We start from the raw sequence: 57,671 nt of genomic DNA, 5'->3' as shown, positions 1-57,671 counted from the left end.
CAAATTATGAAGGCAGTCGTATCGCAGCAAAAGCCTCAGATCCTGTTATGTATCCAGCACTTTCAAGTGCAGGTAAAAAACTTGATGCAGCTCTTAAACACCGCAAAGGTCAGCTAAAAGCTGATTTACACGCCAAGCCTGAAGTGACAGCGCCTGAAATTGCTTATGAAAGAGTGCAAGAGATGGATCTGAAATAGTCCAAGACTTTCTAACGAAATAAAAAAACGCAGTCAAATGACTGCGTTTTTTGTGGCCGTTAACTAATGATGTTTAATCATTAATTTCAGCATTGTGATAAACATTTTGCACGTCGTCGCAATCTTCTAATGCGTTAATAAACTTGTCAAACGTTTCAACATCTTCACCAGTAACTTCGGTCATTGCTTGTGGCACAAAAGTAATGTGCTCAACTTCAAAGTTGATATCGGCAATTTCTTCAGTCAGTGCAACACGTACCTTGTTAAACTCAGTAATTGGCGCAAATACACTGATCATGCCATCTTCAAGTTCAACGTCAGTGACATCAACATCAGCCATCATTAGCAGTTCTAAAATAGCTTCGTCGTCATCACCTGCAAATACGAATACGGCTTGATGATCAAAGCTGTGGGCAACAGTACCAGGGCCACCTAACTTAGCATCGTTTTTAACAAATGCTTGGCGTACTTCTGTAAAGGTACGTTTTACGTTATCGGTTAGGCAGTCAACGATAACTGAACACCCGCCAGGGCCAAAACCTTCATAACGTGCAGTATCGTAATCTTCACCGCCACCGCCTTTCGCTTTTTCGATTGCGCGTTCAATGACATGTGCTGGTACTTGGTCTTTCTTTGCGCGAGTAATTAAGCTGCGTAACGCTAGGTTACCGTCAGGGTCAACACCACCATTTTTGGCACAAACATAAATTTCTTTACCATAACGCGAGTATAAACGCGTTTTTTGGCCGGCAGTCTTTGCCATAGATTCTTTGCGGTTTTGGTATGCTCTTCCCATCTTGATCTCGTTTTAAATTTCGAAAAATTGCCGCTGATTCTAACAAAAATAATCGCAGCTGTTTAGTCTATATGAGCAGAGCTATTGATACAGATCAGCCGATATAGGGTTAATGCATTCAATTTAACATAGTTACTGTTAAATTTGTGTAAGATATTGATGACTAAAATGCGGAAATAGACTTAATAATCATCTAAACTCAAAGCTGTGTGAGTAACCCTCTATAGTAAAAATGCGCTAAACTTGGAGGGAAGTAACGATATGATTGCATTGATAAGTCAGCATTAATAAGAGAGTTCTATATGACAGATGTTAGCCAGGAAGTTGCCACCACGGATGATAATAACAAAGCCACGGTAACCGTGCTATTTTACGAGGCCCCAGTTGGCTTACTGATGAAGAATACCGTGTTGACTGATCTTGACGTAAGCGAAACAGGTAGGGTGATGCTGCCTAATGAGTTTCGTGCTGGTAAATCAATCATTGCTGTACTTGATGGCGAGTGTAAAATTCTTAACTCATTGGGCGAGCGTGTTTATGCGCAAAAAAACCTTGTTTAAAAGGCACTTTAGCCGTAACTAATTATTGTTATTTGATTAATGACAATCAATCTGAACTTTCTACCTCCTTTCTTCGTAATCTTGAGGCAAACTAATCGACTGTAAAAAGTGAGTCTCAATATTCATTTCATACTTATGACGAGCATCTATGTTGAATCATTGACCTAGATGTTTGAGATAATCGTTTAGTTGCTTAAACATAAAATATGACAAACTTAATCTGTTGTTAAACTGGCAGACAAAGTATGTATATACTGCCATCAAACGCGGTGACTTATTTACCACACCAATTAACGATCTCATTTTCAAGGAAGCATTATGCCAGCCTCGTTATTTACTCCCTATAAACTCAATGACACCTTGACTCTTAACAACAGAATATTAATGGCCCCGTTAACTCGCTGCATGGCTGATGATGATTTAGTTCCAACGCAAACCATGGCTGATTATTATGCTCGCCGTGCCGATGCTGGACTTATCATTAGTGAGGCGACCATTATTCGTCCCGATGGCCAGGGCTATATTAATACACCTGGACTTTATACCCAGGCACAAGTTGATGGCTGGAAAGTTGTCACCAAGGCCGTGCATGATAAAGGCGGTAAAATTTTTGCTCAGCTTTGGCACACAGGGCGTGTTGCTCATCCATTCTTTTTTGGTGAAGGTAATGGTGAAGTGCTATCAGCATCAAACATTGGCATAGACGGCACAATACCCCGCAATCGAGAGTTAATGTATCAACAGCCTAAAGCTGCGACCAGCGAGGATATTGTTCAGCTGGTGGCAGATTATGCAACCGCAGCAGACAATGCGCTCAAGGCCGGTTTTGATGGCGTTGAAATTCATGGTGCTAATGGCTACCTCATTGATCAATTTCTACATTACTCCTGTAATAACCGCACAGATGATTATGGTGAATCACCAGAAAATATGGCACGTTTTGCCATTGAAGTAGTAGATGGGATTGTGGCTAAAATTGGCCACGAGAGAACGGCTATTCGTTTATCACCTGGGGCGTATTTCAATATGGAACCCGATAGCCGCGATCGGGCAGTATTTGATTACCTACTTAAACAATTAGAGTCTCGTCAACTTGCCTTTATTCATTTAGGAATATTTGATGATGCAATGGAGTTTGACTACCTAGATGGTAAAGCGTCAGCGTATTTAAGAAAGCATTACAATCAAACCTTAGTGGGGGTTGGTAGCTATACCGCTGAAACTGGCAATAAAGCCATTGAGGCGAATGAATTTGATTTGTTGGCGATTGGACGGGCGTTTATTGCGAATCCTGATTATGTGAGCAAGGTACGTCGTGGAGAGGAGCTGACTGCTTACGATGATGCCATGTTAGCTGAGCTAGTTTGATGCCTACTATCCGATGGTAAGTTGCTAAACAGCTAGGTTAGACGTATTAAAAAGGCAGCAAGGCTGCCTTTTTAATGAGTATATCGTTAATAAGTTAGCGCGATTCAAGTTTACTTATGGATAAGGCTTCTGCAATGCTCGCCTCTGGTTTTCCGAGTAAAAAACCTTGGGCATAATCGATATGGTAGTGTTTCACGCGCTCAAGTACTTGGGGAGAATCAACAAATTCTGCAACCGTTTCAATGCCCATTTTTTTCGCAAAACTTGATACGGTTTCTACTAGGTGCTGTGCTTTAGTATCTTGATCTAAATGCTGGATCAATGAACCATCAATTTTGATGATATCAATATCCAAACGCATTAAATGAACGAAGTTTGAATATCCTGCCCCAAAGTCATCAATTGCGATTTTACAGCCATAGGGCTTAACTTTTTCAATAAAGTCATGCACCAAATCATAATTTGTAATCTCTTCGCTTTCTAATAACTCTAAGGTTAAGCGAGTTGATGTTTCTGGATTGGCTTTTAATAATTTTAGCAATTGCTCAACCCTTTCTGTATCAGCAATATCTTCGAGTGAAATGTTAACTGAAAAGGCATAGGGTAAACCTTTAAACAAGGCAAAAGACTTGGTTAACATCGCGGCCATTAAACGTGGATATAATCGGGAGCGCACTGCAGTTTGCATAAACTGAGCAGGCGTTAACACTGTGCCACCGTCTAAGCATATTCGCATCAAGCACTCAAACTTAGGCTGCAAGTTTTCAGTTATTGGCTTAATTAATTGCACATAGGGCGTGACCCAATCATGGGTGACTGCTGCAACAAGCATGCGGCTTTGATGCATGTTTGCTTCAAAAGCTTCAGGGTTAGACATTTCAGCTGTAAATAGTTGGTATCGTTGAAAATGCCGCCTAGCAATACGCCTAGCTAAATCAGCTTGTTGATGTAACTGAGTATATTGGTCATTGACGCAGTGGGCACCGCCTGCGCTTAGTGTGACATAAATTTCATTACCGTCGATGGCAATGGCTTTATGGCTAACATAATCAATGATCTGAACAGCAAGTTGTTGTAACTGGGCATCATTGAATTGGGAGTGGGTGAGCACGACAAATTCATCAGCACCAGTTTTATAAAGGTGATGAGGGGCTGAAACGAGTTCTAAACTATTGGCCACTTCAATGATAATCAAATCGCCAGCGTTAACACCATAAAAATCATTAATTTGCCCAAAGTCATTAATATTGAAGACGATTAATGAGGAGGCTTGATGTTGGTGTAAATCAGCGTACAGTTTTTTTCTATTAGGTAATCCGGTTAAGTTGTTAAAGTACGCCTCTTTAAAAAGGTTACTGTTTTGCTGTTCAATTTTATGAAAATTATCCGCTAAGGATTGGCGCATGACTTCAAAGTTATCACCTAACTGCTGAATTTCATCTTGGCTATTTAAGGTTAGCTTTTGGGTTAAATCACCCCTGACAATTTTTTGTGTCCAATTGGTTAGTGTCAATATATCCGAGGTAACAATTTTACCCACACTCATTAATAACCAGCTGGCTAAAGACAAGACCCCAGATAGCAGCAGTAGCTGAAAAAATAAGGTATTGAGTAATTCCTCTCCATAGAGTTTGACCTGAATTGAACCGCCATAAAACCCTTGTAACTGCCCACGTGAAATGATGGGCTGCATAACTTGGCTAAAGCCTAAAACCCATTCACTTTGGCGGGTTTTATTGGTTTCAACATGACGAATTGCAGCAGGGCGTTTTGCTGTAATAAGTTGGCCATTCGTCGCTTGACTCAATGCGTTGGGGATCAAGCTTGCCCACATTCCTTTAATAAAATAATCGTGCGTATTATCAAACCCGAGCTTTTGGGCTCGATTAAGCTGGATAGATTGATTTTGAAGGCGATGATGCAACGAAATAAGTTCACCGTTTTTATCTAAAACGGCAAAGTCAGATAAAGTGATTTGAAATAGGCTGGTTTGTTTTTTGTCTATACGCGTGGTTGCCTGAGCGAAGAACTGATCGATAGCTGTGTCGATTTCATCTTTTTGATTGTTAAGCTGGCTAAAATCAATCTGGTTACTGGCTAAAACCAAGTGCATGTTATGCAAAGTATCGCTTATGCTGAGTTTAATGAGTTGTCTGTTTTGGTGGAGTTGATAGCTGAAAAAAATGACTTGAATACAGATTAAAATCAGAATGTTAGATAGCATAAGTTTGCGATAAAGCGGCATTTTTAAGTGCAATAACCAATACAATAATGGTTCTAACACACAATATAATAAAAACGCGCCAATCACCGCTAAGGTTAATAGTTGGCTAATGACCGCAATTTTTGGCCAATCGGCAACTTCTATTAAGGAGTTTGCATCGCCCCATGGGTTAATTGCTGTGTTGGGGTTAGTTGGGTCTACAATCCATGTTGGATTCGCTTGCCCTTCAATTTCTAATACCAGTTTATATTCTATATCTCCAGGATGGAGCGGTAACTGATACTGCCATTGATCTTTACCTGTGTGCTGCATTTGATAAAAGGGATCATCACTATGCCAGTCTGAAAAATTTCCGCTGACAAATACCTTATTGATTTTACTTGTAGGTGACAAACCAAATTGCTGATTTAATTTTTCGGAAAGCGGGAGGGATAGCGTTATGTCGTAAGGGGTGAGTGCATTAGTTGCAAGGAGCGAGACGACCCAAGTTTGTAGCGGCCACAAGCAAAGTAAGGCTAAGAGTATCCCAAGCCTTTTCTTCCATTTATGTAAATAATGAGTAAGTAAACTCAATCGCTGAAGCCCATGAAGTTCATGTAATTATTAACAATTATCTATCAATATGGGCTGATTTTTAAGCTAGGTCAACAGCATGAACAGTATTTTATTAGCGGTTTTTTAGTTAATTCGATTACAACGTTAAGGTACTAATGAATAACATTCAGTATTTGGATTTGCTTTTGCCGCGAGTGAATTATCTGCTTGAAGTGCCAGCGCATAAGATAATTAGGGGAAAACTGTTGCAACTAAAATCACATCAAATTCATGCATTAACTTAGCTGTAAAATGAAAAAGTTGCCTTTGAATGCTCAAGGCTGTTAACAAGAGCACAGTTGCTGCCTAGCTGATATTAGATATATTGATTATAATGTCCTGATATCGATTGAGTAGTAAACCTATACTGAATCACACTTATTTTGATTAAAGAGAATTGACCATGAGCGCTATCCCACCTTGTCCTAAATGTGAATCTGTCTATGTATACGAAGATGGTTCGCAACTTATTTGTCCTGAGTGCGCTCATGAATGGAACCCAAACGAAGAAATCATCGATCCTGATGCGATCATATTAAAAGATGCAGTGGGTAACTTACTTGCTGAAGACGATAAAGTGACACTGATTAAAGATCTTAAAGTAAAAGGATCTTCATTAGTGCTTAAAGTAGGCACCAAAGCCGTTATTAAACGTTTTGTTGATGCTGATCATGATATTGATTGTAAAGTAGATGGCCATGGCCAAATGATGCTGAAGTCTAAATTTGTAAGAAAGCAAAACTAAATTTAGCGTTCAAATAATAATAAAAAGAACCTGCCAAGTGCAGGTTTTTTTTATGTGCCAAGTCAACAAGCACTATGTATATGTAACAGCATGATGTATATACGGCAGGTACATAATGTGGAATGGGATTTTAAGTATCGTGTTGATTGGTATTATCAGGAAAAATAAATCTGTAGGTAAACAAAAGGGCTTAGCATTGCTGCTAAGCCCTTTTAGGTATTTGGTGGAGGCGGCGGGACTTGAACCCGCGTCCAGAAAGCCTACATCCAAGGCGCTACATGTTTAGTCTCTCTTTTGGTTAACCTTGCAAGCTCCGAAAGACAGGATATTACAAGGCGAGTCCGGTACTGTTTCGCGGTTCACCCCCAGACAAGGTTCCCTCGCTAGCACGATGTAAGATGACCATCAAAATCCACTGCCCATGTGCAAGACGTGTGGTTGATGGCTAGCTAGCCTAAGCTGCTAGAGAGTAGTTAGAGTCGTTTGCAACTATAACAGTGCGGCTTTTTACGAGGCCAACCGCCCCTCGACATGCTCCCAGGGTTTCGTGAATCCTGTCGAATCCAGAATCGCCCCCAAAGTTTGTTGATTGTATCGCTTAAATGCCAAAATACCTAGTGCATTTCACCAATTAACAATCGTTTGTACATTATCCGTCCAGTCTAGACTTCTTCATTACGCGAGATTGTTCTACTTTCCATTCGCGTTCTTTAGTGTCTTGGCGTTTATCGTGGTCTTTTTTACCTTTACCTAAACCAATTTCAACTTTTACCCAAGCACCTTTGCGCCAGTATAGTGAAAGGGGGATTAAGGTATAACCTTGACGCTCAATTAGGCCTTCAAGCTTATCAATTTCACTGCGCTTTAATAACAGTTTTTTGGTACGAATTGGATCGCAAACCACATGAGTTGATGCGGTGTTTAAAGGCTGCACTGTGCAGCCATGCATAAAGGCTTCACCATGCTTGATATAAACGTAACAGTCCGCAAGCGTGACTTTGCCCATACGCAAGGATTTTACTTCCCAGCCTTGAAGCTCTAATCCAGCTTCGATTTTATCTTCTATTTTAAACTCAAAGGTCGCGCGCTTATTACGTGTAATCGTAGCGGGTGGATTCTTTGACTTTTTTGAATTCTTTTTTACCATAATCGCGTTTACTGCCCGCTGTTATCCCATTTAAAAACTCTAGTCACTTATGCTTACTGTGGTAGATATGGGGGAGAGAAAAAACTAATCAAGGGATTATACCCAAACCACTTAAAGATGCGAGTTTAATCATCAGGGTAATGGATGCGTTTTACTGTAAGCGTGTTAAAATTGCCTCATTGTTATCGATAGTGTTGTTATTCATGCCAAAAATTTCAAAAAATGTGTTGGTTCGTTTTAGTGCGATGCAAATGTATGACTTGGTTAATGACGTTGAGTCATACCATGAATTCTTGCCAGGTTGTGTTGGCGGTAAAGTCATTGAGTTTGATGGTAAAACCATGGTTGCATCTGTTGATGTCTCAAAGGCTGGGATCCGAAAAACATTCACCACTCGTAATCAAGTGGTGCCAGGTAAAAGTGTGTCGTTAACATTAGAAAATGGCCCATTTAAAAACCTAGATGGCATGTGGCGTTTTACAGAGTTAACTGATGATGCTTGTAAAGTGGAGTTCGATTTAAATTTTGAGTTTTCCAACCCACTAGCGGATATTGCATTTGGTCGTGTTTTTAAAGAGTTGATGAATTCAATGGTAACTGCTTTTACTGACCGAGCTAAGGTGATTTACCATGACAAATGAGACAGATTTATTTCCAGTTGATGTTATTTACGCATTACCTGAGCAGCAAAAGGTGATTACGGTTAATGTTGCGCCTGGTACTCGCTTTATTGATGCGGTAAAGCAAAGCAACATGGCAAGTTTCTTTCCAGATATCGATTTAGCTAAAGTAAAATTAGGCGTTTTTAGTCGACAAGCAAAGCACGATGAGGTGCTTGTACCAGGACAACGAATTGAAATTTACCGCCCTTTGATTGCTGATCCTAAAGATGTGCGCCGTAAGCGTGCAGAAAAAGCGAAAGAAGAGGGACGCAGCAACAAGATTACTGGTGCGAAAATTTAGCGAAATTTTCAACGTTACACAGAGGTCACTGAGCATGAACAAACACAATGATGAAGCTGTGTCATAATTTGTTGTGTACTTAGAGTATTTTTCACAATAAAAAAGCGGAAAGACGTGTCTTTCCGCTTTTTTGTATAAGTCAGTTTTTTTACTTAATGCTTATTCGCCTTTAGGCATATTTTCATTACCGCCTTTCGGCACGTCATTTTCTGTTTCTAGACGGTTCTCTTCAACCAGAGGTTTAGCATCACGACGAATTGATGCAGGGTCTTGTTCTGGAAGTAAAGGTTCAACAGTAGGAGATGAAATCGAAGGCAAGGCACCTGATTCTAGAGGAGTGTCAAAGTCCTCACTAAGTTTGTAGTCGCCTTCAACTTTGACAAGTAAATCATCTTCAAAGAACAATATGAGCTCTTTGTGAGTGATACTTGCGTCACGGCCACTTTTGAAGTGATAAACATAATACCAAACATTATCGGCAAAACTATCACGAAGAACTGGGCGGCCAAGAATGTACTCAGCTTGTTCTTTAGTCATTTCTACACGCAGCTTTTCAACTTGCTGTAATTCCATGTAGTTGCCTTGTGCGATATCTGGCTTATAGATCAGCCAATCAAAAACACTACACGCACTTAAAGAAACTGAAAGCGCAACTGCGCCTAAAAGGGTAAGACTTTGTTTTTTGTTTATCATTGTCTGTGCTACTTCCTAAAAATCTGACGACATCATACCCAAGGGGTCCCTATGCTGACAAGGGGCTATTCGCTGAGAATGCTATAACGATGTGAATAATAGAGTCGATATTATAGATATAGTTCAATGATGCCATCGGTAAATGACTCAGTTATAAATTCTTTTACGCTTGATGATGTTACGAAAATGTAGAAAATCATGGAAAATCTGAATGTAATTCTATAAGTTTGATACAAGCGCTTATGCAAAATTTGAATCATATAGAAATTAATAGGATTTAATTGGCGGTTAGGTTTGTTAAGTAATTAACTTTTGACGAAAGAATAATGATAAAAAATGTCACCAATTTACTCTGAACATAACGTAAAACAGCATACTGAAACCAAAGGTGGTCGGTTAGTATTTGTCGGCACGGGTCTGCAACTTGCTGGACACATTAGTGTGCTGAGCCAAAGCTATATTGAACATGCCGATGTGGTGTTTTCTCTAGTGCCAGACGGCTTTACTGAACGTTGGATTCAAAGCCTGAATAATAATCATCGATCATTACAGCCTTTTTATGCCCAAAAAGGTGAAGTTAAAAATCGCCGAGATACCTATGCACAAATGGTAGACGCTATTCTTAACGAACTCCGGTTAGATAAAAATGTGGTGGTGGCGTTATATGGTCACCCTGGCGTGTTTGCTTGCATTTCACATCTTGCAATTGCACAAGCTCGTGATGAAGGTTATCAAGCTGACATGCTACCGGGGATATCTGCTGAGGCTTGTCTATGGGCTGATTTAGGTATTGACCCAGGCCATTCAGGTCACCAAAGCTACGAAGCGACTCAGTTTATGCTGTATCAGCACACTCCAAACCCCAAAACCCATTTATTGCTGTGGCAAATCGCATTAGCTGGCGAGCATACGTTAACGGAATTCTCTACCACACGCGAACGCTTAGACATTTTAGTCGCCCATTTATCTCAGTGGTATCCGCTAGATCATGAAGTCGTAATTTATGAAGCTGCTAATTTGCCGACACAAACACCAAGAGTCGAGCGATTACCCTTGAAAAACTTACCCAATGCTCGTTTAGAAATGATCTCGACTTTGATGATCCCACCTTCTGAAACACTTAGCCTTAATCTGAGTATTCTCGAAAAGCTTGGGATCAGTGCGTGTGATATCGGATAACGTAAACCAAACCTGAAATAGCAAATAAGGAAATAGAATGGCAAATTTAACGGAGTTTTTTACCGAACTTAATACGGATGCGAAATTATTAGAAACCTATAAAAAAGACCCTGAGGGGACAATGAAAAACTATGGTTTATCTGATAATGAAATCAAAGCAGTATTATCTGGTGATGCCAAAGCAGTCAGTGCATTAGCGGGTGATATTGAAATGAAAGCATTCTTACTGATATCAAATCATACAAAATAGCCGTGCTTAATCATTTTTTACGTTTCACAGTCGTTTTAATGGCGTTACTTATTAGTGATGCTATTAATGCTGCTGTGGATTTTGATCAGCAACTGGACACATTAGAGGTAGCGCTTCAAGTTGATTTAACCGAATCAGAAAGGCAAATTGAAACATTAGAAAAGCAACAAAACCAATTGTCTCAACTGCAGTTAGCGCGTTTTCATACGCTTAGTAGTATTAAACATTTATATCTAGGTGAATTTGAACAAGCCTTGTTTACGCTCGATAAGGCGTTGTTGTTCAAGCCTGATAATGAGTTAATGACACAAATCTCGATGTATAAAATCACTGCCAATATTGGGCAGAATAATTATCAGCAAGCATTTCAATTATTGGAAGAAAGTCTAGCCCGAATTGATAGTTATGATGACAGTAAGATAAAAGTAAACGCGTATATTCGCTTAATGAACGTGTATATGGAGCTTGATGCATTTGAAGAGATGCTCACCACTGCAACTGAGATTTTAAGTTTAAACAAGGGCGAAAATACGAAAAACGAATGTTACGCAAAATTATATTTACCTGTTGCAAACCTAAAGTTAGAAAATTTTGAATTGTCCGCTTCTCAGTTCAAAGAAGCCGAACTGTATTGTAATAAGCATAATTTTCCTCTTATTGTTGCGATGGCGATTAAAGGCCAGTCACACGTATTATTTGAAACGGGCCAATACCAAGCTTCACTTAGCGGGTATTTGGATTCGTTAGAGCGCTATCAAGCGTTTAAATTTCATATAGAAATACATGATAGCCATGCTTATTTAAGCGAAGTGTATTTTCATCTAGGAGATTATGACCAAGCATTAACGTATGCCAAGCTTGTTGAGCAACTCCCTAATGAACCGATGAATTTAAAAGGCAAGAAACGAACTTTTCACGTTCAATCGATGATCGCAAGTAAGCAAGGAAAGTTTAAAGAAGCCTATCAATATCAAGTGCAAGCTCATGCTATTGGCGTGCAACTACTAGACGAGAAAAAGGTTAAAGAAAATGCCTACCAAATGGTTAAGTTTGATAGTGCAGAAAAAACCAGAGAGTTAAACAAGTTAGTACAAGATCACGAGATGATTGCCAAACAGCGTAGCATTTTAAACAATGAGAAAAGCGCTTCGTTTATGTTTTCTACGGTACTGGCAGGTACGGTAGCGTTATTGGCTTTACTCCTTTATACCGCTTGGAATCAACGAAATCAGTTCCGAAAGCAAGCTCAAGTTGATTCATTAACGGGGTTGTTTAATCGTGGAGCAGGGATTGATAAGGCTGAGAATGAATTTATTAAAACGTTAGCCAGTGGTGGAACTTTCAGCGTTGTAGTGATCGATTTAGATTGGTTTAAAAAAATCAATGACAGCTTTGGCCATGCTACTGGTGATTGGGCGTTAAAGAAAGTGGCAGATACCATTAATGAATATAAACGTAATACCGATATTGCTTGTCGTTTAGGTGGTGAGGAATTCGCTATTTTTATGCCTAACACGGATAAAATGTTAGCTAATGAAGTGGCAGAGAATGTATGTCAGGCTTTTGCTAACATTAACACTCGATACTCAGGTCACCAATTTACCATTACAGCCAGTATAGGAGTCAGTGATAAAGCAGAGGAGGATTTAAGCTTAGATCCTATTATCAACAGGGCTGATACAGCGCTTTATCAGGCCAAATCTCATGGTCGAAATAGGGTCGTTTGTTTATAACACTTTCAACTTATAAAACTGCCAAACTAAAAACTATCTCACTTTACCGCTTTCAACCGCTCAGCAGTCCCATTTATCTTGTAAAAGAAAACTCGTTCTCTATTGATATATTTAACATCTCAATACTGGTGTTGTTTTGAGCTTTGGCTCAACCACAGCGCTTAAGTTATCGCGTGTTTTATCGATATAGCATTTAACAGTAGATAATTTTACGGTAGATAATTTAACGAAAGCCCGCTGTTTAACGCTACGTATAGGCTGCTTGCAAGCACGGTAAGGTCACTCGCGCTTTATCTTTAATACGGCTATCTTTCGTCGTTAAAGCACTAAGAGCTTACTCGCTTGAGTGCAATCTTATTGTCATCTTATCGCAATCTTAAGTTTTAACGGTATCGCTTAATCGTGTGAATAGAAAGCCAAATGAAAGAGGGGGAAGGGGTAACATTCTCGTCTCCAGAACTCATATTGATACTCAAAACATGAGTATGCCGTATTTTCTTCGTTGCTTACTGCTTACTGCTTACTGCTTACTTTTTATTGTTCTTGATGTTTGCAGCGGCGAGTAGAATCTTAAATAGGGGTATGTATTTTAGCTAACAGCTAAACCTGGGGACACTGCCACTATCTTGAGTTGCATCTTTGAGCTTATACCAATGACCCCTTCATTCTATCGCTAACGCATAGTGTTCTTTTTTTGCTGCTCACAATGGCGCTTTTTCAGTGTAAAACTCGAAATTACAGTTTTTTTTAACTTTTTTGTAAAAAAAACGTCTTTTTTTTCAGCTGAACCAATATTTTTTGTGATGTTGATCGGACTACATCGGTTACTGTCTAGAGTAAATGTTCTACATTGCTCATTACGTTTACGTTAACGTAAAATTGAAACGGTTGTTTGAATTGGGTTGGGGTGGCGCTTTAGCTAATAGATTGTATTTGTTGATTTTAATTGCTTTACCTTAAGGGCAGTTCAAAACAAACATCTAATTCTACTTTGGTATAAAACCCTAAAAATGCTGTAATTAAAAATTTACATCACGTATTTTAATTACGGATTAATTTTCTTTGATTTGTCTTTGGTTAACTTGTAAGACAATTGACCAATAAAAAAATAAAAACAAAATGGATTTATTTTAAATTGTTTTTAATCAGGTGTTTATCTTTTGGTTTGTTATGGTCATACCAATTTATATTGCTATTTTTATTCGCTCGATAGCAATTTCAAGCTGTTGCAAATGCAAAGGTTTGTCGTTAGGTTTTAGTACGAAACAAACATTTGACGGTTAAATATTGGCTAGTTTGTTTTGAAGATAGAGATGGAAAGGAGCAAGGCCTAAAGAGTTCGTGTAAGGCTGTCATTGAGACGACTTATTGAGTTTTACGTAACTTCTTTTACTAACTTAGGACTGGATAACAATGAGTACATCAAGTTTCCAAGGTTAGGTAAGGCAACCTTAGACAAGTTAACGACTACCTTCTCTCTTTTGAAACTGACTTATGCTCAAGGGGCTTAATATGACAGCAGAACAATTAGTGGCTAGATATGCGAAATCCCAGCCAAGTGCTGATACTGAATTACCAACAAGTGCAGAACTTGCATTAATCGGTCCAGAGGTCCCAGGACAAGATACGATATTTAATGATGGTGCTTTATCTTTATTAGCTGCGCTTTGTGAAGAGTTCACTCAAGAAGTGCCTGAGCTACTAAGTAAGCGTCAGCAAAAACAGCAACGAATTGATAATGGTGAATTACCAGACTTTTTACCTGAAACTCGTGCTATTAGAGACGGTGAGTGGTCAATTCGAGGCATGCCAGACGACTTGAAAGATCGTCGTGTTGAGATAACCGGTCCAGTAGACCGTAAAATGATTATTAATGCTCTGAATGCGAACGTAAAAGTGTTTATGGCAGATTTTGAAGACTCATTAGCGCCGAGTTGGGAGAAAGTGGTTCAAGGCCAAATTAACCTTCGAGATGCCGTCAGAGGTGACATCAGTTTTACAGCCGAAAATACCGGTAAGCATTACAGCTTAGATGAAGATCCTGCCGTACTAATTTGTCGAGTACGTGGTTTGCATCTAAAAGAAAAGCATGTCGAATTTAAAGGTGAGGCTATCCCGGGTGGCTTATTTGATTTCGCCATGTACTTCTACCACAACTATCATCAGCTTTTAGCTAAAGGCAGCGGTCCATACTTTTACATTCCAAAACTGGAAAGCCATGTTGAAGCACGTTGGTGGGCAAAAGTGTTTGCTTTCGTTGAAGAACGTTTTTGTCTAAAACCTGGCACGATTAAATGTACTTGTTTGATTGAAACCTTACCTGCCGTATTTGAAATGGATGAGATTCTTTATGAGTTACGTTCAAACATTGTGGCATTAAATTGTGGTCGTTGGGATTACATCTTTAGCTATATCAAAACACTGAAGAAGCATGCAGACCGTGTATTGCCAGACAGACAAGCCGTTACGATGGACACACCATTTTTGAGTGCATATTCACGCTTGTTAGTTAAAACCTGTCATAAGCGTGGTGCGTTAGCGATGGGCGGTATGGCGGCATTTATTCCAGCTAAAACACCTGAAGCAAATGAGCAAGTACTGCAAAAGGTTAAAGGCGACAAAGAACTTGAAGCACGTAATGGTCACGACGGTACATGGGTCGCACATCCTGGACTTGCTGATACAGCAATGACCATATTCAACGATTATATCGGTGCAGGCACTAATCAGTTGCACATTACTCGTGATGTTGATGCACCTATCTTAGCGGACGAGTTACTCACCCCCTGCGATGGGGAACGTACCGAAGATGGCATGCGTTTAAATATCCGCATTGCGCTGCAATACATTGAAGCGTGGATCCAAGGTAACGGTTGTGTCCCAATCTACGGACTCATGGAAGATGCGGCAACTGCAGAGATATCTCGTACTTCAATCTGGCAATGGATCCAGCATGAAAAATCACTGTCTAACGGCAAACTTGTCACTAAAGCGTTATTCAAAGAGATGCTCAGTGAAGAGCTCGCTAATGTTGAGCAGGAACTAGGTTCAGCACGCTTTAACCAAGGTAAATTTAATCAAGCTGCTTGTTTGTTTGATGAAATTACCACCTCAGATGAACTTGTCGATTTCTTAACGTTACCAGGCTATGAGCTGTTAACCGCTTAAAAAAATGGTGCTTCACATTGGGGTGTGAGCACCGATATTAATCAGTAAAACATAACGAATTACACAGGAAGGAGTAACACTATGTCTAACACTAATAAGCAACTAACTCGTCAAGAACAGATTGATGCGATTAAGAAGGATTGGGCTGAAAACCCTCGTTGGAAAGGTGTTAAGCGTCCGTTTACAGCGGAAGAAGTAGTGAAATTACGTGGTTCTGTGGTACCTGAAAATACCATTGCTAAACGTGGCGCAGAAAAACTATGGGATCTTGTAAATGGCGGCGCTAAAAAAGGCTATGTTAATTCTTTAGGTGCATTAACGGGGGGTCAAGCGGTTCAACAAGCAAAAGCCGGTATTGAAGCTATTTATCTTTCTGGTTGGCAGGTCGCTGCAGATGCTAACTTAGCGGGCACTATGTACCCTGATCAATCATTATACCCAGCTAACTCAGTACCTGCAGTCGTTGGACGTATTAATAATTCATTCCGTCGTGCTGATCAAATTCAATGGGGCAAAGAAGTTAACCCAGGTGATGAGAATTACACTGATTACTTCCTACCAATCGTAGCAGATGCTGAAGCAGGTTTCGGCGGTGTGTTAAATGCGTTCGAATTAATGAAATCTATGATTGATGCAGGTGCTGCTGGGGTTCACTTTGAAGACCAATTAGCATCAGTTAAAAAATGTGGTCACATGGGCGGTAAAGTATTAGTGCCGACTCAAGAGGCTGTACAAAAGTTAGTTGCTGCACGTTTAGCTGCAGATGTTAGCGGTGTTGATACATTAGTCATTGCACGTACTGATGCAAACGCTGCAGATTTAATGACTTCAGATTGCGATCCGTATGACCGTGACTTTGTCACCGGCGATCGCACCGAAGAGGGTTTCTATCGTGTGAATGCTGGTATCGACCAAGCGATTTCACGTGGTTTAGCTTATGCGCCATATGCTGATTTGATTTGGTGTGAAACGGCAAAACCTTGTCTTGAAGAAGCGAAGAAGTTTGCTGACGCTATTCACGCACAATACCCAGATCAGTTACTTGCTTATAACTGTTCACCTTCATTTAACTGGAAGAAAAACTTGGATGACGCAACAATTGCTAAATTCCAACAAGCGCTTTCAGATATGGGCTACAAGTACCAATTCATCACGTTAGCGGGTATCCATAACATGTGGTACAACATGTTTGATTTAGCTTATGACTACGCTCGTGGTGAAGGTATGAAGCACTACGTTGAAAAAGTACAAGAAGTTGAATTTGCCGCTGCTGAAAAAGGTTACACATTCGTATCGCATCAGCAAGAAGTGGGTACAGGTTACTTTGACCAAGTAACGACTTGTATCCAAGGTGGTAAATCATCAGTGACGGCATTGACTGGTTCTACCGAAGAAGAGCAGTTTTAACCTTTATTAACCTTGTAACAGTTTAGCTGCTTTGCAGCTGATTTCCCCCGGTGTTACTCACCTACAGGTTTCACCGGGTTTTTATCCAGTATTTGGAATATTAGCGCAAGCTAGTTGTCGTTCTTAATGCGAGGATTTTTAACTTCCTACCCAGTAAGTTTTCAACCAATCGCTTGTGTTGCGGCTCTTCGGAGCCGTTTTTTTTTGATAAATTTTTCGAATGATTTTTGCTAAGAATGCTTCATCCGCCCACATAAAGAGTTATAGTAAAACTATTGTAACAATGGGTGACTTAAGCATTGAAAAACTCTTTACCTATCACTAAAGGCGTCGACTACTGGACCAAGCGTATCAGTGAACAAGAAATGCCTGCTTTGTGTTCAACCGTCAGAGATTTAGAAAAGCTGGCAAAAGATGATGTGTCATCATTGGCGACATTAGGTCGTAGTGTGCTGCATGATAATGCGCTTACCACTCGGATATTACGTGTGGCCAACAGTGCTATTTATAATAAAGGCACTAATCACGTTACAACGGTCAGTAGAGCTGCCGTGGTGCTGGGTTTTGATACCATTCGCAATATTTGTATTACCGCCAAACTACTCACCAGTTTGCTCGAAAATAACAATTTATCTGAGTCTGTGTATCAACGACTAATCAAACTCATGGCGCACTCTTTTCAAGCTGCCATGATTTCGCGGGTGATGCTTAAAGATTATGATGAAGCACTTCGTGAAGAAGTGTTTATCGCCTCGTTATTATATCGCATTGGTGAAAGTGCATTTTGGAGCATTGGTGGCGAATTTGTTGATAACTTAGATCAAGCGATATTAGTCTCCCCATCAGTAAAAGATGAAAAGGCTATTGTGCGTGAGCATCTTGGGACATCATTTTCGCAATTAACTCAAAGCATCGCTCGAGCTTGGGGCTTAGGTGACGTATTAACCACATCACTGTCTCACCCTGATGAGAGAATGCCTGAAATAAGGACTATTTTTCTAGCTAATGAAATATCTGAAGCGTTGAATCAGCCTCATGTTAACCCAGAACAGCTCAATGATTTACTCTTAGCTGCTGCAGAAATTCAAGGAATTAGTCTTGAGCAATGTAAGTCGAGGATCAGTCGCTGCGCAGAAGCCACAATGAGGTTAGCTGAAGATTATGGGGCTACTGAGTTAATTCAATACCTTCCCGATACTGCAGAAATCATTTTGTGCTTAGATAAGCCTGAACAAAAACCGCAATTTCGTGATGCCGATTTAGTGCTGCAATTGAAAAAACTGCGTGAATTGACTGAGCATGCCATTCAAAAAGCTGACTTTAATCAAGTGGTGCAGACTGCATTAGAAGGTATTTTAGATGGGGTTGGTGTTGATAGATGCGCGGTGATGTTGCTATCGCTTAACCGAAAGCAGCTATCTGCTCGGGTTGTGTTTGGCGAGAGTGCAGAGTTTTTTAAGCAAGAGTTACTAATTGATATGCAAGGGGAGTTGAACCCATTTTCACAGGTCGTTGACGCTAAAAAACCAAGCTTGATTCACTCAGCTGAAAATAGCCAATTAATGTTGGTTCAACAAGGAAAAAATGAAGACCTTAATAGCAAAGTGAATTTTGCTTTAGGCTTTATGGTTGCGCCAATTGTCGTAAACGACAAAGTAATAGGGGTGTTTTATGCCGATAAGCATGCATCCGAAAGACCTTTGTCTCAGCAGGATTTTGATGGTTTTTGCCATTTGAGTCAGCTGGCTAATTTATGTTTTGGTTTAACAATGAAGTAAGCTTGGGATTGTGCAAGGTTTAGGCTAAAAACTTAAGTTAATGACATTAGCCAGTATTGTCATCAGTTAATATTTTAATCATTTTATTAAAGACGAATTAAATGGAATTAGCATTAGTATCACAGGGTAAAAGCTCCTACATTTTCAAATATTGTACGTTAATCTTATTGGCTGTTATTTTGAGTGTTATTGCAGGTAATTCAGTTGCGAATTCACTTGTGAATTCAATGGCTCAAATCGATAAAGCACAAGTTCAACCGCAATCTCTTCTCGTTGTCGATACTCTCAGACAAAGAGAGGTTCCAATAGAGTTATATCTCCCCGAAAAAAGCTTTGCCTGCCATGTCGATCAGCAGTGTCCTGTGATGATAATTGGTTCCGGATATGGGTTATTACACACAGATTATCAATTTATAAGTCAGCTATTTCAGCAAAATGGATACTTAGTGGTGGCGATTCAGCATGAGTTAGCCACAGATCCTGCATTATCAAGAACGCCGCCATTTATCCAAACACGCGCTGAAAATTGGCAACGAGGTGCTATTACTGTTGATTTTATTTTGCAGCAAAGTCGTCAATACTTGCCTGAGTTCGACTTTGAGCATGTGACATTGGTCGGCCATTCAAATGGTGGTGATATTTCAGTTTGGCTAGCAACCCAAGGTATTTCACTATTTAGTGAGAGTGAGAGTGAGAGTGAGAGCAATTTAAAACCAGTATCATCAACAGGCTATGCTGATTACATCGCGCGAATCATTACTTTGGATCATCGACGAGTTCCGTTACCGCGTAATGCCAATATCACGCAGCTTTCGATTAGAGCGAGCGATTACCCTGCTGATGAAGGTGTTTTGCCACTATCGAGTGAACAAGTAACAACTATTTCAGTGGTGACCATAAAAGATGCTAAACATAACGATATGAATGACTACGGGCCGCAATGGCTTAAAGATGAAATCGTCAATATCATCAGTGAGCATATGCAGTTTTAAGGTTTACTACCGTTTCTTTACCTTGTAAAACCCCACTCAAGCTCTATACAAAGAAAATAGCCAGCGTTTAAACATGCTGGCCATTGAGCTTTGTGTCATCGATTATTTAGCCGCACCAATTAACTTAGCAACGGCTTTGGCGTTTTCATTTGGGACTGCAATACTCAAATGATATTGGACGATTTTCCAACCTTGATCTGTTAATTGCAGAGCACCAGTACCTCGACACAAACCATAGCTGGCACTGTTCAATAGCTCATCAAATACAATGGTATTGTCGAACTGTAATAGTTGCCTAGATTGCACCTCATAGTGCCAACCATCAGTTGGTCTGGCATAACCTTCAAACTCTTTCATATCCCATCGCTCTGTCGCATCGGTACCTAAAAAGACTGCATCAGTATCGTATAAAGAAAAATAACTATCCCAATTAGCCGCACTAGCATCTTGATGCAGTTGGTTAAGTACATTGTCAGCTAGTTGTTTCGATTCGGTTGATATCGCGACTGTAGCTGATGATGGAAGGGATGACATAACCCATAAACTGCTGGTGAGTAATAAGGTAAGAATGGCTTTTTGCATGGGAGTTCCTGTTACTTAGGTTAGCGGATATTGGTATCACGACTAATGCCAATGAATTGGATCTAGTTGATAAAAACGGCTTAGTTCTTTATACAGCAAAGGATGCTGTTGGTAAAAATCATGGGGCATTTCAAAAAAAGTTTCAGTGATAACGGCAAAAAACTCGGCTGGGTTGGTAGCGCCATAATAGTTAAACAGTGATGGGAGTTGTTGACTCGCGCAGCGCTGCAATGTATCAAACTCTTGCCCGAGAATCGTTGACCACGCTGAATAGGACGTGATATCTCGCAGCGGCGGTGCGCCATTTGCTTGGCCGTTTTCTTGATCGAGTTGATGTGCAAACTCATGTATGACGACATTTTGTCCATCTGTCGGATCAGCAGCGCCATCTATGGTGCTTTTCCAAGAAAGAATGATTTTACCATTTCCCCATGATTCACCTAAGAGAACATTACGTTGGTTTGACTGGACTCCAGCAAAATCAGTCCCCTGCTTTTCCACTATAAAAGCATAAGGATAGACTAAAATTTGTCTGAGTTTAGGGTAGTAGTCTGTCTTTCGATTTAATAATAGTAGGCAAGCTTGTGCCGCAATGGTGACTCTCACTTCATCAGTGATGATAAAGCCATCACAGCCTATAAATTCTTTTTCTTCGATAAATACTTGTATGTGCTTTTTGAGTTGTAACTGTAGATCCGTTGGCATAGCTTTAAAGTAAGGGAAACGATGTTTGAGAATTTGGCGCCACTGTTTAGGGAATGCTTGCTTAGTGATCTTGGCACGTCTTATTTGATTGCGTTTCGGCTTAGTAATAATCAGGCCAATAGCAATCGTTGAGACGATAATCAAAGCGATAAGAGCAAACATTTGCCTTCCTTGTGTTAAGTCATCATAGATAAAATATCCTGAACCTAAAATAGTTATTGGGCGCAAGTTGTCATAATTCAAGGGTTAATCTGTAGATGCTAAGCTTATTTTAGATATAGCTAATGAAAAGGATATCAAGGATGCGATTTGCGAGTAAAAAAAACTGGCAAACAACTTACGTTGCTGCCAGAAAGGAGGGGGAGGGAGATTTATTATTTTTTGCGTCACAATGCTAGTGTTGTCAATCCTGGTTAGAGTTCATTACCTTATTTGTATTTGTTGTTCAATTTCTCGTTGCTCCGCCACTGGCAGTGAGAAATGCTGTTGTATCAGCTGGCGGATCAATTTCGATTTTGCAGTATGACTACTTTGGCTGAGTAGCGTTAGCTGATTAATTGCATCCTCACTTAGCGTAAAGGTCGCCCGTTTAAATGGTGCTGGCTTTTTAGCTAATGGCTCGTTAGCTTCTGTTAACGCAAGTAACTTTTCCATTGCTTGTTTATTTGCGTTTTCAATGCTGTTTGAACTTGAATGCTGTTTTCCCATTGCATACAAGTTGGCAGCCTCAATAAAATCATCCACTGACATTTGTGGCTCAAACATCGTATTACATGGCGTAACGTTTTTCTTGAGATCTGCTAGCCCCATAGGTCCCCCTCAGTTGAGTAACATTAGCGGCATCATTACGTTGCTGAATAATCTGTTCGGCGTTTTGTACCTCTAGAAGCTCGCAGGCAATTGCCCTGATTTCGCTTGCAGCTTTGCCTGTAGGGTCAATTTCGATAACTGATAAGCCAGACTCTTCACTGTCATCGTAAATATTGCGGCTATAGGTAATTGCATCTAGTACATTGATATCGAACGTGTTGCAGACTTCTTTAGCTTCGACGATACGCCCTGCTTGGTTCGGTAAGCTTGGGCATTGAGTGATGACAAATGAGGCTCTCATTTTGGGGTTAATCATTTTACAGGTGGCAATGATGTCGTCCATGTGACTGACCGTTTTTAAGTCCCGGCGCTTAGGTCTTAATGGCATCAATACATGAGATGCGACAGATAACGTCGCTCGCAGTGCCAGGTTATCTTGTCCGCCACAATCAACAATAACGTAATCATAATGCTGTTCAAGGCTTAAAAGATCGTTGCGAATTTTTCCGTATAGTTGAACACAATTAATCCCGGGTAATTCTGGGTTGTTATTTCTTGCTTGGATCCAATCTGAAGTTGTTCTTTGTGGATCGCAATCAACCATGATAATGCTTGATTTAGCATCTTTTGCGAGAAAAACGGCAATATTTTGTGCAAGGCAACTTTTGCCACTACCACCTTTCTCTCCGCCAACTAATATGATCATTTCAACATCTCCTGATAGGTGCAACGAGAACGGCTATATAAACACTCGCTGCAGTGAACCTGGTGAGAAGGGTATGATGCAATAACTGCGATTTGAAAGCCGAATTATTGAGATGATAAACAGCTCAAACTTCGATTAAATCAGTCATTAAATAGCAACATTTAACTTCAATGCTATTAACTTTATGTGCAGTTTTGTAACGGGTCAATTGGCAGTATATTGACTAAAAAGTCATTTTGACTTGATGGTGTTTATTTGACAAAAACTGACTAGAGGCAACTTATTGACAGGTTTGTTTCTTGTCATAAAACGGTAACTGAACTTATTATTTTTTAGTAGGTTAGCGTGTAAAAATATTGACGAAGGGATGCTTGTATTCTGTTCTTGTGTCTTTGCAAAAAAGTCTGGGTAACTTTAATAGCTAAAAGCTGTCTTTTAGAGTTTTGTTATTCCTAATCGGTATATATCTTGTGGTACAAAATATGCAAAAACTAACCTAGAAGCGTACAGATAGTACATTGTTAAACGCTATAAGTGGTAATGAGTAATGTTACTATGCCATCACTCACGGTATGATTCGTCCTGTGATCTTGATGAGCAAAGCTCACTGCATTAGCAGAGTAAGCGAGATACGAATCTATTATCTAATTAGTTAGGAAGAGTCAAAATGAATGAAGCGTTATTATTAGAAGCAATTAACCAGAAAATGCCTTTTGGAAAATATGCTGGACGTAAATTGTTAGAACTTCCTGAGCCTTATTTAGTCTGGTTTCACAGTAAAGGCTTTCCTGAAGGAAAATTAGGTGAGCAGTTAGCGCTAATGTATGAAGTTAAACTTAATGGTTTAGAAGAAATGCTGCAGCCATTACTTAAAAAGTAGTGTGAGTTATGTGAGGTCTTTTTTCATGTAAAAACCGTTTATGACCTGTCCTTTTGTGATTTGATAGCTTGGTTGCACTTGCTGGAACCCTTGCTTTAAAAAGAAGCCTTTAGATAAGTAGGATGCATCTACGCTGAGCGCATGATAACCCTGAGTAATAGCCCATTGCTCAAGTGTTTGATAAAGCTTGCCAGCTAAGCCTTGTCGCTGCTTACCAGGGCTGATATATAAACTATCAATATACCCACGATGGTTAAAATCCGTTTCAACATTAATGACACCAATCACTTCCGGCTGCGATGGGCCGTTATTTAATAATAGCCAGCTTTGACTGCGTAAAAGGCGTTGGCGCCAATGTCTGGCTGAGCGAGGGGCAGTTGACCACGCATCTAGATGTGCTTGTGTATAGCGAGGATGGTCAATGTGCTGAATACATTCGTGGACAAGTAGGCTAACGTTACTAGCATATTGTGGGCTAAAAGGTGTTATTGATTGGTTAGCTGTGTTTTCCATAAATTTTGTTAATGCTGCTTTATGTTGATGCGTATTACGGCAGTTTAACCAAAAAAAATCGGCTAATGAAATCATTAACCGATTATGTCTTGTTTGAGGTTAAATCGAATTATTTCTTCTCGATTTTTCCAACAAATAATAATTCGTCAAATGTTTTGTTTAGCGTGCTGCTGGTGAAGTCATTCATCCACATTTGCTCATTCATGCTGACAGTATCGCCTTTAGCGATTTCAACCTGTGGACCCGCAGCCCAGAATGTTTTGTCTTCGCCTTTAACTTGAACGTAAGTGTATCCACCGCTGTTCATTGTTTCTAATACTTCACCCTGGTGCATGATACCTGCAGCCCAAGCTGAAGATACGCCTAGTGCTAATGTTGCTGCTGCAGCTAATTTGATCAGTTTTGCTTTCATGAAGTTGTTTCCTATTTGATTAGGCTAAAATTTGCAATGATTCAAGTCATGAATCCACATAAAGATACATCATTAAATCATGAAGCGATCATTGGGTCTGTGATCCGCTGCAGATTTGTGAAGTCTACATTATCATAAATTATATTAACTTAGGCTAATGCACGACTGATTTATGTTAATTGGCATCTTAGTTTGCTTACCAACAATTAACGAAATAACTGGCAAGTCATAGTAAAAGGGTGATTGCTGTTAACTTCAGTAATGGTTACCTCAGCAATTACCAAGTCAGCTACATTAACGGTGACTGATGTAATGAACATTCGGTTGTAACGGATTTTCAATCAAATTACCGTGCTGCGACACAAAATCGACAAACGCTTCAGGTAATGTCATGGACTCCATATCTTGCTGCCAATGCGCCTTTAACAATGCATCGTAACCTTCTTTACCCGCAGCGGTATAAGCACTTGAAACGCCAATGTATAGCTTCTGTGAATCAATCGCTCGCCATTCGCCTTGAGTGAACTCTTCAATTAAGGTGATACGATGACTCATAGGCAAAGTGCCATCATAAAAGTATCGAATACCATAAGTGTAGGGAAAGCTTCCTGCACCAGTACCTGTTACCCCATTATTTGTTGCCGAGTTAATGGCAGATTCCAAAGCTTGATATAAGAACTTTCCCTGAATTTGATATTTCACCAAAGGTAACTCGAACGGCAAAATGCGCCCTAATACGTCAGCTAATGACAGGTTCCCCTTGATTAAAGACTGACGAACACCGCCAGCATTATGCAGCGCAAAATCTAGTTGTGGTTCTGATAGTTTGGTGGCTTTATACATACTTCGACACACCCAAGGCGCAATTTCACTGCCATGTGGAAAGTGTTTACTCGGAAGGCGTGTATGAATTAAATCTCGAGGAATATGTGCCAATACCTGTTCTTCAAGTGCATTTAAAGCAGGGCGGTAATCTCGCATAATGGTTTGGTGAACCTCATCATTTGCGGCATTATTCAATATTCCTGGGTGAGCTAATAGCTGGGAGGTGACTGCATCAATTTCAGCTTGACTGATGTCTTGTAAATCAGCTTTTTTCGCCTGTTTGGCATCGAGTGACACTTTAATTTGTTCATCAATCATAAAGTAATTATTGCCATTTAATGAAAGGCATTGACCACTTTCATCGAACTCAATTTGAGCGAGCCCGAGCACTTCTGCATATTTACTGGCATGAATGATAGGGGTGTTGTTAATACGTTCACCGTATTCTGTGTGACTTAGGCCTAAATCTGAAAATTCACCTTGAAGCGTGTGAGAGTGGCCGCCAACAATAACACTAATCCCATCAACTTTTTCAGCCAGTTCACGGTCTTGATCTAACCCTAAATGACTGAGTACAACAATGTGGTATATCCCTTGTTGATGAAGTTTTGCAATGGTGTTTTTAGTGGTGTCGATAGCATTGATAAAGTGGGTGTCAGGATCAGGTCTAGCAATGAGTGGCATTTGATCTAGAGTGATCCCAATAATTGCAATTTGTTTATCGTAAAAGGGTTTGATTAGCACTTTGGCACATTGCTGCTCAGTGTCGTAGTCAAATAACATTGGGTGGTGCTTTAAGCGACCTTCTTTATCTTCAAGCTCTTGGCTTAAATCCATATTGCCGGCTAACAAAGGGAATTCGATTCGATTTAAAAATGCCAACACAGGACTATTGCCTGCATCAATCTCATGATTACCTAATACCATGGCATCTGGCTTAAGCATATTCAGTAAATGTGCGTTTGCTGCGCCCTGAAATTCACGAAAGTACAATGTGCCTTGAAAACTGTCGCCGCCATGAAGAAACATAAATTCGTGTTGGTTTTTCACCGCCGCGATTCTTGCCGTTTCAATTTGGTGGCCCAAACGGGCATAGCCGCCGGTTTGCGTTTCAGCAAGGTAAGTTTGCTCATTAAATGACAAGGAGAATTGAACCTGACTCGGCTCGAAATTTGAATGCGTGTCATTGATATGGGCAAGTGATAAAGAATAGGTGTTCGGCATTTCGTCCTCAAAAAATGGTAAGAGCGAATTGGATATTAGCCCTTATTAGTAAATGCTTAAGTAATTAACTTGGCGACATGATAATGCGTTAACCCCTTTTTGGGAAACGACTCAAAAAATAAATACGCTGTGAGGGTATTATTATTGGCAAAGTCGCAATAATCATAGTCAAAAAAGGGAGCTAGGCTCCCTTTTTATTGAAATATCAAACTGTTTTATATCGTACTATTTTTGGCCGCAACCTCGGGCTCTGGTGTATGCTGGGTTGTTTGTTTTGTAAACTCGCCATCATCAGATAATACGATGCCTTTATGTTTCATTCGCGTGCCCCACAGTTTACGCGCCAATTGCTGCATATCAGTGACAGGGTCGTTTGAATCGACAATTTCTAAGCCTAGTAAAGATTCGACAATATCTTCTAATGTCACAATACCTTCACCTGAGCCGTATTCGTCCACAATCATGGCAATTTTTGTATTGCGCTTAATCATGAGCTCGAAAATCGGTAATATCTTCGCGGTTTCAGGGATCACAAGCAGATTCTTTTTCAACACACCAATAGATTCTTTTGGAGTGTATCGTTCTGCTTGAATAATATTATTACGGTTAACGTAACCGATAATATTATCCGGATCATCTTCGTAGACAGGAATACGCGTAAAAGGTTTCGCTAGAAACTGCTGTACAAATTCACCTTGTGACAAGTGAATTGGTAATTTAAACATGACCGTTCTTGGCGTCATGATTGCAGAAACTGGCATTTCTTTTACTGACAACATTTGGGTCAAAATTGATGACTCTTGTTTGTCTAGTTCGCCTGAACGCAAGCCTATTTCAGCCATCGCACTCATTTCTTGTCTGATATATTGGCCTTCATCGCCTTTCCCCATTAATTTGGTCACTTGAGAAGACATCCAAATTAGCGGTTTAGTTAATCTTTCCATCCAAACCAAAATCAAAGACACAGGCGCAGCGAGTGAACGCCAATAGTTAGCACCTAATGTTTTCGGAATGATTTCAGAAAAGAATAAAATCAAGAAGGTAAGCACACCAGAGAATACTCCAAGCATTTCATCACCAAAGACTTTTGCAGCTTGTGCGCCTGCAACAGCGGCACCCACGGTATGGGCGATGGTGTTTAATGTCAGAATAGAAACTAGTGGTGATTCCACATTTTGTTTCTGTTTATCAAGCCGTTTCGCGGCTTTAGGGTTAGTTTTTGCCAAGTTGGCAATATAACTAGGGGTAACAGACAGTAATACCGCTTCAAATACACTGCAAAGAAACGAGATTGCAATGGCGATAAATACTATAATGATAAGAGTTATCATAAAGGTGGAATTACACCTCCATATGGCAGACCAATATTAGTCCAACGAAATTTTAGCACAGTCGTGAAAGTATCAAAGCTTTAATGCAGTGACACTGGCGAAATTTTGTAAGGATCTGTATAATTCGCCGCCCGCTAGCAGGTTTTAGGTTTTTTTGAGGTTACACAAGATGAGTGAGAAAAAGATCAATTTATTGGATCTTGATCGAAAGGCAATGAGAGCGTTATTCACCGAAATGGGCGAAAAACCGTTCCGTGCTGATCAATTGATGAAATGGCTTTATCACTTTGGTGTTAGCGACTTCGAAGAAATGAACAACATTAACAAAGCACTACGCGCTAAATTAGCCCGTAAGTGTGAAGTGGTTGCGCCAGAAATTTCTAGCTTCCAAAAATCTGAAGATGGCACGATTAAGTTTGCTATCAATGTTGGCCAAGGCCAAGAAGTGGAAACTGTCTATATTCCTGAAGAAGACAGAGCCACTTTATGTGTGTCATCTCAAGTAGGTTGTGCGCTAGAGTGTACCTTCTGTTCTACAGCTCAACAGGGCTTTAACCGTAACTTAACGGTTGGCGAAATTGTTGGGCAAATTTGGCGTGTATCGCAATTTTTAGGTTTCCAAAAAGAAACAGGCGAACGACCAATTACAAACGTAGTGATGATGGGCATGGGTGAGCCATTACTTAACTTAGCTAATGTGATCCCTGCAATGGACATCATGTTAGATGATTTTGGATTTAGCTTGTCAAAACGCCGTGTCACCTTATCAACCTCAGGTGTTGTTCCAGCGCTTGATAAACTGGGTGATGCGCTAGATGTCGCTCTGGCTGTGAGTATTCATGCGCCAAACGATGAACTGCGTGACGTGTTAGTTCCAGTTAATAAAAAATACCCATTAGAAGAGTTCCTTGCTGGTATTCGTCGTTATTTAGCAAAATCAAACGCTAACCGTGGCCGTGTAACGGTTGAGTATGTGATGTTGGATCATATCAATGACAGTACTGATCAAGCACACGAGTTAGCCAAGTTAATGAAAGACACACCGTGTAAAATTAACTTAATTCCATTTAACCCTTATCCTGGTTCGCCTTATGGTCGCTCTTCTAATTCCAGAATTGACCGATTCTCGAAAGTGCTAATGGAATATGGGCTGACTGTTATCGTTCGTAAAACACGTGGCGATGATATTGATGCTGCTTGTGGTCAATTAGCGGGTGATATTCGTGACCGCACTAAACGTCTTGCGAAAAAACGCATGCAAGAGAGTGCTATTTCGGTCACAATGGATTAACTCATTGTTTGTATAGATTAATAGGCGTAAAAATCATGCACGGATTGCCGAAGCTTTTAATGATTGCTACTTTATCACTGCCTTTAGTGGGTTGTGTAACGGAAAGAACGTATACTGGTACGGATATCCCTGTTTCTGAAAGAACCTTGGATAAACAGTCTGCTGCAAAAGAAAGAATGCAATTAGGCCTAACTTACCTTAACCGTGGCAATATGGAGCAGGCAAAGTTCAACTTAAACCGTGCTGTTGAGTATGCGCCGCAATTAAGCGCAGTGCACACAGCGATGGCCTATTATTACCAGACTGTAGGTGATATTGAGCGCACGGAAGAATCATACAGAAAAGCAATTAATACCAGTGATGCGACGGGTGATGCGATGAACAACTTTGGTGTATTTTTATGCCAACAAGAAAAATATTCGCAAGCTGAAGCTATGTTCAAAAATGCGATTAATGCAAAAGAATACACACGTACCGCGTCAAGTTATGAAAACCTTGGCGTGTGCAGTTTATCTGCAGGTGAGCCTGAAAAGGCGAAGCAGTACTTTGAAAATGCATTACGTTATGATCCAAGAAGAAAGTCCACTTTAATGGAGTTAATTGATTTAGCTATTTTAGAGAATGACTACGATAGCGCTAAATTCAACTTAAGCCGTCTTCATCGAGTGGCAGAGCAAACGCCTGAAAGTTTAGCTTTAGGAATAAAAATATCGCGCGAGTTAGCAGATGAGGATGCGGTTAAACGCTATGGTATTACCTTAATTGCCAAATACCCGACATCAGAACAAGCGAAAGAATACAGGGCTACTTTGCATTAATGACAAATAACAATCAAACATCCCAAAAAAATGGGAGTGACGCTGAACAGGCAGATATACTTGAAGCAGTATCTACTGCTGGTATGTTGCTGCGTACAGCTCGAGAGAAAAAAGGGTTATCGATAGATGCGGTTGCGACCCAATTACATTTACGTCCTGGCATCATCGAAGATATTGAGAATGATAAATTTGATAATATTGCTTCAGCAACCTATGCACGTGGATATGCGAAAAACTATGCCAAATACATCGAAGCAGATGTAGATGCAGTACATCAATGTTTAGCGCAACAATTGCCTGATGAAACTGCTGCAATGCAGAGTTTTTCTCGCAAAACCACACGTGAAGCTCGTGATAGCCGCTTAACAATAGTGACATATTTAATTGTCCTTGCTTTGTTAGCGCTGCTAGTTGTGTGGTGGGTGCAAAAAGACTCTATGTTAAGTGGGATAGATTTATCCAAACCTACCGTAGAAGAAGTTGCAGCTGCAAATGTTGTTAGTCAAACAGAAGATTTATTAGAGCCAGAAATCGACCCTAATATGGCGTATGTTGAGCCAGCGGATCAGTTAAATGAACAGGCTGCCCTGCAAAATGAACAAAGCAACAACTCAGATTTGCCGGCATCATCAGTTCAACCTGTAGAGCCAGCGAGTACCGATGTTGTAATGCTTGATAATGCGCAACAAAATGTGGTCGAGCCTGCGTTACAATCAGCATCCGCTTTGGTTGCTGATAATGTTGCTGCACAAGATGCTATTTCTATGAGCTTTAGTGCTGATTGTTGGGTGAATATCGTTGACGCAACAGGCAAAACCATTGTTGATGGTGTCAAAGGTGTTGATAGAGTGGTTGAAGCACAAGGCGTTGCTCCGTTCAAATTGATCTTAGGGGCTCCACAAGTTGTGACCCTTCAATTTAATGGTGAAAATGTCAGTTTAGCTGACTTTTCAGAAGGCAGTGTAGCACGGCTAACCTTGCCGAAAGTGTAACCTTGATTGTAATTAGATAAGCAGTAGAGCAACAGATTATGTATAACGAATCTCCAATCATCCGTCGTCCTTCGAGCCGCATTTATGTCGGCGATGTCCCTATCGGTGATGGCGCACCTATTGCAGTTCAGTCGATGACGAATACTAAAACGACTGATGTCGAAGCTACAGTTGCACAAATTCGCGCTCTTGAAAAAGTCGGTGCAGATATTGTGCGTGTTTCTGTGCCAACTATGGATGCGGCTGAAGCATTCAAAGTGATCAAGCAAAGTGTTAACGTGCCTTTGGTGGCAGATATTCACTTTGACTATCGTATTGCACTTAAAGTCGCAGAATACGGTGTTGATTGTTTACGTATTAACCCAGGAAATATTGGCAACGAAGAACGTATTCGCAACGTTGTTGAATGCGCGCGTGATAAAAATATTCCAATTCGAATTGGTGTTAATGGCGGTTCATTAGAAAAAGATTTAATGGATAAATACCATGAGCCAACACCAGAAGCGCTGCTGGAATCAGCAATGCGACACGTGGATATTTTAGACCGCCTTAACTTTGACCAGTTTAAAGTGAGTGTTAAAGCATCGGATGTCTTTTTAGCGGTTGAGTCATACCGCTTATTGGCTAAGCAAATCAAACAGCCTTTGCACTTAGGTATTACTGAAGCTGGCGGCGCTCGTGCTGGCTCAGTTAAATCAGCTGTTGGTTTAGGAATGCTATTAGCTGAAGGTATTGGTGATACCTTGCGTATTTCATTGGCAGCCGATCCCGTTGAAGAAATCAAAGTTGGTTTTGATATCTTAAAGTCGCTACGTATTCGCAGCCGTGGTATTAACTTTATTGCTTGTCCTTCTTGCTCTCGTCAGGAGTTTGATGTGATCAATACTGTTAATGCACTTGAAATGCGTTTAGAAGACATTACCACTGCCATGGATGTTTCTATTATTGGTTGTGTGGTTAATGGCCCAGGCGAAGCATTAGTATCAGATATTGGGCTAACAGGCAGCCATGGTAAAAGTGGTTACTATGACGATGGTAAACGTCAAAAAGAGCGTTTTGATAACAATAATTTGGTGGATTCATTAGAAGCCAAAATCCGTGCAAAAGCGGCGATGATGCAAAATCGAATCGATATCAAAGACGCAACAGAATAAGTTTGCTTTACATGAAAAATACACCTTACCAGCGATGGTAGGTGTTTTTTTGTGTAAGGCGTGAAAATAAATTAAGGCTCTCGGTCATCGATTATTAATCGATCTAATAGAGCAAGTAAGTAGGCGAATCAACGTGGCAAAACAGATCCAAGCAATCCGCGGAATGAATGACATTCTGCCAACGCAAAGCCCATTATGGCAACAAGTCGAGTCGGTTATCCGCTCAACGGTTAGTGCTTATGGTTACAGCGAAATTCGAACTCCAATTGTTGAGTCTACTGACCTTTTTAAACGTTCAATTGGTGAAGTCACCGATATTGTTGAAAAAGAGATGTACACTTTTGCTGATCGCAATGAAGACAGCTTAACGCTGCGTCCAGAAGGTACAGCGTCTACTGTTCGTGCTGGTAATGAGCATGGTTTACTGTATAACCAAGAGCAACGTTTATGGTACATGGGTCCCATGTTCCGCCATGAGCGCCCTCAAAAAGGCCGCTACCGTCAATTCCACCAATTTGGTGTTGAAGTGTATGGTATTCCAAGTGCTGATGTTGATGCTGAAGTCTTAATGTTATCTGCACGCCTTTGGGATTCGTTTGGTATTAAAGAACACGTAAAACTGGAGCTGAATACACTTGGTGATACAGCGGAACGTGCTGCTTATCGTGATGCGCTAATTGCATTTTTAGAGCAACACAAAGAACAATTAGATGAAGATTCTAAGCGTCGCATGTACTCAAACCCATTACGAGTATTAGATTCTAAATCACCGCAGGTTCAGGCTATTTTAACTGATGCACCAGCACTGATGGATTACTTAGGTGAAGAATCAAAAACACATTTTTCAACCTTATGTGAACTCTTAGACGCGGTTGGCATCGAATACACAGTTAACCCTCGTCTTGTTCGTGGATTAGATTACTATAATCGTACGGTTTTTGAGTGGGTAACAGACAGCTTAGGCTCGCAAGGTACTGTTCTTGCTGGTGGCCGTTATGATGGCTTAGTGGGTCAGTTAGGTGGTAAAGATACGCCTGCTGTTGGTTTTGCAATGGGCCTTGAGCGCATTGTATTACTACTGCAAACGCTAGAGCTTGATAAAGATGTGGCACCTGTTGTTGATGTTTATGTCACAGCAATGGGTGAAAAGTGTGTTGTTGAAGCAATTAAAATTGCTCAAGAGTTGCGTCAAAACCTGCCAACGCTTAAAGTCATGACTCATTGCGGTGGCGGTAACTTCAAAAAGCAGATGAAACGTGCAGATAGAAGTGGCGCTGAATACGCACTTATCATTGGTGAAGATGAAATTGCTAACCAGCAAGTCGCCGTTAAACCATTGAGAAATAAAAACGAACAACTTTTGGTTGCCCGAGCTGATTTGGCGACCACGATTAAATCATTATTTTAATGTCAGCGTGACGCTGATATAAAACAGAACTGAATAGAAAGGGGAAGTGCGCGTGGAAATTTATAGCACAGAAGAACAACAAGTCGATGCTATTAAGCAGTTCTGGAAAGATTACGGCAGCTCAATCATTGTTGGCGCTGTAGTAGGTCTAGGTGGATTATACGGTTGGAACTATTATTCTGACGTCAAATTAGAAAATGCAGAAGCCGCTTCTGAAGCATTCCAAAGTATCAGTGCTAATTCAGCTGATAGCGCAGCGGTAATGGCTGCAGTGAGCGAGTTTGGTCAACAACACGATCAACAAGGTTACCAAGCGTTGCTAGAGTTAATGGCGGCAAAAGCAGCTGTTGAAGCGGGTGATTTAGATAAAGCAGAAACTGCTTTTACAAAAATTATTGCTTCAAATCCAGGTGCTTCTTTAGCGTCACTAGCAACAATTCGTTTATCACGAGTTCAAGCTGAGCAAGGTAACTTAGGTACTGCACTTGCAACATTAGAGCAAGTGACAGATGAAGCATTTAATGCACAGCGTGATGAATTAAAAGGTGACTTTTTAGTGCGTCAAGGCGACATGGATAAAGCACGAGTTGCTTATCAAGCTGCAATTGATAATGGCGGTGCATTAGCAAGCCCTGCGCTACAAATGAAGCTAGACAATTTAAACAAGGCATAAGGAATTAGCCGAATGAAGTCTTTATGCAAAACCTTGCTTGCTGCTGGATTAAGTGTCGCAATGCTATCGGCTTGTTCTTCAAGTGATACCGAAGAAGAAGTCGTAACAGAACTTACAGAAATTCAAGCCACTGTCTTTCCTGAAGTGAACTGGGAAGTAAACGTTGGCAATGGTGTAGGCGATTACTACTCGCAGTTAAAACCAGCTATTTTTTATGGTCACGTGTATGCCGCTGATCGTAATGGGACAGTTGTTGCTTATAATGAAGAAACTGGTGAAGTAGCTTGGCGTAAAGATTTAGCGTCAGAATTTAAAGATACTGCGCTGGCTAAAACAAAAGAAGCGCGTATCGCAGCGGGTGTAACCGTTGGCCGTAACAAAGTATTTGTGGGTGGTGAGTCAGGTTTATTAGTTGCTTTAGATGCAAAAACGGGTGAAACCCAGTGGAGCGCTATCGCAAGTGGTGAGTTATTGTCAGTTCCTACGGTATCGGAAGATTCAGTCGCAGTGCATACCAGTGATGGTAACCTGGAGTCTTTTTCAATTGCAGATGGCACCAAGTTATGGAGTCATGAAATGCAACTACCTAACTTGACCCTTCGTGGAACAGGTGCTCCAGCATATGATTCTGGTGGTTTCTTCCTTGGTACTGCTGATGGTAAAATAGCGGTAGTAGTAAAAAATAACGGTCAAGTTGCTTGGGAGCAAGCGGTATATAATCCAACAGGTGGTAACGAGTTTACTCGTATGGCCGATGTGGACATGACACCGTTAATTTTGGGCGATAATTTATACGCGGTAAGTTACAATGGCAACCTAGTGTCAATGGAGCTGAGAACGGGTCGTGTTGTTTGGACACGTAAGTATTCAAGCTTTAATGAATTGGCCTATGCAGGTGTTGGACTATACTTAGTTGATGACCATAGTCGTATCTATTCAGTAGACAGACGAAATGGTTTAGAGCTTTGGAGTAATACTACGTTAACAAACCGTAGCTTAACATCTCCTGCCGTTATTGGTTCTTATATTGTTGTAGGTGACTTTGAAGGTTATCTACACTTTATCGACCGCAACACTGGCGAAGTCGCTGGGCGAGTTGAGGTTGATAGTGATGGTTTATTCTCACAACCGGTTGTGGTTGGAGACAAGGTATATGTACAAGGTCGTAGCGGAAAGCTAGCGACTGTTGTTCTGCCATAATTAAACCAGAAACCCTATTAGAGCCCCTGGAAGTGTGTTCCGGGGGCTTTTTATTTAAAAGTTTTTAGAGGCAAAATCATGATCCCTGTAGTGGCCCTTGTTGGGCGACCTAATGTTGGTAAGTCAACTTTATTTAACCGTCTTACTCGCACAAGAGATGCGCTTGTCGCCGATTTTCCAGGTTTAACTCGTGACCGTAAATATGGTCGTGCTTTTTTATCTGGTTACGAATTTATTGTGGTTGATACTGGCGGTATCGATGGCACTGAAGAAGGGATCGAAACCAAAATGGCTGAACAGTCGCTAGCGGCGATTGAAGAAGCTGATGTTGTACTGTTTTTAACGGATGCTCGTGCCGGCTTAACAGCAGCGGACTTAGCTATTGCTGAACATTTACGAAGCCGTGATAAAACGACTTTCGTTGTTGCAAACAAAGTTGACGGTATTGATGCTGATTCTGCTTGTGCTGAATTTTGGTCACTGGGTTTAGGTGAAGTTTACCAAATGGCTGCGGCTCAAGGTCGTGGTGTCACAAACATGATTGAATACTCACTAGCACCGTATGCGGAAGCGATGGGTATCAAGCGTGAAGAAACAGATGAGCAAGACGAAGAAGTTCGTGAGTATACCGAAGAAGAAGCTGAAGCTGAGCAAGAGCGCTTGCAAAGTTTGCCAATCAAATTGGCTATTATCGGTAAACCCAATGTAGGTAAATCAACGCTGACTAACCGTATTTTAGGTGAAGAACGTGTTGTTGTTTATGATGCTCCTGGTACGACTCGTGACAGTATTTATATTCCTATGGAACGTGAAGGTCGTGAGTACGTGTTGATTGATACTGCAGGTGTTCGCCGCCGTAGCAAAGTGCATGAGACAATCGAGAAATTCTCTGTTATTAAAACCCTGAAAGCGGTTGAGGATTCAAACGTTGTTCTACTTGTTATCGATGCACAAGACGGTATTACAGAGCAAGATCTTGGTCTATTAGGTTTTGCGTTAAACGCAGGGCGTGCAATTGTATTAGCAGTGAATAAATGGGATGGTCTTGACCAAGACTTTAAAGAAAGTGTTAAAAGCGAACTTGATCGCCGCTTAGGCTTTATTGATTTTGCCCGCATTCATTTTATTTCAGCACTTCACGGAACAGGCGTTGGCCATTTATATGAGTCTATTGAAGAAGCTTACGACAGTGCGACTCGTCGTGTGAGTACTTCAATGCTGACACGTATTATGCAAATGTCACAAGATGATCATCAGCCACCGTTAGTGCATGGTCGCCGTGTTAAATTGAAATATGCTCACGCAGGTGGATATAACCCGCCAATCGTCGTGGTGCATGGTAACCAAGTGAGCAAATTACCGGATTCATACAAACGCTATATGATGAATTACTTCCGTCGTTCATTAAAAGTGATTGGTACGCCGATTCAAATTCGTTTCCAAGAAGGGGCGAACCCGTTCCAAGGTAAGAACGAAAAGCTAACCATTAGCCAAGAGCGTCGACGTAAACGCGCTATGAGCCATATTAACAGCCGTAAAAAGTAGTATTAAACGGTATTTATTGCCAATAAAAAGCCTGAATGATGTTCAGGCTTTTTTTATGGCATAAATTTATAGCTCACTATTTAACGTACTTTTTGTTTAGGTGCACTTGTTCGATGACTTCGTTGAGCAGTACTTCTTTGAGAGGACACCCTTTGAGTTGACGCTTTATAAGATGAATTTCTTGATTGGGTCATCGTCTTATTATGACTTGAACGGGTAGCACTTGTACGATTCGAAGCGTACTGTTTTGAGCTCGCTGCACTTTTCATTTGATGTGATTTCACCTTATTTTGATGGCTTGATGCTTTCACGTTCGACGGGCTTTTATAGGCTGTCGACTTATGGGCACTTTTATTCCCATGGGCGCTTTTGTTCACATGTGTGCTTCTGTTCAAATGCGCCGCTTTATTCGCCGTTGTTGCCTTGTATGCTTTATCGGATTTAACCGATTTACTGACAGCATGAGACTTATTGTGCTTCAGCGCTTTATTGACTCTTTGCTGCTGCGACTGCTTGGCATAATGTGATTTATTAAGCTGGCTGCTTTTGATGCCATGTTTAGTTGAATGGTGAGCCACTTTGACCTTGTTATGACGTAGCTTATCGTAACGGTGGCTGACTTTCGGCGACTTATACGCAACACCTCGTCTATGAGTCGGATTATGCTTCCAACGCTTTGAGCCGCTGCTATAAGCTATTTTATGTGGCTTACGGTAATAACGGGTGTGACGGTGATTTACCACGACAACTCGATGATGTGACCAGTGGACTGCACCAAAAAAATAATTAAAGTTGATGTATACACTCGGCCCCCAATATATCGGACGATGTGGTCGATAGTAGGCGTAAGCGGGGTAATGCCAATAGACTGGTGGGTAAGCATGCCAGCGCCAGTGACCGTATACAATTCTTGGGTCATAAACGGGCACGTAAATGACTTCAGGTTTTGCCGGTTCAATAATGATTTGTTTTTCAACACGGGTAACGGTCATGTTATCCATATTATCGAAGCTATCAGCATCATCTGCTTGTTGTCTTAGTGTTTGAATACTTGCAAGAACACTTGCTTCATCTTGTAAAAATGCTTCCCCTAAATGTTGAGTCCAGGCTAAATCTTCATTGAGCTTTTCAAGTACTGTAGGAAAGGCCACTAATGCGGTCACGCTTGGATCCCATGACTGTGATTCAGCTTGCTGCATCTTCTGCTCGCTTGATAAATGCTTGTGTTGTTCCTCCCAGCGACGAGCTTGTACAACTTCTAGCGGGTATGTCGATGCAATTAAAATATGCGTCAGTAAACTATCAGGATAAAGCGCTATTGGCGCGAGCATTTGCGCCAATTCAGCTTCAGATGGCAGAGTTTGTTGATACTGCGTGTCATTATTGTCAGAGGCGATGACCGAGAAAGGCACCAGCAAGCTCAGACTGATAAGGCCAGCCTTGAGTAGCTTATGTGGAAAATGCAGTCGTCTCATAAAATCTCCAGATATCGAATATCGATACTTTGCGAATGATAGAACTAGCTTAACCAAGTGAAAATGAACGTAAGATGAAAGCGGCCATTATGAGCGTAGAAATTAATAGAAAAGTGACCACAAGGATGAGCAACAAAAAATTACAAGCACAATATGCAGTAAAACATAGTGGCAGTAACAGCCACAAGGTTGAGTAAAACGAGTTTTTAGAAGAAAGCATTAGCGGTAGTTTTTAGCAATACGCTAGCCATTTATGATAATAGATTAGCAATCCTTAGCAAAAGTCTAGCAGCAGGTTAGCTACCCAATAATATCAGCGAGCAAAACTGAGCATAAATTTAGCGCCGCCATATTCAGCGGACTCACTGACAGTGAGTGTACCTTCATAGCTCGTGACTAAATCTTTCACAATGGCAAGTCCAATGCCATGACCTTGATGGTAAGTATCAGCACGCATACCACGTTCAAAAATGGTCTCTTTTTGTTGCTCCGTTAAGCCTTTACCATCATCTTCAATAATAAAAAATAAACATGACTCCGATTGCGTTACTGACAAGCACACTTGAGACTTCGCAGCTTTGCAGGCGTTATCGAGTAAATTACCTAACATTTCGCTTAGATCCGTTTCATCACCTTTAAATATCAACCCAGCTTGTGATTGATAATCAATATCTAATGATGAGTGTTGATGAATTTTCGATAATGTTCTAATCAGCTTCCCTGCGACTTCATCAATACTTACCCCTAAATGCCATGCTGTATTGGCTGACATTTTTGCTTTATTTAGCTGATAACTGATGATGTTGTTAATGTTGCTTGCTTGTTCTTTAGAGTCTTTACTTAAATCGCTTTGGCTTTGCAATACTGCTAATGGAGTTTTTAAGCTGTGGGCTAAATCGGCTAGTGCATTTCGATATCGCTGACGTTGCTGTTGTTCAGTGCTGAGTAAAACATTGAGCTGTTTTGCAACTGCATTTAGTTCAGCTGGGTAGTTAGAGTTCAGTCGAGTTTGCTGACCTTGATCTACCAGGGCGAGCTCACGCGTAAATTGGTTTAAGGGTTTTAGCGTCCAGAATAGCCAAATTGCTTGGATTAGCACTAATACAAGCATTAAAATAATCAGCCAAGTCCACAATGTAGCGCTAAATTCGCTGATCTGTTTTTGATAATCTGCATCGTCCTTAATGATATGGACTGTAATAGGTAGCGGCGCGTTGGGTGTTTCAAAACTGACACTGAAACTATAAACCACATGATTGTTATCGTCATTGCCTGCCAAGTCCTCAAAGCTTACTTGAGTTAGCTTTCCTTCCCCCATAGGTGGAGTAGGCAGCGCGAGTTCTGTTTTAGCTGGCGTTGGGAGGCTTAACCCAAAGAAAGACTCTGACTGCCACACCATTTGATTATCAGTAGTTATAAGGGCATATAGACCTGAGCCGATCACATTAAATTGATTTTCGAGTAAATAATTAGGCATGACTACGCTATCGTCTTTTACTTCTGCTACAGCTAACACAGAGTAAACATAAGCACGTAATTGTTGGTTAATTGATTGCGTTATTTGATGCTGAAAAGCGCTATTAACTGTCACACCAATTAATGGCAATAACACCACAATTAGCAATAACCCGCTAAGCATTAGCCTTAATTTAAGCGAATCTAGCTGAGCAGATTTTAACGAAAATGACTTGTTCTTAAGTTGCACTAAATGAGTCAACTTAGATAATTGATTTGCGATAAACCTCGTCATCTTAGTGTGCATAAGATCAACTTAACGCGCGTAAGCGATAGCCTTGCCCACGCAAGGTTTCAATCAATTTATATTCACTGTTGGGGTCGAGCTTTTTTCGTAAACGGCGAATAAAAACTTCAATGACATTTGAGTCTAAATCAAAATCTTGATCATAAATATGCTCTATCAAAGTTGGTTTAGAAATCACTTCACCTTGATGCAACATGAAATATTCGAATAATTTAAATTCAGAGCTACTGAGAATAATTGACTCTTGATTATGGGTTAGTTCAAGCGTGCGTGTATTTAAATTAAATGGACCATTAGAAACAATAGGACTTGCCTGACCGACTGAGCGGCGAATAAGCGCATTCAGGCGAGCAACCAGCTCTTCTGGCTGAAACGGCTTGGTGAGATAATCATCGGCGCCAGAATCTAACCCTAGAACCTTATCTTGCCAACCATCTCGGGCGGTGAGGATCAAAATAGGGTAATCAATTTGTTGATTGCGTAACTGAGTAATCAAACTCAATCCATCAATCTTAGGTAAACCCACATCAATAATAGCAGCATCGTAGGGATATTCTGTTGCTTGAAACAAACCATCTTCACCATCCGATGATATATCGACACTGTAATTTGCGGCTTGTAAATGCTCGGTTAGGTTTCTTTGCAAGCCTAAATCATCTTCAACTAATAATATTCTCATGGTTAATTCCTCGAAACTGAACCGGTACGTGCATTCACGGTGGCGTAAAACACCATGCCTTTATTAGAAAGCAGTTTGACTCGATAGCCAGGAGAACCATTCACTGATGTTGACTGAACAGAAAGCACTTTGGCAGCGTATTGCCTTTTAGCAACTTGTGCCGCTTGCTGTGAACTGTTGATTGCTAATTTCTTAGGTTGATTTCGTTTATTTTGGTTTGGTGTTTGATGAGAAGCATGATGAGTTGATTGTCCCCATGCGATAGAAGAAACAGCTGAAATAGGCGCAGCTTGGGTTAATCCAATATTGAGAAAGCTCAACATTAGCGTTAACACAGGTATGCTTAATTTCATTGTTACTTTGCTCATTGCCAAATCCAATTCAATATTTATCTTTGAAATCAGTCATCAGTGTAAAAGATCCCTTTCAATATAGAAACATCTGCTATGTGTGAAGTTGCATTCCCTTTGTGAAAATGAAGTATTGCGCGGCGAATATGAATGTAAGATGAATGCGAGAATGCTAGTTGAGTGAGTCTTGTTTTTGAAGAATAGGGCCTAAAATAATTGAGATAAAATGAACAAACAGCTTTACATCAACAACTTGAACTGAAATCATGACGCCCATTAATGGCGGTGCTAATGATTAGTACCTGCTCATTAACAAGGAAGGTATTAAGAGTTTAAACGGAATTTTCAATAAAGTTTGTCATGTCCTCATGCACGACTTAGCCGTATTTTACTTACATAGATAAAACGATTAAGACATATCATCTAGCGTGATTTCTAAATACCTTCCCCTCAACAAATTAGTGTATTGCTCTAATAGCGATCTTAAAAAGCCCAACTTGAGTGTATGTGCTTATTTGTATTTATTTACAGTCGGCACAGACCTTTATAGTGGCTTTAAATTGATTGATTAAAGTGAACATAAGCTATGGATAGATTGATTAACAAGGAAGTGTAAATGTTAGGGTTGCTGATTTTAATGTTGTTTACTGTGATACCGGTAAAGATAGGTGCAGAATTATTTGGCGCGTCTAATAAAGAGCTAAAATATTGCGTTTTAGCCGTATTTATAGGCACGGTATTATCGACAATTTGTGCTTTAGTCATTGGAGATTTATTGGGTCTGTTTATTGCCTACTGTGTTGTCAGTATGGTTTATAGCAGAGTTTTTCTATTTTCATTTGGCACCGCATTTGTTTTTACGTTTGTTGTATTTATGATTCAAGTTGGGTTAGTGCAAATGATGGCTGATATAGGGATTTTCACGTTAAATCTAAGCCGCCAATGAAGAGGTCAGTTTGCTCATAAATTGGTGGAATTATGAGCTTATTTAACAAGTTAACGATTCAAGGAAGAAATATGCAAAAAATTGTCAGTGTGTTGTTTTTTATTGTTGTGGGCTTAGTGATGATTAAGTCCTGTAAGCGAGATTCTGATATCCGTTCTTGGCCTTCAACTCAAGGCACAATCGTTTCTCAATCTGTTGAGCAGTACAGTGAGAAAGAATCTTATACAGATAGGAACGGTAAGCGTAAATATGACTATGAGAACAAATACCGTGTTCGTATAGTTTATCAGTACCAAGTTGATGGCTTTGAATATAATGGTAATTTTGCTATTTCTGATTTAGAAATGCAGTCAGAGATTGAACGTCACTTAACATCTAACCCTAACGGCAAGCTGATTAATATAAAATATAATCCGATAAACCCTGCTGATAGCGCTAATCGAAGCTAAATCAATCAAATCTAATTAAATGCATCAGAATCAGCGTGTTTCAGGTGCATTTAACTCTTCTATCGCTTTCCAATGGTATTCATATAATGTTGTTAAAACATGATCTGACAGTGTTAACTGTTCAGCTTGCATTCATTTTCAGTGTTCTTAAATAACCCTCATTAACGATACGGAATCACGGTGATTCAATCACCCATTGATGGCTGTGATATCAATTAAGAGGGAACACACATGAATAGACAATACCCATGTTTAAGACGTATTAGATTGTTCGCTATAAGCTCAATAAGTCGTTTTTTGATGCTAGTGATGGGCGTTGCTTCGATGTCAGCAATGGCAAGTACTTCACAGCAAAGCATAATTGTCAGTGAGGGGCGTCAACTCTCAAGTATTGAGCAGGGGGATCCGCTTAAGGCTCAACATGGCGTATTGACTGAACAACAAAAAAGTAGCCTGAATGAACTTGTGTTAAAAGAGAAGCAACAGCGACAAGCTGGTGAGTCCGCAGGAAAAAATCATGCAGAGAAACTGAACCGCAGCGAGGTCATAACGCTTCGGGCAAGTGGCGTCATGTCTGCAAAAGTGCAACGAGGTTTGCCTACAGCACAAAGCTTATCGAATGGCACAGGGCTAAGTAAAATACAAAAGACTCAGGTAAATCAGCAGGCTATCGTCGGTTATCGAGATTTTGACATTTATGCCGCTTATAGTCGTTTATTTGATGATTTAGATGAAGATGGTTTTTACCAAACGTTTAGCGTGACCTTTGATGCCGATGTTTATGGTTTTACTCAAGGAGAGGCGGCTAATGTTTATGCCGAACTTTATTTAAGTCGTAATGGAGGCCCTTGGGAGCATTATTACTCTACCGATGTGTTTACTATTTATGGCGATGCTACCGATGACGATTACGAAGTATTAACGACATTAGCTCAAGGTTATAAAACTGATTATTACGATGTGTTGATTGATTTATATGAACTCGGGTACGAGGACATTGTGGCGACTTTAAGTAGTGAAGAGTCTGATGGATTATATGCATTACCATTAGAAAGTAGTGATAGAGATACGGTTTATGAGGAAGAATACGTTGAAGTGATTGAAACAGAGGTGCATGTCAGTGGCGGCAGTATGGCGTGGACTTCGTTACTCATACTCTTGTTGTTAGGTGTACAGCGAACAGTGTTAGCAACAAAGCGATTAAATAACAATACTGATTAAACTTGCAACGATGGAAAGTCATAAACCAAATAACAAAATCCCGCTTAATGCGGGATTTTGTTATCAGTGATTTCTATCATTGGCCGTTTGGGGCCAATTACACCACCACTGATTTAATTTCACCTTGATGCAGCTTGGTCGTTAGCGTTTCGCCCGCTTTTACCTGTTGGGCATTTTGTAAAATATTGCCTTTACCATCACGGGTAATACTGTAACCACGGCTTAATGTCGCTAATGGGCTAACGGTTTCTAGTTGATGCGCACTGTAATTCACTTGCTGATTGGCATTTACTAGCCTTGCTTTCATTGCTTCTTTTAAACGGTTGGTGAGATAACCCACTTTGTTTTGCTCTAAGGTTAGCTTATGAGCGGGTGAGCGCTGTTGCAATCGGCTTTTAAGTTGTTGCTGAGCTAATGTTGCATTAGCAAGCTTATGACGCAGGGCTGATTCAAGCTTTAACTGCATTTCATCAAAGCGCTGCTCAAGTTGTTGTAGCTGCCTTTTAGGATCTTCACGTTGTAGCTGGTGGCTTAACTCACTGAGTTGCGTGCTTTGATGTAATAAGTAATGACGCATTGATTGTCGTAACCGTGAAAAGGTCAAATTAAGCTTTTGGGTCTTATTACCTTTATCATCTGATAATAACTCTGCGCCAGCAGAAGGCGTCGGAGCTCTTACATCTGCGACATAATCACTGATAGTGGTATCAATTTCATGACCTACCGCACTGACAACGGGCAGGGCGCTATTATAAATAGCATGGGCTAAGTCTTCATCGTTAAAGCACCATAAATCTTCTAAAGAGCCACCGCCGCGGGTAAGCAATAAAATGTCGACCTCTAAACGTCTATTGGCCGTGGAGATTGCCTTAATGATTTGTTTCGCTGCCGTCGCGCCTTGTACTTGGGTTGGGTAAACCACCACTTCAATTGACGGGTCGCGAGTAGAAAGCACTTTAACCACATCTCTAACCGCAGCACCAGTGGCAGAGGTAATAACACCAATTCGTTGAATATTTTGCGGTAATGGTCGCTTGGTTTCTGTTGCAAATAAGCCTTCGGCAGCTAATTTAAGCTTAAGCGCTTCATATTGCTGTGCAAGTAATCCATCTCCAGCTGGCAGCATTGACTCTAAAAGTAATTGATAGTCGCCACGAGGTTCATAAACACTGATAGAACCTTTAACTAATACTTGTTGGCCATTAACAGGTTTAAATGGCACGGTTTGATTACGACCTTTAAACATCGCACAGCGAATTTGTGAGCGACTGTCTTTTAATGTCATATACCAATGACCTGAATTTGGGGAAACAAAGTTCGAGATTTCGGCCTCAAGCCACACCTTACCTAGCTCACCTTCAAGCAGCTGGCGGACTTCGCCGTTTAAACGGGAAACCGTGTAAACATTATTTTTCGGGCTTTTCATCAAATTCAACCGACTAAGAGTATTTTTTAACTATTTTCCATTTACCAACCTAAATATGCAAGGTATAATCCCGCCGCAATATTTACCCTTTCCAAACCCTACACTTTCTGGGAGATGTTGCATGTTAAGATTAAGAAATGACGCACTAACATTTGATGATGTACTACTTGTGCCTGCTCACTCAACCGTCCTCCCAAATACCGCTGTTCTAAAAACTCGTCTGACTAAAAAAATTGAATTAAACACCCCAATCGTTTCTGCTGCAATGGATACGGTCACTGAAGCTCGCTTAGCGATCGCTATGGCGCAAGAAGGTGGTTTAGGTTTTATTCATAAAAATATGACGATTGAACAACAAGCTGAAGAAGTTCGTAAAGTTAAAATTTACGAAGCGGGTATCGTTCAACAACCTGTCACCGTCACGCCAAGCACCACACTTGCTGAGTTAAAAGAATTAACTGAACGCAATGGCTTTGCTGGTTATCCAGTGATTAACGATGCTAATGAGCTTGTGGGTATTATTACTGGCCGTGACGTTCGCTTCATTACTGACTGGAGCCGTACTGTAGAGCAAGTTATGACGCCGAAAGATCGTCTAGTGACTGTGCTTGAAGGGACTAAGTTAGATGAAGTGCAAACACTAATGCATTCACACCGCGTTGAAAAAGTATTAGTGGTTGACGATAACTTTAAGCTAAAAGGCTTAATCACAGTTAAAGATTTCCAAAAAGCAGAGCGTAAGCCTAATGCATGTAAAGACGAATTAGGTCGTTTACGTGTTGGTGCAGCTGTTGGCGCAGGTGCTGGCAACGAAGAGCGTATTGCGGCGCTCGTTAAAGCGGGTGTTGACGTATTGCTGATTGATTCATCTCATGGTCACTCTGAAGGTGTGCTGCAACGTATTCGTGATACTCGCGCCTCATTCCCTGATTTACAAATCGTAGGTGGTAACGTCGCAACTGCTGAAGGCGCTTTAGCCTTAGTAGACGCTGGTGTTGATGCCGTTAAAGTGGGTATTGGCCCAGGTTCTATTTGTACCACTCGTATCGTTACTGGTGTGGGTGTGCCACAAATTACAGCGGTATCTGACGCTGCAGCAGCGGTTAAACATTTAGATATCCCAGTTATTGCTGATGGTGGTATTCGTTTCTCGGGTGACTTAGCTAAAGCCTTAGCTGCTGGTGCATCATGCATCATGGCAGGTTCAATGTTTGCGGGTACTGAAGAAGCACCGGGTGAAACTGAACTTTATAACGGCCGTGCTTATAAGTCATACCGTGGTATGGGGTCTTTAGGCGCAATGACGCAAACTCAAGGTTCTTCAGACCGTTACTTCCAAAGCGACAACGCTGCTGACAAATTAGTACCAGAAGGTATTGAAGGTCGCGTTGCTTATAAAGGTAAGTTAAAAGAAATCATTCACCAGCACATGGGCGGTTTACGTTCTTGTATGGGTCTGACGGGTTGCGCCACCATTAAAGAATTAAATGAAAAAGCTGAATTCGTAAAAATTACCTCAGCGGGTATGGGCGAGTCTCATGTTCATGACGTTACGATCAGTAAAGAAGCGCCGAATTATCGTAGCGGTTCTTAAATCATAAAGCGGCATATTGTTATGCCGCTTTTTTTCAACCTTTTCTCGTCAGTGGTGACTAACAATACACAATGAGACAAGGTTGAAGTACACCTACGAAGAATACTGTTTTTAAAAGTAAACCCAGATATAAGGTATCCCATGAGCAACATTCATGAGCATAAAATCCTGATCCTAGATTTTGGATCGCAATACACGCAGTTAATCGCCCGCCGTATTCGTGAAATCGGTGTTTATTGTGAGCTTTGGGCTTGGGATGTATCTGAGGAGCAAATTAAAGAATTTGCTCCAAACGGCATCATCTTAGCAGGTGGTCCAGAAAGTGTGACCGCAGAAAACTCACCACGTGCTTCTGAGTATGTATTCAATGCTGGCGTGCCTGTCTTAGGTATTTGTTATGGCATGCAAACCATGTCTGAGCAGCTTGGCGGTAAAGTGATTCAAGGTGTAGGTGAAGGTGAGTTTGGCTACGCACAAGTTGAAATTCAAACTGAATCGGCGTTATTTAAAAGCATTGAAGATGCGATTAGCGCTGAAGGCAAACCTTTGCTTGATGTATGGATGAGTCACGGCGATAAAGTTTCTGAAATCCCAGAAGGTTTTGTTACTGTCGCTAAAACAGAAACCTGTCCATATGCTGCAATGGCGAATGAAGACAAGCGTTTTTACGGCGTTCAATTTCACCCAGAAGTTACCCATACTCGTCAAGGCAAGCGCATGCTTGAGCACTTTGCATTAGACATTTGTGGTTGTGATGCCAACTGGAAACCTTCTTCAATTATCGAAGATGCAATTGAACGTTTGAAAAAACAAATCGGTGATGATGAAGTTATCTTAGGCTTATCTGGCGGTGTTGATTCATCAGTAGTCGCTATGCTGCTACACCGCGCCATTGGTGACAAATTAACGTGTGTGTTCGTGGATAACGGCTTACTACGTTTAAACGAAGCTAATCAAGTGATGGAAATGTTTGGTGACCACTTCGGACTGAACATTGTCCATGTTGACGCTGAAAATCGATTCTTAGATGCGATGGCTGGTGAAGCTGATCCAGAAGCTAAACGTAAAATTATTGGTCATGTATTTGTTGATATCTTCGATGAAGAATCAAAGAAATGTGTTAATGCTAAATGGTTAGCGCAAGGCACAATTTACCCTGACGTTATTGAATCAGCAGGCAGCGCCACCGGTAAAGCCCACGTGATTAAGTCTCATCACAATGTAGGCGGACTACCAGATGATATGGAGCTGGGTTTAGTAGAACCTTTACGTGAATTATTTAAAGATGAAGTCCGTAAGATTGGTTTAGAGCTAGGTCTGCCATACGACATGCTTTACCGTCATCCGTTCCCTGGACCGGGTTTAGGTGTGCGTGTTCTTGGTGAAGTGAAAAAAGAGTACTGTGACTTACTGCGTTTAGCTGATGCTATCTTTATTGAAGAACTGCATAAAGCAGATCTTTACCATAAGGTCAGCCAAGCCTTTACTGTATTCCTACCAGTACGCTCTGTAGGTGTTATGGGTGATGGCCGTAAATATGACTGGGTTGTTTCACTACGTGCAGTTGAAACTATCGACTTTATGACGGCGCATTGGGCACACTTACCATACGACTTCTTAGGTCGTGTATCTAACCGCATCATTAATGAAATCGATGGTATTTCACGTGTGGTTTACGATATCTCGGGTAAGYCACCTGCGACAATCGAATGGGAATAAGTTTCCATTAATTAAAAAAGGCGCTTAGGCGCCTTTTTTATTGGGATAAATTTATTGCTGTTTGCCGTATAATCTAATGAAGTTTGATGTATTGCCATACACGATAAGATTTAATGATTAAGCGATATGCAACAAGTTAAACATAGCAAAGCCTAAGAGACACTCATGACGTTAGAAAACAAAATCCATATCAGCCAAAAGCAGCAAAGGAGTCAGGCCAAGCCATTAACTGCTGAAGAGTTAGCGGTACGTGCAGCTCAAGATGAAAAGTGGATGCGAGTGGCTTTAGCACTGGCGACTAAAGCTGAAGAATTAGGTGAGGTGCCTGTTGGGGCTGTCTTGGTCAAAGACGATGTGCTTATAGCATCAGGATTTAATTTAAGTATTACTGAGCATGATCCAAGTGCCCATGCTGAAATGCAGTGCATAAGAGCGGCAGGCAAAGTGCTTGAAAACTACCGTATGTTAGGCGCCACGTTGTACGTTACCTTAGAACCATGCCCAATGTGCGCAGGGGCGATGGTCCACAGCCGAATTGAACGAGTGGTCTTTGGTGCTAAAGATTTAAAAACGGGCGCGGCGGGGAGTGTGATAAACCTACTACAAGACTCGCACTTTAATCATCAACTTAGCGTGGATTCAGGCGTATTAGCTGATGAATGCGCGAGCCAATTAAGTCAGTTTTTTAAGCGACGCCGAGAAGAGAAAAAAGCGTTAAAAAAACAATTAAAAGCGCAATCAGACTTGTTGCTGCAAAAAGGCGAAGAATAGTTTTTGACGGTTAAGCATTTTGCGCTGCTTTAGCTTAATGATATTACGGCGGCGAGCGTTATTATTTCTTTTCATATTTCACCTGTTAACTTGTTGAAATCTGTTATTTAAAATCTATTAGTTAAAAGTTATTCGTTAAAGTCTCAGGTAATAAAACCTAATGTGTTAAAACCTAAGATGTTAAAACCTAAGATGTTAAAACCTAAGATGTTAAAACATAAGCTATTAGAACATAAGGTATAAGTGAAGACATTAGAACGAATGTCTTATAACCCCCTGAATCTTCCTTTTAATAGCATCAGTAAAGCCCTGTCGCTTAACGTTAATGGCGAGTCAGGCGTTCTCATTCAGTAGGGCACTCAAACGTCAGTATCATGCCCTGACACTATTAATACCAAGTAATTATGAATGCTTTATTAAATGACACTTCTTAACGCGTGCATGAGCTTATTGCGCCGATGATTTAAGGAGCTCGTTAGGCTTATCATCTTGCTGCTCTTCGGTAGTCGATTCTTGCTCGCTTGCCTCTTTGGCTTTTGACTCTGCGAGCATCGCTTGTTCTTTATTTTGATTATCAACCCAAACTAAGGTGTCGTAATAACGACGGATATTATCAACATAATGGGCAGCTTCGTTGCCTCTTGCGTAACCATAACGAGTATTTTTGTAATACTTACGCTGCTGCAATAACGGTAAAATTTGTTTTACATCACGCCATGCGCTGGGATCTTTCCCCATACCTTGAGTGATTTTACGTGCATCTTCAACATGACCTAAGCCAATATTATATGATGCAAGTGCAAACCAAATTCGCTGGCTATCAGGAATAGATTCAGGCAAACGATCGATCATTTTTTGTAAGTATATCGCGCCGCCTCGAATACTTTGTTCAGCATCAAGTCGATTATCGACACCAACAGAGCTTGCCGTTGGTTGGGTTAACATCATCATGCCACGGACACCCGTAGGAGAGCGGGCATGCGGGTTCCAATGAGACTCTTGATAACCGGTTGCAGCAAGTTTACGCCAATCTAAATCGCCAGCATGCTTTTCAAATAGCGCTTGATACTCTGGTAACACATTGTCGATAGCACGAATAAAAGCACGAGTATCCACATAGTCAAAACGCTTTACGTGGCCAAAGTATTTTTCGTTAAGGTGCTCTAGGGTGCCATTACGTTTTTGAATGTGCCAAAAAGACAGTAATGAGCTCAGTAAATAATCACTGTTAACTGGTGGCAGTAACCACACCACTTGGGTTTTCTCATCAAGGACAATACCTGCACGTAATTCAGGTAAGTAGCGTTGGTTGATCAGTAAGCTGTTGGAATCTGCAATGGTATAAAGCACTTCGCCTGAGGCGACCATTGAAAATAGCTCTTCATTGTCGCCATCAACAATTTGTTTCCAAGACAAGTTCGGGTTGGATTGCTTTAACTTAATTAAGGTATCGACCGCGGCAGACTCCGAGATAACGCTAATGTCACCTTGTAGATCATTAAAGTCTCGTGGTTTAAGGTTCCCTGACTTGTATATTAAGACTTGGTTGACTTCATATAATGTGGGACCGAGAAGAAACTGCTCACGTCGATTGTTAGTCGTTGTGATCGCTGCGGCCACAATATCAATGTCATTTTGGCGTAATGCTTCAAATAGCTGCTGACGATTGTGGTAGGGCACCATTTCAAGAGGAACATTGAGATATTCAGCAAACTTAGCGGCCATTTCATAATCAAAGCCACTCTCACCTTGGTCTGAATTAAGGTAAGTTTGTGAGCCGTAAAGCGTCCCTACCTTTAACACGGTACGCTGCGGGATCTGTTCAACATATTCAGTGATAGTAATGTCAGCACGATGACATCCACTGAGTAAAAAGTTGATTGAAATGATAGAGACTATCGTTAAGAGTTTACTCATATCCCTCTTTGTTAAATCCGTTAATGATAAATAGTCTTGTTATGGCTGCGTATCGCTAGGCAAGATTACGTGTTGCTTGCACTGATATTGCGGCTAGTTTTATGCTTATATCGATGCTGGTTTGCTAATCAGATTGTCCATAACCTGAATTAACATAACAGCGTTAACCTTTACGGTATAAATATACTGTAGCAGTAGTTTTGTATTTCACCTAGTCTGCTGGTGGTAACTGTTAAAATATACGGTTGAATTTATTAGTAAATTCGAATTTAAAAAAATAAAATTATCATAATTTTTTGCTGAAATAATAACACGATATTCAGCAGTTTATTTTTGATTGTTTTCGTTAACGGGAAACACTGTTCTAGCAAGCCTTCTTAGGTGATTTATATAGTCTGATTCCCTATAATAGCGCCAATTCTTACCCTACCAATATAATCAATAAGGTGAATTGACGTGATTGAGATCATTCGCGGAGCCCCAGCACTTTCAGCTTTTAGAGTTCAAAAGCTTATGGAGGCCTGCGAAAGCGCAGCCCTTCCTGTTGAGCAAATTTACGCTGAGTATATCCATTTAGCCGATTTAAGTGACAAGCTTGATGATAAAGAGTATCAGCAGCTTGAAACGATTTTAACTTACGGGCCTGCTATCGAATCTCATGCGCCAGAAGGTTCGTTATTTTTTGTTACCCCTCGTCCTGGCACCATTTCTCCTTGGTCATCTAAAGCAACCGATATCGCTAAAAACTGTGGCTTAAGCAAAGTAAAACGCTTAGAACGTGGTGTAGCTTATTACGTTGCCGGTACCTCATTAACTACCGAACAACTTGAGCAAGTAAAAGGCTTAATCCATGATCGTATGGTTGAAGTGATTTTACCTGAGTTTGCCGCAGCATCAGTGTTATTTCAACGCACTGAGCCGCTACCGTTTAAGAGTATTAATATTCTTGCTGAAGGTCGCCGTGCATTAGAAGTTGCCAACGTAGAACTAGGTTTAGCCCTAGCAGAAGATGAAATTGATTACTTAGTCGATAACTTCGTACGTTTAAATCGTAACCCTAACGACATCGAATTAATGATGTTTGCTCAAGCAAACTCAGAGCATTGTCGTCATAAAATCTTCAATGCTGACTGGACTATTGACGGTGAAGTTCAGCCAAAATCATTATTTAAAATGATTAAAAACACCTTTGAGGTGACACCTGATAACGTGTTATCAGCATACAAAGATAACGCAGCCGTGATGAATGGCAGTGTGGCAGGGCGCTTCTTCCCAGATCAAGACGGTGTGTATAACTATCACACTGAGCCAATGCATATTTTGATGAAGGTTGAAACCCATAACCACCCAACAGCCATCAGCCCATACCCAGGTGCGGCAACAGGCTCAGGTGGTGAAATCCGTGATGAAGGCGCTACAGGCCGTGGCTCAAAACCTAAAGCGGGCTTAACTGGTTTTAGCGTATCAAACCTTAAAATCCCTGGTTTTGTACAGCCATGGGAAGGCGATTACGGCAAACCTAGCCGTATTGTTACTCCGTTAGAAATTATGACAGAAGGCCCATTAGGTGGCGCTGCTTTTAACAACGAATTTGGTCGTCCAGCTCTAGTGGGTTACTTCCGTACTTACGAGCAAGAAGTATCAAGCCACAACGGTGTTGAAGTTCGTGGTTACCACAAGCCAATTATGCTTGCTGGTGGTTTAGGTAATATTCGTGAAGATCATGTTCAAAAAGGCGAAATCACCGTAGGCGCTAAGCTTATTGTTTTAGGTGGCCCAGCAATGAACATTGGTTTAGGTGGTGGTGCTGCTTCATCAATGGCATCAGGCCAATCTAGTGAAGATTTAGACTTTGCTTCAGTGCAACGTGAAAACCCAGAAATGGAACGCCGTTGTCAAGAAGTGATCGATCGCTGCTGGCAAATGGGTGATGACAACCCAATTCAATTTATTCACGATGTGGGCGCTGGCGGATTATCAAATGCCTTCCCTGAGCTTGTGAATGACGCTGATCGTGGCGCCTTGTTTAATTTACGTAACGTGCCTTCAGACGAGCCAGGCATGAGCCCACTTGAGATTTGGTGTAACGAATCTCAAGAGCGTTATGTGTTATCTGTTGCGCCTGAAAACTTAGAAACCTTCAGACAGATTTGTGAACGTGAACGTGCACCATTTTCTGTAGTGGGTGATGCAACTGAAGAACAACATTTAACGCTTGAAGACAGCCATTTTGATAACAAGCCAATTGATTTACCGCTTGAAGTACTATTAGGCAAAGCGCCTAAAATGAGCCGTGATGTGGTCTCGGCTAAAGCTAAATCGCCAGCGCTTAATCAAGCAGAAATAAATGTAAAAGATGCGGTTTCTCGTATCCTACATTTACCAACGGTTGCAGATAAATCATTCCTTATCACCATTGGTGACCGTTCAGTGACAGGTTTAGTTAACCGTGACCAAATGGTTGGCCCTTGGCAGGTTCCAGTTGCCGATTGTGCAGTTACTGCATCAAGCTTTGATAGCTACGCTGGTGAAGCTATGTCGATTGGTGAGCGTACACCGCTTGCACTACTTGATTTTGGCGCATCAGCGCGTATGGCTGTAGCAGAGTCAATCTTGAACATTGCTGGTACTGATATTGGCTCATTCAAAGACATTAAATTGTCAGCTAACTGGATGTCTGCAGCTGGTCACCCTGGTGAAGATGCAGGTCTTTATGAAGCGGTTAAAGCGGTCGGTGAAGAACTTTGTCCAGAACTTGAGTTAACCATTCCAGTGGGTAAAGATTCAATGTCGATGAAGACAGCTTGGAATGACGAAGGTCAAGATAAGACTGTAACATCGCCAATGTCGTTGGTTATTACCGCATTTGGTGTGGTAAAAGATATTCGCCACACAGTGACACCAGAGCTTCGCACTGATAAAGGCGATACTGAGCTGCTATTGGTTGATTTAGCGAAAGGTCAAAACCGTTTAGGTGGTTCTTGTTTAGCACAAGTATTCAGCCAACTGGGTGATGTTGCACCAGATTTAGATGATGCAGCAAGCTTACGTGGATTCTTCGAAGTTATTCAGCCATTAGTCGCTGAGCAAAAAGTGATGGCTTACCATGACCGCAGTGACGGTGGCTTATTCACCACATTAGTGGAAATGGCATTTGCTGGTAACACTGGCCTAAACATCGATTTAGCAGCGCTTAAAGGTAACGACCTTGAACGTTTATTTAACGAAGAACTAGGTGCGGTTATCCAAGTGGCTAAAGCAGATAGCGCAGCGATTAAAGCGCAATTTGCCGCCGCTGGCGTTGATTGCCATAGCGTTGCGACATTAACGACTGACGATAACATCACAGTGGTTGACGGTGAGCGTGCAGTATTCAGTGATTCGCGTGTATCGCTTCGCACTATGTGGTCAGAAACCACTTACCGTATGCAAGCCATGCGTGATAACCCAGAATGTGCCAAAGAAGAATTTGAGCTTAAACAGCAAGCTAAAGACCCAGGTCTAACAGTTAAATTAGGCTTTAACCCAAGTGAAGATGTAGCAGCACCTTATATCTTAAAAGGCGCAGCACCTAAGATGGCGATTATTCGTGAGCAAGGCGTTAACTCTCACGTTGAAATGGCCGCCGCATTTGACCGCGCAGGTTTTGAAAGCCGCGATGTTCATATGTCAGACATCTTATCGGGTCGTATCAGTCTTGAAGAGTTCCAAGGCCTAGTAGCTTGTGGTGGTTTCTCATACGGTGACGTATTAGGCGCGGGTGAAGGCTGGGCTAAATCAATCTTGTTCAACGAACGTGCTCGCAGTGAGTTCTCTCAGTTCTTTGAGCGTGATGCGACATTAGCACTGGGTGTATGTAATGGTTGTCAGATGTTATCTAACCTGAAAGAAATCATTCCGGGCAGTGAGCATTGGCCACACTTTGTCCGTAACCGTTCAGAGCGTTTTGAAGCCCGTGCGAGTTTGGTTGAAGTGCAAAAGAGTCCATCAATCTTCTTCGAAGGAATGGAAGGTTCACGCATGCCAATTGCTGTATCACACGGTGAAGGTCGCGCTGAATTTAAATCTGTTGAAGCACTAGCAGCAGCTGAAGCATCAGGTACAGTGGCACTGCGTTATGTTGACGGTAACGGTCAAATCGCAACGCAATACCCACAAAACCCGAATGGTTCGCCAAATGCTATTACTGCACTAACGACAACAGACGGTCGAGTAACCATCATGATGCCGCATCCAGAGCGTGTATTCAGAACCGTTGCTAACTCATGGCACCCAGACGAGTGGGCAGAAGACAGCCCATGGATGCGTATGTTCCGTAATGCGCGCGTTAAGTTAGGTTAAGTTGTATTTAAACCTCAACTGAATTAACAGCAAAAAGGCGACCATTTGGTCGCTTTTTTATTGTGTGAGACTTGTGTCGAGAGTATTGTTAACTCATTTTTGGACAGAAATGAGCTAGGAGTTAAGTCCTAGCTTGACGATGAGAGATTAGAAAAAGTATCTTGAAACCTTAAGCGCTTGTTATACGCACGAGCCTTTTGAAAAACTTAAATTCATTATGTTTTCCAAAGAAACACTGTCACCATTTCGAATATCGATAGAGATATAATTACCTTTACTAATGTAATCAACTAGCTGTTGTGAACCACAAACCTTCTCTTTCATTAGGCGGCGTGAGTTATCCTTCATTATTTTTTTACGTTCAGGATCAGAGCTTAAACCGATGCCATTCAAATTTAATGCTATTCCGATAGTATTCTTATCGACTTTGAACCAAGTCATTTCGATGCGTTTATCCGAATCAGTGAAATACGATTCAAATGAATTGCGTAAGTCATTGTTTGATTGTTTATTTTCGTAATAACCATAAAAATTCCATCCTAGGAATATTAGAACAACAATATTTAAACTAATTTTTACATATTTATTCATGAGACTACGATTCACTATGTATGCGTATAACGCCCAAATAATGGGCAAATATCAGTTGGTTAAAATAAGCGACGCAGGAGCAAAAACCAACTGTTATTTGTCCTGATTAATTTGCTTGTTATGTATCTTTTACACCATTCTTGATTCTATATATTTTGAATAAGTCATACAAAATAAATGAAACAAGCATTATGACTATACCCCAATACACTTCCGGAGATTCAGTTACGGATAATACTTTACCTTTGGCACCGATTTGTCCGCTAACTAATGAATAAATTAAAAAAGCGGCTACAAATATAATACTAATAATTCGGCTTGATATAGATTTTGGTTTAGCCTCTACTTCATCAGCTTTAGTAGGTTCAGCGGAGGGCAAAGGTTCGGGGGTAATAGACTCTTTAAGTCTTATTTGCTCTAGAATTAATTGATACCTTTTAGGGTATGTGTCTTGATCGATATGTTCTTCAACATCATATAACTCATCTAGAGAATATTTACTGTAATCCTGATGCAAACTCAAATCCTTTTAGATACATAACGCCTCGTTAAGAGGCAAAAAACAGTTGGCTAAAATTAGCGACGAAGGAGCAAAAGCCAACTGTTATTTGTCCTGCTTTAACGACTTGTTATATATACATTTACGCCTGACTAGATTGCTTTAAATTATTAAGTAAAACAAGACTTAAACCAATTATTGGGATATTTGTAGTTACAGGATTGAATGCTTCGATTAATAATTGAGGTTGCAATACTGCGACAAATATTAATAAACCAATTAACCCTAATACATTTAAAATTAAAACCCATTTCGAACGATAGAAAACAAAGAACACAATTCCAAATATTACTTCTCCAATTCCTGCTGATTGAGTAATTAAATCAGAAATCTCATTTGAAAAGCATAAACTTGCTGTCATAAGCTTTTCCATAGGTGCTATGTGAATTAACTTTGGGAATATCCCGTGATAGATCCAACTAAAGCTCACAATAAATCGTGCGATTTGAATTGATGACAACTGAAGACTTCCTTGTATATATAACGCCCCAATAAGGGGCTGATAATGCATGGCTAAACTGTGTAGCGAAGCGAAACCGAGCCATGCTTTAGCAGTCCCGCTTGATTGGCTTGTTATATTGCGCTCTTAGCCAAGCCTTGGTTTATTTTATGTTGCATATAAATAACATGGAAAATTGATGTAATAAACGGGTTTAACCAGAGCTTGTCACCTTTTTTAGAGCCTGCTATTAAATTAATACGATGCCGCACCATAACGATCCAAGTTACATCGAAAACACTGGATATAGCGTGGATACCAATTGAGCTTTTTAGAATAGTAAGATCATGATAATTAGCTAAACCATAAATCAAACTTCCTAATGAAATAGTGAATAAAATAATGGTTGTTGTAATAAATAAGTTGGATATTTTAAGTTCGGTATGTTGATTGATTTGGCTTGTAAAACGATAGAGCTTATAAATTAAATAAGAGCCTATAGTAAACACACATAGAACGAGAGTCTTAAGTACAGAGTCAGTTTCAAATATATCCGAAAATCCTTTTTT

General features: G+C 40.7%; 51 protein-coding genes and 1 other RNA gene (2 of these 52 running past the window's edge). 29 read left to right on the top strand and 23 right to left on the bottom strand.

Features of this window, described 5'->3' with window-relative positions:
• On the top strand, nt 1-197 hold the 3' portion of the coding sequence (gene hpf / locus A9267_RS06155; RefSeq protein WP_055025701.1) for a ribosome hibernation-promoting factor, HPF/YfiA family. 160 nt of this gene lie to the left of the window's left edge; only the last 197 of its 357 coding nucleotides appear in the window; its start codon lies beyond the left edge, outside the window; the stop codon is at nt 195-197.
• A gap of 73 nt (nt 198-270) precedes the next feature.
• On the opposite strand, the gene A9267_RS06150 is transcribed toward hpf, so the two are convergent.
• Nucleotides 271-993 (bottom strand): YebC/PmpR family DNA-binding transcriptional regulator, encoded by a 723-nt coding sequence (locus A9267_RS06150; protein WP_055025700.1) that lies wholly within the window; start codon nt 991-993, stop codon nt 271-273.
• 302 nt (nt 994-1,295) lie between these two features.
• On the opposite strand from A9267_RS06150, the gene A9267_RS06145 reads away from it, so the two are divergent.
• Nucleotides 1,296-1,553, top strand: a complete 258-nt coding sequence (locus A9267_RS06145) for a TIGR02922 family protein (protein WP_055025699.1) — start codon at nt 1,296-1,298, stop codon at nt 1,551-1,553.
• A 318-nt stretch (nt 1,554-1,871) separates the two neighbouring features.
• The gene (locus A9267_RS06140; protein ID WP_065108604.1) at nt 1,872-2,921 is read left to right on the top strand and encodes an alkene reductase; all 1,050 of its coding nucleotides are present in this window, start codon (nt 1,872-1,874) and stop codon (nt 2,919-2,921) included.
• Nucleotides 2,922-3,015: 94 nt separating this feature from the next.
• Here the strand turns inward: A9267_RS06140 and A9267_RS06135 are convergent, their stop codons facing one another.
• A complete protein-coding gene (locus tag A9267_RS06135) occupies nt 3,016-5,718 on the bottom strand; it encodes an EAL domain-containing protein (RefSeq protein ID WP_156669113.1) in 2,703 nt (900 codons plus the stop codon).
• 424 nt (nt 5,719-6,142) lie between these two features.
• Between A9267_RS06135 and A9267_RS06130 the strand changes: the two genes are divergently transcribed.
• Nucleotides 6,143-6,484, top strand: a complete 342-nt coding sequence (locus A9267_RS06130) for a zinc ribbon domain-containing protein YjdM (RefSeq protein ID WP_055025696.1) — start codon at nt 6,143-6,145, stop codon at nt 6,482-6,484.
• Nucleotides 6,485-6,705: 221 nt separating this feature from the next.
• Here A9267_RS06130 and ssrA read toward each other — a convergent pair.
• Nucleotides 6,706-7,061, bottom strand: a transfer-messenger RNA (tmRNA) gene (ssrA, locus tag A9267_RS06125).
• A gap of 72 nt (nt 7,062-7,133) precedes the next feature.
• Nucleotides 7,134-7,631: an SsrA-binding protein SmpB gene (smpB, locus tag A9267_RS06120; protein WP_055025695.1), complete on the bottom strand. Its 498-nt coding sequence runs from the start codon at nt 7,629-7,631 to the stop codon at nt 7,134-7,136.
• Between the two features lie 203 nt (nt 7,632-7,834).
• On the opposite strand from smpB, the gene A9267_RS06115 reads away from it, so the two are divergent.
• The gene (locus A9267_RS06115) at nt 7,835-8,272 is read left to right on the top strand and encodes an SRPBCC family protein (protein ID WP_065108769.1); all 438 of its coding nucleotides are present in this window, start codon (nt 7,835-7,837) and stop codon (nt 8,270-8,272) included.
• On the top strand, nt 8,262-8,594 hold the full coding sequence (locus A9267_RS06110) for an RnfH family protein (protein ID WP_065108602.1): 333 nt from the start codon (nt 8,262-8,264) through the stop codon (nt 8,592-8,594). Before A9267_RS06115 ends, A9267_RS06110 begins: the two co-directional genes overlap by 11 nt.
• Nucleotides 8,595-8,753: 159 nt before the next feature.
• Here the strand turns inward: A9267_RS06110 and A9267_RS06105 are convergent, their stop codons facing one another.
• Nucleotides 8,754-9,287, bottom strand: coding sequence for an outer membrane protein assembly factor BamE (locus A9267_RS06105; protein ID WP_065108601.1), 534 nt, complete (start codon nt 9,285-9,287; stop codon nt 8,754-8,756).
• A 336-nt stretch (nt 9,288-9,623) separates the two neighbouring features.
• Between A9267_RS06105 and A9267_RS06100 the strand changes: the two genes are divergently transcribed.
• The 7 genes from A9267_RS06100 to A9267_RS06070 all read left to right on the top strand — a co-directional run bounded on the left by A9267_RS06100 (nt 9,624) and on the right by A9267_RS06070 (nt 19,794).
• Nucleotides 9,624-10,466: an SAM-dependent methyltransferase gene (locus A9267_RS06100; RefSeq protein ID WP_065108600.1), complete on the top strand. Its 843-nt coding sequence runs from the start codon at nt 9,624-9,626 to the stop codon at nt 10,464-10,466.
• Between the two features lie 37 nt (nt 10,467-10,503).
• Nucleotides 10,504-10,716, top strand: a complete 213-nt coding sequence (locus A9267_RS06095; RefSeq protein ID WP_065108599.1) for a hypothetical protein — start codon at nt 10,504-10,506, stop codon at nt 10,714-10,716.
• Between the two features lie 38 nt (nt 10,717-10,754).
• Complete coding sequence (locus tag A9267_RS06090) at nt 10,755-12,449, top strand: GGDEF domain-containing protein (protein ID WP_156669112.1); 1,695 nt, start codon at nt 10,755-10,757, stop codon at nt 12,447-12,449.
• 1,512 nt (nt 12,450-13,961) lie between these two features.
• Nucleotides 13,962-15,617, top strand: a complete 1,656-nt coding sequence (gene aceB, locus A9267_RS06085; RefSeq protein WP_082972227.1) for a malate synthase A — start codon at nt 13,962-13,964, stop codon at nt 15,615-15,617.
• 81 nt (nt 15,618-15,698) lie between these two features.
• Nucleotides 15,699-17,024, top strand: a complete 1,326-nt coding sequence (gene aceA, locus A9267_RS06080; protein ID WP_055025689.1) for an isocitrate lyase — start codon at nt 15,699-15,701, stop codon at nt 17,022-17,024.
• A gap of 299 nt (nt 17,025-17,323) precedes the next feature.
• Nucleotides 17,324-18,802 (top strand): HDOD domain-containing protein, encoded by a 1,479-nt coding sequence (locus tag A9267_RS06075; RefSeq protein WP_065108597.1) that lies wholly within the window; start codon nt 17,324-17,326, stop codon nt 18,800-18,802.
• A gap of 101 nt (nt 18,803-18,903) precedes the next feature.
• Nucleotides 18,904-19,794 carry an alpha/beta hydrolase gene (locus A9267_RS06070; protein ID WP_231919055.1) on the top strand — a complete coding sequence of 297 codons (891 nt, stop codon included), beginning with the start codon at nt 18,904-18,906 and terminating at the stop codon, nt 19,792-19,794.
• 102 nt (nt 19,795-19,896) lie between these two features.
• Here A9267_RS06070 and A9267_RS06065 read toward each other — a convergent pair whose 3' ends face one another.
• From A9267_RS06065 to A9267_RS06050, 4 genes are all read right to left on the bottom strand, one after another.
• On the bottom strand, nt 19,897-20,376 hold the full coding sequence (locus A9267_RS06065) for a nuclear transport factor 2 family protein (RefSeq protein WP_055025686.1): 480 nt from the start codon (nt 20,374-20,376) through the stop codon (nt 19,897-19,899).
• A 42-nt stretch (nt 20,377-20,418) separates the two neighbouring features.
• Nucleotides 20,419-21,243: a zinc-dependent peptidase gene (locus tag A9267_RS06060; RefSeq protein WP_065108596.1), complete on the bottom strand. Its 825-nt coding sequence runs from the start codon at nt 21,241-21,243 to the stop codon at nt 20,419-20,421.
• A gap of 261 nt (nt 21,244-21,504) precedes the next feature.
• Complete coding sequence (locus A9267_RS06055) at nt 21,505-21,891, bottom strand: hypothetical protein (protein ID WP_065108595.1); 387 nt, start codon at nt 21,889-21,891, stop codon at nt 21,505-21,507.
• Entirely contained in the window at nt 21,851-22,597 is a 747-nt protein-coding gene (locus A9267_RS06050) for an AAA family ATPase (protein ID WP_055025683.1), read from the bottom strand. The genes A9267_RS06055 and A9267_RS06050 overlap by 41 nt, the downstream gene beginning before the upstream one ends.
• A 667-nt stretch (nt 22,598-23,264) precedes the next feature.
• On the opposite strand from A9267_RS06050, the gene A9267_RS06045 reads away from it, so the two are divergent.
• On the top strand, nt 23,265-23,477 hold the full coding sequence (locus A9267_RS06045; RefSeq protein WP_055025682.1) for a DUF3820 family protein: 213 nt from the start codon (nt 23,265-23,267) through the stop codon (nt 23,475-23,477).
• A 6-nt stretch (nt 23,478-23,483) separates the two neighbouring features.
• On the opposite strand, the gene A9267_RS06040 is transcribed toward A9267_RS06045, so the two are convergent.
• From A9267_RS06040 to A9267_RS06025, 4 genes are all read right to left on the bottom strand, one after another.
• Nucleotides 23,484-23,990 carry a GNAT family N-acetyltransferase gene (locus A9267_RS06040; RefSeq protein ID WP_065108766.1) on the bottom strand — a complete coding sequence of 169 codons (507 nt, stop codon included), beginning with the start codon at nt 23,988-23,990 and terminating at the stop codon, nt 23,484-23,486.
• Between the two features lie 109 nt (nt 23,991-24,099).
• Nucleotides 24,100-24,402 (bottom strand): hypothetical protein, encoded by a 303-nt coding sequence (locus A9267_RS06035; RefSeq protein ID WP_055025681.1) that lies wholly within the window; start codon nt 24,400-24,402, stop codon nt 24,100-24,102.
• Nucleotides 24,403-24,696: 294 nt separating this feature from the next.
• Nucleotides 24,697-26,451 carry a bifunctional metallophosphatase/5'-nucleotidase gene (locus tag A9267_RS06030; RefSeq protein ID WP_065108594.1) on the bottom strand — a complete coding sequence of 585 codons (1,755 nt, stop codon included), beginning with the start codon at nt 26,449-26,451 and terminating at the stop codon, nt 24,697-24,699.
• Nucleotides 26,452-26,666: 215 nt separating this feature from the next.
• A complete protein-coding gene (locus tag A9267_RS06025) occupies nt 26,667-27,782 on the bottom strand; it encodes a CNNM domain-containing protein (protein WP_055025679.1) in 1,116 nt (371 codons plus the stop codon).
• Between the two features lie 169 nt (nt 27,783-27,951).
• Between A9267_RS06025 and A9267_RS06020 the strand changes: the two genes are divergently transcribed.
• The 8 genes from A9267_RS06020 to der all read left to right on the top strand — a co-directional run bounded on the left by A9267_RS06020 (nt 27,952) and on the right by der (nt 36,863).
• Nucleotides 27,952-29,073, top strand: coding sequence for a bifunctional tRNA (adenosine(37)-C2)-methyltransferase TrmG/ribosomal RNA large subunit methyltransferase RlmN (locus tag A9267_RS06020; RefSeq protein ID WP_055025678.1), 1,122 nt, complete (start codon nt 27,952-27,954; stop codon nt 29,071-29,073).
• 32 nt (nt 29,074-29,105) lie between these two features.
• Complete coding sequence (gene pilW, locus A9267_RS06015) at nt 29,106-29,891, top strand: type IV pilus biogenesis/stability protein PilW (protein ID WP_055025729.1); 786 nt, start codon at nt 29,106-29,108, stop codon at nt 29,889-29,891.
• On the top strand, nt 29,891-30,883 hold the full coding sequence (locus A9267_RS06010) for a RodZ domain-containing protein (RefSeq protein WP_065108593.1): 993 nt from the start codon (nt 29,891-29,893) through the stop codon (nt 30,881-30,883). The genes pilW and A9267_RS06010 overlap by 1 nt, the downstream gene beginning before the upstream one ends.
• 38 nt (nt 30,884-30,921) lie before the next feature.
• Nucleotides 30,922-32,037, top strand: coding sequence for a flavodoxin-dependent (E)-4-hydroxy-3-methylbut-2-enyl-diphosphate synthase (ispG, locus tag A9267_RS06005; protein ID WP_055025676.1), 1,116 nt, complete (start codon nt 30,922-30,924; stop codon nt 32,035-32,037).
• A 133-nt stretch (nt 32,038-32,170) separates the two neighbouring features.
• On the top strand, nt 32,171-33,445 hold the full coding sequence (gene hisS, locus A9267_RS06000) for a histidine--tRNA ligase (RefSeq protein ID WP_055025675.1): 1,275 nt from the start codon (nt 32,171-32,173) through the stop codon (nt 33,443-33,445).
• Nucleotides 33,446-33,497: 52 nt separating this feature from the next.
• Entirely contained in the window at nt 33,498-34,118 is a 621-nt protein-coding gene (locus A9267_RS05995) for a tetratricopeptide repeat protein (RefSeq protein ID WP_065108592.1), read from the top strand.
• Between the two features lie 12 nt (nt 34,119-34,130).
• Entirely contained in the window at nt 34,131-35,318 is a 1,188-nt protein-coding gene (bamB, locus tag A9267_RS05990; protein ID WP_055025673.1) for an outer membrane protein assembly factor BamB, read from the top strand.
• A 78-nt stretch (nt 35,319-35,396) separates the two neighbouring features.
• Nucleotides 35,397-36,863, top strand: coding sequence for a ribosome biogenesis GTPase Der (gene der / locus A9267_RS05985; RefSeq protein WP_055025672.1), 1,467 nt, complete (start codon nt 35,397-35,399; stop codon nt 36,861-36,863).
• An 80-nt stretch (nt 36,864-36,943) separates the two neighbouring features.
• Here der and A9267_RS05980 read toward each other — a convergent pair whose 3' ends face one another.
• The 4 genes from A9267_RS05980 to A9267_RS21740 form a co-directional block, all read right to left on the bottom strand.
• Nucleotides 36,944-38,338, bottom strand: a complete 1,395-nt coding sequence (locus A9267_RS05980; RefSeq protein WP_065108591.1) for a DUF3300 domain-containing protein — start codon at nt 38,336-38,338, stop codon at nt 36,944-36,946.
• Between the two features lie 313 nt (nt 38,339-38,651).
• Complete coding sequence (locus tag A9267_RS05975; protein WP_065108765.1) at nt 38,652-39,977, bottom strand: ATP-binding protein; 1,326 nt, start codon at nt 39,975-39,977, stop codon at nt 38,652-38,654.
• Between the two features lie 127 nt (nt 39,978-40,104).
• On the bottom strand, nt 40,105-40,779 hold the full coding sequence (locus A9267_RS05970) for a response regulator transcription factor (protein WP_055025670.1): 675 nt from the start codon (nt 40,777-40,779) through the stop codon (nt 40,105-40,107).
• A gap of 2 nt (nt 40,780-40,781) precedes the next feature.
• On the bottom strand, nt 40,782-41,147 hold the full coding sequence (locus A9267_RS21740; protein WP_225442085.1) for a PepSY domain-containing protein: 366 nt from the start codon (nt 41,145-41,147) through the stop codon (nt 40,782-40,784).
• Between the two features lie 598 nt (nt 41,148-41,745).
• Between A9267_RS21740 and A9267_RS05960 the strand changes: the two genes are divergently transcribed.
• The 3 genes from A9267_RS05960 (at nt 41,746) to A9267_RS05950 (ending at nt 43,745) form a co-directional block, all read left to right on the top strand.
• A complete protein-coding gene (locus A9267_RS05960; protein ID WP_065108590.1) occupies nt 41,746-42,075 on the top strand; it encodes a hypothetical protein in 330 nt (109 codons plus the stop codon).
• 71 nt (nt 42,076-42,146) lie between these two features.
• The gene (locus tag A9267_RS05955; RefSeq protein ID WP_065108589.1) at nt 42,147-42,524 is read left to right on the top strand and encodes a DUF3592 domain-containing protein; all 378 of its coding nucleotides are present in this window, start codon (nt 42,147-42,149) and stop codon (nt 42,522-42,524) included.
• Between the two features lie 231 nt (nt 42,525-42,755).
• The gene (locus A9267_RS05950) at nt 42,756-43,745 is read left to right on the top strand and encodes a choice-of-anchor H family protein (protein WP_065108588.1); all 990 of its coding nucleotides are present in this window, start codon (nt 42,756-42,758) and stop codon (nt 43,743-43,745) included.
• Nucleotides 43,746-43,842: 97 nt separating this feature from the next.
• Here A9267_RS05950 and xseA read toward each other — a convergent pair whose 3' ends face one another.
• A complete protein-coding gene (xseA, locus tag A9267_RS05945) occupies nt 43,843-45,171 on the bottom strand; it encodes an exodeoxyribonuclease VII large subunit (RefSeq protein WP_065108587.1) in 1,329 nt (442 codons plus the stop codon).
• A 121-nt stretch (nt 45,172-45,292) separates the two neighbouring features.
• Here xseA and guaB point away from each other — a divergent pair, with 121 nt between their 5' ends.
• From guaB to tadA, 3 genes are all read left to right on the top strand, one after another.
• Entirely contained in the window at nt 45,293-46,765 is a 1,473-nt protein-coding gene (guaB, locus tag A9267_RS05940) for an IMP dehydrogenase (protein ID WP_055025667.1), read from the top strand.
• 141 nt (nt 46,766-46,906) lie between these two features.
• Nucleotides 46,907-48,484, top strand: coding sequence for a glutamine-hydrolyzing GMP synthase (gene guaA, locus A9267_RS05935; RefSeq protein ID WP_065108586.1), 1,578 nt, complete (start codon nt 46,907-46,909; stop codon nt 48,482-48,484).
• A 165-nt stretch (nt 48,485-48,649) separates the two neighbouring features.
• Nucleotides 48,650-49,255: a tRNA adenosine(34) deaminase TadA gene (gene tadA / locus A9267_RS05930; RefSeq protein ID WP_082972219.1), complete on the top strand. Its 606-nt coding sequence runs from the start codon at nt 48,650-48,652 to the stop codon at nt 49,253-49,255.
• Nucleotides 49,256-49,702: 447 nt separating this feature from the next.
• Here tadA and mltF read toward each other — a convergent pair whose 3' ends face one another.
• Nucleotides 49,703-51,172, bottom strand: coding sequence for a membrane-bound lytic murein transglycosylase MltF (gene mltF, locus A9267_RS05925; protein WP_065108585.1), 1,470 nt, complete (start codon nt 51,170-51,172; stop codon nt 49,703-49,705).
• A gap of 459 nt (nt 51,173-51,631) precedes the next feature.
• On the opposite strand from mltF, the gene purL reads away from it, so the two are divergent.
• Nucleotides 51,632-55,513, top strand: coding sequence for a phosphoribosylformylglycinamidine synthase (gene purL, locus A9267_RS05920; RefSeq protein WP_065108762.1), 3,882 nt, complete (start codon nt 51,632-51,634; stop codon nt 55,511-55,513).
• A gap of 180 nt (nt 55,514-55,693) precedes the next feature.
• Here the strand turns inward: purL and A9267_RS05915 are convergent, their stop codons facing one another.
• From A9267_RS05915 to A9267_RS05900, 4 genes are all read right to left on the bottom strand, one after another.
• The gene (locus A9267_RS05915; RefSeq protein ID WP_065108584.1) at nt 55,694-56,104 is read right to left on the bottom strand and encodes a hypothetical protein; all 411 of its coding nucleotides are present in this window, start codon (nt 56,102-56,104) and stop codon (nt 55,694-55,696) included.
• A 118-nt stretch (nt 56,105-56,222) separates the two neighbouring features.
• A complete protein-coding gene (locus A9267_RS05910; protein ID WP_065108583.1) occupies nt 56,223-56,621 on the bottom strand; it encodes a hypothetical protein in 399 nt (132 codons plus the stop codon).
• Between the two features lie 124 nt (nt 56,622-56,745).
• Nucleotides 56,746-57,174 carry a DoxX-like family protein gene (locus A9267_RS05905; protein WP_065108582.1) on the bottom strand — a complete coding sequence of 143 codons (429 nt, stop codon included), beginning with the start codon at nt 57,172-57,174 and terminating at the stop codon, nt 56,746-56,748.
• A 62-nt stretch (nt 57,175-57,236) separates the two neighbouring features.
• On the bottom strand, nt 57,237-57,671 hold the 3' portion of the coding sequence (locus A9267_RS05900; protein ID WP_065108581.1) for a hypothetical protein. Its footprint extends 3 nt past the window's final position; 435 of the gene's 438 nt are visible here — the last part of the coding sequence; its start codon lies off the right edge, out of view; it ends in the stop codon at nt 57,237-57,239.

The organism is Shewanella sp. UCD-FRSSP16_17, assembly GCF_001675935.1.
Classification (GTDB): domain Bacteria; phylum Pseudomonadota; class Gammaproteobacteria; order Enterobacterales; family Shewanellaceae; genus Shewanella; species Shewanella japonica.
The sequence above is the reverse complement of the archived record's forward strand: the minus strand, read 5'-3'. Positions and strand labels throughout refer to the sequence as shown.

Coding starts and splice junctions, on each gene's coding strand:
- A9267_RS06150 (WP_055025700.1), bottom strand. CDS start 993: ATGGGAAGAGCATACCAAAACCGCAAAGAATCTATGGCAAAGACTGCC.
- A9267_RS06145 (WP_055025699.1), top strand. CDS start 1,296: ATGACAGATGTTAGCCAGGAAGTTGCCACCACGGATGATAATAACAAA.
- A9267_RS06140 (WP_065108604.1), top strand. CDS start 1,872: ATGCCAGCCTCGTTATTTACTCCCTATAAACTCAATGACACCTTGACT.
- A9267_RS06130 (WP_055025696.1), top strand. CDS start 6,143: ATGAGCGCTATCCCACCTTGTCCTAAATGTGAATCTGTCTATGTATAC.
- smpB (WP_055025695.1), bottom strand. CDS start 7,631: ATGGTAAAAAAGAATTCAAAAAAGTCAAAGAATCCACCCGCTACGATT.
- A9267_RS06115 (WP_065108769.1), top strand. CDS start 7,835: ATGCCAAAAATTTCAAAAAATGTGTTGGTTCGTTTTAGTGCGATGCAA.
- A9267_RS06110 (WP_065108602.1), top strand. CDS start 8,262: ATGACAAATGAGACAGATTTATTTCCAGTTGATGTTATTTACGCATTA.
- A9267_RS06105 (WP_065108601.1), bottom strand. CDS start 9,287: ATGATAAACAAAAAACAAAGTCTTACCCTTTTAGGCGCAGTTGCGCTT.
- A9267_RS06100 (WP_065108600.1), top strand. CDS start 9,624: ATGTCACCAATTTACTCTGAACATAACGTAAAACAGCATACTGAAACC.
- A9267_RS06095 (WP_065108599.1), top strand. CDS start 10,504: ATGGCAAATTTAACGGAGTTTTTTACCGAACTTAATACGGATGCGAAA.
- A9267_RS06090 (WP_156669112.1), top strand. CDS start 10,755: ATGGCGTTACTTATTAGTGATGCTATTAATGCTGCTGTGGATTTTGAT.
- aceB (WP_082972227.1), top strand. CDS start 13,962: ATGACAGCAGAACAATTAGTGGCTAGATATGCGAAATCCCAGCCAAGT.
- aceA (WP_055025689.1), top strand. CDS start 15,699: ATGTCTAACACTAATAAGCAACTAACTCGTCAAGAACAGATTGATGCG.
- A9267_RS06070 (WP_231919055.1), top strand. CDS start 18,904: ATGGAATTAGCATTAGTATCACAGGGTAAAAGCTCCTACATTTTCAAA.
- A9267_RS06065 (WP_055025686.1), bottom strand. CDS start 20,376: ATGCAAAAAGCCATTCTTACCTTATTACTCACCAGCAGTTTATGGGTT.
- A9267_RS06060 (WP_065108596.1), bottom strand. CDS start 21,243: ATGTTTGCTCTTATCGCTTTGATTATCGTCTCAACGATTGCTATTGGC.
- A9267_RS06055 (WP_065108595.1), bottom strand. CDS start 21,891: ATGGGGCTAGCAGATCTCAAGAAAAACGTTACGCCATGTAATACGATG.
- A9267_RS06050 (WP_055025683.1), bottom strand. CDS start 22,597: ATGATCATATTAGTTGGCGGAGAGAAAGGTGGTAGTGGCAAAAGTTGC.
- A9267_RS06045 (WP_055025682.1), top strand. CDS start 23,265: ATGAATGAAGCGTTATTATTAGAAGCAATTAACCAGAAAATGCCTTTT.
- A9267_RS06040 (WP_065108766.1), bottom strand. CDS start 23,990: ATGGAAAACACAGCTAACCAATCAATAACACCTTTTAGCCCACAATAT.
- A9267_RS06035 (WP_055025681.1), bottom strand. CDS start 24,402: ATGAAAGCAAAACTGATCAAATTAGCTGCAGCAGCAACATTAGCACTA.
- A9267_RS06030 (WP_065108594.1), bottom strand. CDS start 26,451: ATGCCGAACACCTATTCTTTATCACTTGCCCATATCAATGACACGCAT.
- A9267_RS06025 (WP_055025679.1), bottom strand. CDS start 27,782: ATGATAACTCTTATCATTATAGTATTTATCGCCATTGCAATCTCGTTT.
- A9267_RS06020 (WP_055025678.1), top strand. CDS start 27,952: ATGAGTGAGAAAAAGATCAATTTATTGGATCTTGATCGAAAGGCAATG.
- A9267_RS06010 (WP_065108593.1), top strand. CDS start 29,891: ATGACAAATAACAATCAAACATCCCAAAAAAATGGGAGTGACGCTGAA.
- ispG (WP_055025676.1), top strand. CDS start 30,922: ATGTATAACGAATCTCCAATCATCCGTCGTCCTTCGAGCCGCATTTAT.
- bamB (WP_055025673.1), top strand. CDS start 34,131: ATGAAGTCTTTATGCAAAACCTTGCTTGCTGCTGGATTAAGTGTCGCA.
- der (WP_055025672.1), top strand. CDS start 35,397: ATGATCCCTGTAGTGGCCCTTGTTGGGCGACCTAATGTTGGTAAGTCA.
- A9267_RS05980 (WP_065108591.1), bottom strand. CDS start 38,338: ATGAGACGACTGCATTTTCCACATAAGCTACTCAAGGCTGGCCTTATC.
- A9267_RS05975 (WP_065108765.1), bottom strand. CDS start 39,977: ATGCTTAGCGGGTTATTGCTAATTGTGGTGTTATTGCCATTAATTGGT.
- A9267_RS05970 (WP_055025670.1), bottom strand. CDS start 40,779: ATGAGAATATTATTAGTTGAAGATGATTTAGGCTTGCAAAGAAACCTA.
- A9267_RS21740 (WP_225442085.1), bottom strand. CDS start 41,147: ATGAGCAAAGTAACAATGAAATTAAGCATACCTGTGTTAACGCTAATG.
- A9267_RS05960 (WP_065108590.1), top strand. CDS start 41,746: ATGTTAGGGTTGCTGATTTTAATGTTGTTTACTGTGATACCGGTAAAG.
- A9267_RS05955 (WP_065108589.1), top strand. CDS start 42,147: ATGCAAAAAATTGTCAGTGTGTTGTTTTTTATTGTTGTGGGCTTAGTG.
- A9267_RS05950 (WP_065108588.1), top strand. CDS start 42,756: ATGAATAGACAATACCCATGTTTAAGACGTATTAGATTGTTCGCTATA.
- xseA (WP_065108587.1), bottom strand. CDS start 45,171: ATGAAAAGCCCGAAAAATAATGTTTACACGGTTTCCCGTTTAAACGGC.
- guaB (WP_055025667.1), top strand. CDS start 45,293: ATGTTAAGATTAAGAAATGACGCACTAACATTTGATGATGTACTACTT.
- tadA (WP_082972219.1), top strand. CDS start 48,650: ATGACGTTAGAAAACAAAATCCATATCAGCCAAAAGCAGCAAAGGAGT.
- mltF (WP_065108585.1), bottom strand. CDS start 51,172: ATGAGTAAACTCTTAACGATAGTCTCTATCATTTCAATCAACTTTTTA.
- A9267_RS05915 (WP_065108584.1), bottom strand. CDS start 56,104: ATGAATAAATATGTAAAAATTAGTTTAAATATTGTTGTTCTAATATTC.
- A9267_RS05905 (WP_065108582.1), bottom strand. CDS start 57,174: ATGCATTATCAGCCCCTTATTGGGGCGTTATATATACAAGGAAGTCTT.